At 31.3% G+C, this 45,349-nt stretch carries 53 protein-coding genes and 1 pseudogene; 11 read left to right on the plus strand and 43 right to left on the minus strand.

Annotated elements, in window-relative coordinates; all coding sequences use genetic code 11:
• Positions 1–308: 308 nt before the first annotated feature.
• On the minus strand, positions 309–2,003 hold the full coding sequence (locus tag B5G32_RS06395; protein ID WP_087936185.1) for a phospho-sugar mutase: 1,695 nt from the start codon (positions 2,001–2,003) through the stop codon (positions 309–311).
• 295 nt (positions 2,004–2,298) lie between these two features.
• Between B5G32_RS06395 and B5G32_RS14150 the strand changes: the two genes are divergently transcribed.
• The gene (locus B5G32_RS14150) at positions 2,299–3,018 is read left to right on the plus strand and encodes a metallophosphoesterase (RefSeq protein ID WP_087936186.1); all 720 of its coding nucleotides are present in this window, start codon (positions 2,299–2,301) and stop codon (positions 3,016–3,018) included.
• Positions 3,019–3,041: 23 nt separating this feature from the next.
• Here the strand turns inward: B5G32_RS14150 and ybaK are convergent, their stop codons facing one another.
• Both ybaK and B5G32_RS06410 read right to left on the minus strand, forming a co-directional pair.
• Entirely contained in the window at positions 3,042–3,515 is a 474-nt protein-coding gene (gene ybaK, locus B5G32_RS06405; RefSeq protein ID WP_087244867.1) for a Cys-tRNA(Pro) deacylase, read from the minus strand.
• Between the two features lie 10 nt (positions 3,516–3,525).
• Complete coding sequence (locus B5G32_RS06410) at positions 3,526–4,701, minus strand: MalY/PatB family protein (RefSeq protein WP_158093984.1); 1,176 nt, start codon at positions 4,699–4,701, stop codon at positions 3,526–3,528.
• A 301-nt stretch (positions 4,702–5,002) separates the two neighbouring features.
• Between B5G32_RS06410 and B5G32_RS06415 the strand changes: the two genes are divergently transcribed.
• From B5G32_RS06415 to B5G32_RS06435, 5 genes are all read left to right on the plus strand, one after another.
• Positions 5,003–5,590 (plus strand): HD domain-containing protein, encoded by a 588-nt coding sequence (locus B5G32_RS06415; protein WP_087936188.1) that lies wholly within the window; start codon positions 5,003–5,005, stop codon positions 5,588–5,590.
• A gap of 112 nt (positions 5,591–5,702) precedes the next feature.
• Positions 5,703–6,392 (plus strand): TVP38/TMEM64 family protein, encoded by a 690-nt coding sequence (locus tag B5G32_RS06420; RefSeq protein ID WP_239386215.1) that lies wholly within the window; start codon positions 5,703–5,705, stop codon positions 6,390–6,392.
• Between the two features lie 74 nt (positions 6,393–6,466).
• A complete protein-coding gene (locus B5G32_RS06425; RefSeq protein ID WP_087244864.1) occupies positions 6,467–7,174 on the plus strand; it encodes a response regulator transcription factor in 708 nt (235 codons plus the stop codon).
• Between the two features lie 2 nt (positions 7,175–7,176).
• On the plus strand, positions 7,177–9,291 hold the full coding sequence (locus tag B5G32_RS06430; protein ID WP_087936189.1) for a sensor histidine kinase: 2,115 nt from the start codon (positions 7,177–7,179) through the stop codon (positions 9,289–9,291).
• A gap of 107 nt (positions 9,292–9,398) precedes the next feature.
• The gene (locus tag B5G32_RS06435) at positions 9,399–9,821 is read left to right on the plus strand and encodes a DUF2871 domain-containing protein (RefSeq protein WP_087296887.1); all 423 of its coding nucleotides are present in this window, start codon (positions 9,399–9,401) and stop codon (positions 9,819–9,821) included.
• A 10-nt stretch (positions 9,822–9,831) separates the two neighbouring features.
• Here B5G32_RS06435 and B5G32_RS06440 read toward each other — a convergent pair whose 3' ends face one another.
• Complete coding sequence (locus tag B5G32_RS06440) at positions 9,832–10,836, minus strand: YeiH family protein (protein WP_087936190.1); 1,005 nt, start codon at positions 10,834–10,836, stop codon at positions 9,832–9,834.
• A gap of 113 nt (positions 10,837–10,949) precedes the next feature.
• On the opposite strand from B5G32_RS06440, the gene B5G32_RS06445 reads away from it, so the two are divergent.
• The gene (locus tag B5G32_RS06445) at positions 10,950–11,816 is read left to right on the plus strand and encodes a LysR family transcriptional regulator (protein ID WP_087936191.1); all 867 of its coding nucleotides are present in this window, start codon (positions 10,950–10,952) and stop codon (positions 11,814–11,816) included.
• Between the two features lie 14 nt (positions 11,817–11,830).
• Entirely contained in the window at positions 11,831–12,085 is a 255-nt protein-coding gene (locus B5G32_RS06450; protein WP_087244859.1) for a DUF1294 domain-containing protein, read from the plus strand.
• On the opposite strand, the gene B5G32_RS06455 is transcribed toward B5G32_RS06450, so the two are convergent.
• From B5G32_RS06455 to B5G32_RS06495, 9 genes are all read right to left on the minus strand, one after another.
• Positions 12,080–12,424: a SpoVG family protein gene (locus B5G32_RS06455; RefSeq protein WP_087244858.1), complete on the minus strand. Its 345-nt coding sequence runs from the start codon at positions 12,422–12,424 to the stop codon at positions 12,080–12,082. The two genes, B5G32_RS06450 and B5G32_RS06455, sit on opposite strands and share 6 nt — an antisense overlap.
• Positions 12,425–12,451: 27 nt before the next feature.
• A complete protein-coding gene (locus B5G32_RS06460) occupies positions 12,452–13,030 on the minus strand; it encodes a GrpB family protein (protein ID WP_087936193.1) in 579 nt (192 codons plus the stop codon).
• Between the two features lie 117 nt (positions 13,031–13,147).
• Positions 13,148–14,743 carry a hypothetical protein gene (locus B5G32_RS06465; RefSeq protein WP_087936194.1) on the minus strand — a complete coding sequence of 532 codons (1,596 nt, stop codon included), beginning with the start codon at positions 14,741–14,743 and terminating at the stop codon, positions 13,148–13,150.
• Positions 14,724–15,452 carry an ABC transporter ATP-binding protein gene (locus B5G32_RS06470; protein WP_087936195.1) on the minus strand — a complete coding sequence of 243 codons (729 nt, stop codon included), beginning with the start codon at positions 15,450–15,452 and terminating at the stop codon, positions 14,724–14,726. The genes B5G32_RS06465 and B5G32_RS06470 overlap by 20 nt, the downstream gene beginning before the upstream one ends.
• A gap of 70 nt (positions 15,453–15,522) precedes the next feature.
• On the minus strand, positions 15,523–16,164 hold the full coding sequence (locus tag B5G32_RS06475) for an SdpI family protein (protein ID WP_087936196.1): 642 nt from the start codon (positions 16,162–16,164) through the stop codon (positions 15,523–15,525).
• Positions 16,161–16,430: an autorepressor SdpR family transcription factor gene (locus B5G32_RS06480; RefSeq protein WP_087296879.1), complete on the minus strand. Its 270-nt coding sequence runs from the start codon at positions 16,428–16,430 to the stop codon at positions 16,161–16,163. The genes B5G32_RS06475 and B5G32_RS06480 overlap by 4 nt, the downstream gene beginning before the upstream one ends.
• A 132-nt stretch (positions 16,431–16,562) precedes the next feature.
• Positions 16,563–16,832 (minus strand): phosphocarrier protein HPr, encoded by a 270-nt coding sequence (locus B5G32_RS06485; RefSeq protein WP_087244851.1) that lies wholly within the window; start codon positions 16,830–16,832, stop codon positions 16,563–16,565.
• 196 nt (positions 16,833–17,028) lie between these two features.
• Positions 17,029–18,081 (minus strand): class I SAM-dependent methyltransferase, encoded by a 1,053-nt coding sequence (locus tag B5G32_RS06490; RefSeq protein ID WP_239386216.1) that lies wholly within the window; start codon positions 18,079–18,081, stop codon positions 17,029–17,031.
• 9 nt (positions 18,082–18,090) lie between these two features.
• On the minus strand, positions 18,091–19,596 hold the full coding sequence (locus B5G32_RS06495) for a putative periplasmic lipoprotein (protein ID WP_087936197.1): 1,506 nt from the start codon (positions 19,594–19,596) through the stop codon (positions 18,091–18,093).
• A gap of 104 nt (positions 19,597–19,700) precedes the next feature.
• Here B5G32_RS06495 and B5G32_RS06500 point away from each other — a divergent pair, with 104 nt between their 5' ends.
• Entirely contained in the window at positions 19,701–20,240 is a 540-nt protein-coding gene (locus B5G32_RS06500; protein ID WP_087296877.1) for a nitroreductase family protein, read from the plus strand.
• A 77-nt stretch (positions 20,241–20,317) separates the two neighbouring features.
• Here B5G32_RS06500 and B5G32_RS06505 read toward each other — a convergent pair whose 3' ends face one another.
• The 11 genes from B5G32_RS06505 to B5G32_RS06555 form a co-directional block, all read right to left on the minus strand.
• Complete coding sequence (locus B5G32_RS06505; RefSeq protein ID WP_087244848.1) at positions 20,318–20,536, minus strand: DUF6465 family protein; 219 nt, start codon at positions 20,534–20,536, stop codon at positions 20,318–20,320.
• A 350-nt stretch (positions 20,537–20,886) separates the two neighbouring features.
• Positions 20,887–22,710 carry a translational GTPase TypA gene (typA, locus tag B5G32_RS06510; RefSeq protein WP_087296876.1) on the minus strand — a complete coding sequence of 608 codons (1,824 nt, stop codon included), beginning with the start codon at positions 22,708–22,710 and terminating at the stop codon, positions 20,887–20,889.
• A gap of 107 nt (positions 22,711–22,817) precedes the next feature.
• Positions 22,818–23,552, minus strand: coding sequence for an alpha/beta hydrolase family protein (locus tag B5G32_RS06515; RefSeq protein ID WP_087936198.1), 735 nt, complete (start codon positions 23,550–23,552; stop codon positions 22,818–22,820).
• 15 nt (positions 23,553–23,567) lie between these two features.
• Positions 23,568–24,215, minus strand: coding sequence for an SGNH/GDSL hydrolase family protein (locus B5G32_RS06520; RefSeq protein ID WP_087936199.1), 648 nt, complete (start codon positions 24,213–24,215; stop codon positions 23,568–23,570).
• 33 nt (positions 24,216–24,248) lie between these two features.
• Complete coding sequence (locus tag B5G32_RS06525) at positions 24,249–24,563, minus strand: branched-chain amino acid transporter permease (RefSeq protein ID WP_087936200.1); 315 nt, start codon at positions 24,561–24,563, stop codon at positions 24,249–24,251.
• Complete coding sequence (locus B5G32_RS06530; protein WP_343286431.1) at positions 24,556–25,242, minus strand: AzlC family ABC transporter permease; 687 nt, start codon at positions 25,240–25,242, stop codon at positions 24,556–24,558. The genes B5G32_RS06525 and B5G32_RS06530 overlap by 8 nt, the downstream gene beginning before the upstream one ends.
• A gap of 195 nt (positions 25,243–25,437) precedes the next feature.
• Positions 25,438–26,160 (minus strand): alpha-amylase family glycosyl hydrolase, encoded by a 723-nt coding sequence (locus B5G32_RS06535; RefSeq protein ID WP_239386217.1) that lies wholly within the window; start codon positions 26,158–26,160, stop codon positions 25,438–25,440.
• Positions 26,161–26,189: 29 nt separating this feature from the next.
• On the minus strand, positions 26,190–26,363 hold the full coding sequence (locus B5G32_RS06540) for a GntR family transcriptional regulator (protein WP_087936203.1): 174 nt from the start codon (positions 26,361–26,363) through the stop codon (positions 26,190–26,192).
• Entirely contained in the window at positions 26,353–27,009 is a 657-nt protein-coding gene (locus tag B5G32_RS06545; protein WP_087936204.1) for an HAD family hydrolase, read from the minus strand. The genes B5G32_RS06540 and B5G32_RS06545 overlap by 11 nt, the downstream gene beginning before the upstream one ends.
• Before the next feature lie 168 nt (positions 27,010–27,177).
• The gene (locus B5G32_RS06550) at positions 27,178–27,483 is read right to left on the minus strand and encodes a pyrimidine dimer DNA glycosylase/endonuclease V (protein WP_087296869.1); all 306 of its coding nucleotides are present in this window, start codon (positions 27,481–27,483) and stop codon (positions 27,178–27,180) included.
• A gap of 183 nt (positions 27,484–27,666) precedes the next feature.
• A complete protein-coding gene (locus B5G32_RS06555) occupies positions 27,667–28,257 on the minus strand; it encodes a thymidine kinase (protein WP_087244838.1) in 591 nt (196 codons plus the stop codon).
• A gap of 237 nt (positions 28,258–28,494) precedes the next feature.
• Between B5G32_RS06555 and B5G32_RS06560 the strand changes: the two genes are divergently transcribed.
• On the plus strand, positions 28,495–28,881 hold the full coding sequence (locus B5G32_RS06560) for a hypothetical protein (RefSeq protein ID WP_087304963.1): 387 nt from the start codon (positions 28,495–28,497) through the stop codon (positions 28,879–28,881).
• Positions 28,882–28,925: 44 nt separating this feature from the next.
• Here B5G32_RS06560 and B5G32_RS06565 read toward each other — a convergent pair.
• The 3 genes and pseudogenes from B5G32_RS06565 to B5G32_RS06575 all read right to left on the minus strand — a co-directional run.
• Positions 28,926–29,390, minus strand: a pseudogene (locus B5G32_RS06565) (GNAT family N-acetyltransferase); the annotation flags it as partial.
• A gap of 73 nt (positions 29,391–29,463) precedes the next feature.
• Entirely contained in the window at positions 29,464–29,841 is a 378-nt protein-coding gene (locus B5G32_RS06570; RefSeq protein WP_087936205.1) for a DUF3592 domain-containing protein, read from the minus strand.
• 21 nt (positions 29,842–29,862) lie between these two features.
• The gene (locus B5G32_RS06575) at positions 29,863–30,750 is read right to left on the minus strand and encodes a LysR family transcriptional regulator (protein ID WP_087936206.1); all 888 of its coding nucleotides are present in this window, start codon (positions 30,748–30,750) and stop codon (positions 29,863–29,865) included.
• A 129-nt stretch (positions 30,751–30,879) separates the two neighbouring features.
• Between B5G32_RS06575 and B5G32_RS06580 the strand changes: the two genes are divergently transcribed.
• A complete protein-coding gene (locus B5G32_RS06580) occupies positions 30,880–31,617 on the plus strand; it encodes an SDR family oxidoreductase (protein WP_087936207.1) in 738 nt (245 codons plus the stop codon).
• A 50-nt stretch (positions 31,618–31,667) separates the two neighbouring features.
• Here the strand turns inward: B5G32_RS06580 and B5G32_RS06585 are convergent, their stop codons facing one another.
• The 16 genes from B5G32_RS06585 to B5G32_RS06660 form a co-directional block, all read right to left on the minus strand.
• Positions 31,668–31,949, minus strand: a complete 282-nt coding sequence (locus B5G32_RS06585) for a hypothetical protein (protein ID WP_087296865.1) — start codon at positions 31,947–31,949, stop codon at positions 31,668–31,670.
• On the minus strand, positions 31,949–32,503 hold the full coding sequence (locus B5G32_RS06590) for a GNAT family N-acetyltransferase (protein ID WP_087936208.1): 555 nt from the start codon (positions 32,501–32,503) through the stop codon (positions 31,949–31,951). The genes B5G32_RS06585 and B5G32_RS06590 overlap by 1 nt, the downstream gene beginning before the upstream one ends.
• 68 nt (positions 32,504–32,571) lie before the next feature.
• Complete coding sequence (dnaB, locus tag B5G32_RS06595; RefSeq protein WP_087244835.1) at positions 32,572–33,942, minus strand: replicative DNA helicase; 1,371 nt, start codon at positions 33,940–33,942, stop codon at positions 32,572–32,574.
• Positions 33,943–33,954: 12 nt separating this feature from the next.
• Positions 33,955–34,401 carry a 50S ribosomal protein L9 gene (gene rplI / locus B5G32_RS06600; RefSeq protein WP_087244834.1) on the minus strand — a complete coding sequence of 149 codons (447 nt, stop codon included), beginning with the start codon at positions 34,399–34,401 and terminating at the stop codon, positions 33,955–33,957.
• On the minus strand, positions 34,401–36,365 hold the full coding sequence (locus B5G32_RS06605) for a GGDEF domain-containing protein (protein ID WP_087936209.1): 1,965 nt from the start codon (positions 36,363–36,365) through the stop codon (positions 34,401–34,403). The genes rplI and B5G32_RS06605 overlap by 1 nt, the downstream gene beginning before the upstream one ends.
• An 11-nt stretch (positions 36,366–36,376) precedes the next feature.
• Positions 36,377–37,288: a DUF2232 domain-containing protein gene (locus tag B5G32_RS06610; protein ID WP_087936210.1), complete on the minus strand. Its 912-nt coding sequence runs from the start codon at positions 37,286–37,288 to the stop codon at positions 36,377–36,379.
• A gap of 72 nt (positions 37,289–37,360) precedes the next feature.
• Positions 37,361–38,125, minus strand: coding sequence for an HAD family hydrolase (locus tag B5G32_RS06615; RefSeq protein WP_087936211.1), 765 nt, complete (start codon positions 38,123–38,125; stop codon positions 37,361–37,363).
• A 2-nt stretch (positions 38,126–38,127) separates the two neighbouring features.
• The gene (locus tag B5G32_RS06620) at positions 38,128–38,613 is read right to left on the minus strand and encodes an NAD(+) diphosphatase (protein ID WP_087304956.1); all 486 of its coding nucleotides are present in this window, start codon (positions 38,611–38,613) and stop codon (positions 38,128–38,130) included.
• Positions 38,614–38,673: 60 nt separating this feature from the next.
• Complete coding sequence (locus tag B5G32_RS06625; protein ID WP_087936212.1) at positions 38,674–38,958, minus strand: hypothetical protein; 285 nt, start codon at positions 38,956–38,958, stop codon at positions 38,674–38,676.
• 60 nt (positions 38,959–39,018) lie between these two features.
• On the minus strand, positions 39,019–40,128 hold the full coding sequence (tnpB, locus tag B5G32_RS06630) for an IS200/IS605 family element RNA-guided endonuclease TnpB (RefSeq protein WP_087936213.1): 1,110 nt from the start codon (positions 40,126–40,128) through the stop codon (positions 39,019–39,021).
• Positions 40,129–40,265: 137 nt separating this feature from the next.
• Positions 40,266–40,577, minus strand: coding sequence for a flavodoxin family protein (locus B5G32_RS06635; RefSeq protein ID WP_087936214.1), 312 nt, complete (start codon positions 40,575–40,577; stop codon positions 40,266–40,268).
• Positions 40,578–40,776: 199 nt separating this feature from the next.
• Complete coding sequence (locus B5G32_RS06640) at positions 40,777–41,523, minus strand: carboxymuconolactone decarboxylase family protein (RefSeq protein WP_087936215.1); 747 nt, start codon at positions 41,521–41,523, stop codon at positions 40,777–40,779.
• A 126-nt stretch (positions 41,524–41,649) separates the two neighbouring features.
• Positions 41,650–42,534, minus strand: coding sequence for a LysR family transcriptional regulator (locus B5G32_RS06645; RefSeq protein ID WP_087936216.1), 885 nt, complete (start codon positions 42,532–42,534; stop codon positions 41,650–41,652).
• A gap of 220 nt (positions 42,535–42,754) precedes the next feature.
• Positions 42,755–43,261 (minus strand): flavodoxin, encoded by a 507-nt coding sequence (locus tag B5G32_RS06650; RefSeq protein WP_087936217.1) that lies wholly within the window; start codon positions 43,259–43,261, stop codon positions 42,755–42,757.
• A gap of 3 nt (positions 43,262–43,264) precedes the next feature.
• The gene (locus tag B5G32_RS06655) at positions 43,265–44,245 is read right to left on the minus strand and encodes an aldo/keto reductase (protein ID WP_087936218.1); all 981 of its coding nucleotides are present in this window, start codon (positions 44,243–44,245) and stop codon (positions 43,265–43,267) included.
• A 3-nt stretch (positions 44,246–44,248) separates the two neighbouring features.
• Positions 44,249–45,082, minus strand: a complete 834-nt coding sequence (locus tag B5G32_RS06660) for an SDR family oxidoreductase (protein WP_087298306.1) — start codon at positions 45,080–45,082, stop codon at positions 44,249–44,251.
• Positions 45,083–45,349: the final 267 nt, after the last annotated feature.

Raw genomic sequence — 45,349 nt, forward strand, 5'->3', positions numbered from 1 at the left:
AATTAGAAGATTCCATAATCTAATTATACCAAAAACGACAATGATAATCATTAAAGATAATCATTGTCGTTTTCTTTTTTAGGTGGCCTTACGAATATTTATTTCGTTACAGTCCCTTTTAGTTTTGTCTAAAAGTCTTTGAAGTGGTTGCTATAAATTATTATTATCTACAAAATAATAAAAGATACTTTTACAAACTCATAGTAAAAGTACCTCTTCATTTTGTATCAAAACCTTCTCAAAAGTAGTAAATTTGTAGTATATCTTTATATAAATATCAAATTTACATTAATTACACAAAGATTTTTTTATTCACCTATGATATCCATCATATCTTTTTGGAATACTTCTGTTTTGCTTGCAGCATCATCAACAGTTGCACCTTTGATTGAGAAATAGAATTTACATTTTGGTTCAGTTCCACTAGGTCTAGCAGCAATCCAAGAACCATCTTCTAAATAATATTTCAATACATTTGATTTTGGTAAATCAATAGTTGTTTCATTTCCGTTTTCAGTTCTTACACTTGTCTGATAATCTTCAACAGCAACAACTTTAACACCACCAATTTCAGTAGGTGCATCTTTTCTTAAATTATCCATGATTTCTTTAATTCTTGCAGCTCCAGCAGCACCTGCTTTAGATAAAGCAATTTGACTTTCTTTAAATGCACCATGTTTCGCATATAATTCATTTAATACATCAATTAAATCTTTACCTTGTTTTTTATAATAGTTACCAGCTTCAGCAGCAGTTAAGACAGCTTGTACTGCATCTTTATCTCTAACGAAATCTTTAACAACACATCCATAAGATTCTTCATAACCAAAGACAAATTGTTTTTCTCCAGTTTTTTCATATTTACGAATCTTATCTCCAATGAATTTAAATCCAGTTAATGTTTTTTCTACATCAACACCATAGCTTCTTGCTACTAATTCACCTAAATCAGAAGTAACAATGGTATTATACATAACAGCATTATCAGGTAATGTTCCTTTTTCTTTCATTTGACTTAAAATATATTCAAGATAAACGGCAGCTGATTGGTTACCACTCATCAATACATATTTTCCATCATGTTTAGCAACAACACCTAATCTATCTCCATCAGGATCACAGATAACAACAACATCAGCATCAACTTCTTTAGCTTTAATGATAGCTAATTCATAAGCCATATCCTCTTCAGGGTTAGGAGATTTTGTATTTGTATAATCTGGATCAGGAGCACATTGTGCAAGTACTGGTACAACATCATATCCTAAACGTCCTAAACAAGTTCTCACAGGGATATTGCTTGTTCCGTGTTGTGGAGAGAAGACAATTTTAAATCCACTCTTATCCATACCAGGATTAATTTCAATACCCATAACAGCTTTATAATAAGCTTCATCAACTTCTTCACCAATCCATGTCATATATGGATAAGCTTCTTCATCGCTGCATACATGAATATCTAATTCATCTTCAACTTCATTAACATATTTAACAACTTCATCTGCCCATTCAGGAATCAACTGACATCCTGTATCATCATAAACTTTATATCCGTTATATTCTTTAGGATTATGTGATGCAGTAATCATAATTCCACCAGCACATTTTAAATATCTCACCGCAAAAGATAATTCTGGTGTAGGTCTTAAACTTTCAAAAATAAATGATTTAATACCATAAGTTGCTAAAACTTTAGCACTTTCAATCGCAAAACGGTAAGACATATGACGGTTATCATAACCGATAGCTACGCCTCTTTCCTTTCCATTTTCCAATCCCAATACATATTTTGCAAAACCAACATTTGCTTTTCTAATAGTATAGATGTTCATTCTATTTGTTCCAGGTCCCAAAATACCTCTCATACCAGCAGTACCAAATTCAACATTTGTATAGAATGCATCTTCCTTTTCTTTTTCTCCCATGTTTGTTAATTCCATTTTTGTGGCTGCATCCATTGCAGGATGATTCAACCATCTTTCATAATTTGCTTTATAATCCATTATTGTTTCACCTCTGTTTCTATTATAACAAATCTTAAAAACCAACGCCATAAAAACCCACTCTGAAATGTAAACATTTTCACCCATTTTCATTAAAAAATAAAAAATAATAGTTTTCACAAATTTATGTAACCACTATCATTTTTTGTTTTATTTATCTGTTTTTTCACTTTTCATAATAGATATTCAAACATAAAAAAATAAAATCAATCATATAAAATGATGATATAATGGGTGTGAAAGAGTACCATAGGTGCGATTTCGTACAATAATGAAAAGAAAGCGAGGTTATAATATGTCAAGAATTTTTATAACTGGTGATACACATGGCTCTTATGATATTCAAAAACTTGCAAGAAAGAACTTTCCTGAAGGAAAAACCTTAACCAAAGATGACTATGTGATAATCTGTGGCGATTTTGGCTGTGTCTGGGGTGGTGAGTTAGCTGGATCTGATCGCTGGTGGCAAAACTGGCTCGATGAACAGCCTTGGACAACATTATGGGTTGATGGCAATCATGAAAATCATGATTTATTAAAAACATATCCCATAGAAAACTGGAATGGTGGACGTATTCATAAAATCAATAATAGTATTTTTCATTTGATGCGTGGTGAAATCTTTACACTTAATAATCAAACTTTCTTAGCTTTTGGTGGTGGCTATTCAACTGATCGTGTTTATAGAAAAGAAGGCATTTCATGGTGGAAAGGAGAATTGCCAACACATGAAGAAGTCAACCATGCCCTCACTAATCTCAAGAAATATCATAATCAGGTTGATTATATTTTAAGTCACGATGCCCCTCGTGACATTAAAGAATATTTAGGATTTTATGATAGCTGTGATATGACTGTTTATGGTGATGAATATGAAGATATTCATAGTGTTTTATATTTGCTTAAAAAGACCATACAATTTCAAGACTGGTATCTAGGTCATTACCATATAGATAAAGATATAGGAAGTATGCATATTCTTTATCATCAAATCATTGAAATCACTCATAAATAAAAAAGCAAGGATTCCTTGCTTTTTTATCTTATCACATCTACACATTGACCATTGACATATTGGATTAAATCTTGAGGTTTTAAAATCACCTGTAAACCTCTTTTTCCTGCACTGATTGCGACTCTATCTAACAGCAAAATATCTTCCTGAAAATAAGTAGGAAACTTTTTCTTCATGCCAATAGGAGAACACCCACCACGCATATATCCTGTTAATGGTAATAAATCTTTCTGATGAAGCATTTCAACACTTTTATGTCCACTGGCTTTCGCCAGCTTTTTTAAATCAATTTCTTCCATGACTGGTATACAACAAACCAAATATTCGTGATGATCATGTAATACAAGCGTCTTATAGATTTCATCTGCTTCTAAATCTACCTGATGAACAATATGTTCACCAGATAAATGATTGTCATCATACTCATATTCACGTGTTTCATAATTGATATGTTGCTGATCCAATAACCTTAATACATTTGTTTTAATCTTTTTCATTTTTACACCATTACTTATATGATTTATAGAATTCAATAAATCGCATCATTGCTTCTTTTAATAAATCTGAATTTGTTGCTGTATTAATACGTACCCATCCCTCATAATTATCAATAAAACGGCTTCCTGTTTCCAATAACACATGTGTTTCATTAGCCAAGTCAATAACAAACTGATCAATATTGGCTATTTTTGGTAAATAAACCCATATTAAATATCCCATATCAGGTTTCATGATTTTCATATCTGTTGTTTCTAATAATTCCATTGTCATATTAATATTTTGACGAAGATATTCTAATAAATCATAATACCATTGTTTCCCCTCATTATAAACAGTTTCAATCATATAAATACCAATACGTTGTGGACCTATATGAAGTTTTGAGAGATAATCATTAAATTGTTTATTGAAATCTTCATTTTTACAGATTGTAAAAGATGTTGATAATCCTGAAATATTAAATGTTTTATTTGGCGATGATGATACAATAATATGATCATAAATATCAAAAAATTGAATAAGAGAAACAAATTTTTTATCTGATATAAGGATATCGCCATGAATTTCATCAGAGATAATCATGACTTGATATTTTTTACATAATTGAACTAATTGGTTAAGTTCTTCATATGACCAGGCTTTACCTCCAGGATTATGTGGATTACAGAACAACAAGACATCAATTTGATGTAATTTCAACATCTTTTCCAATTCATCATAGTCTATCAAATATTCCTGATTTTTATTTTTTAATGGCATCTTATAAGCATGACCAATTTGAGCACAATTATAAAATGGTCCGTAGACAGGTGTCATAATTAAAATATTTTTATCTCTAGCGAATAAATCAGTTAATAAATGTAGTGATGTAATTGTTCCAATAGATGGAACAATCCAATCTTTGTTGATATGAATATGATGAATTTCATCATACCATTGAATAATGCTTTCATAAAAACTATCTTGGACATGAAAATAGCCTAAATCTCCCTCACTGACAAATTTCATTAATCTCTTTTGAACATTTTCATCCATCTTAAAATCCATATCCGCAATAAATAATGGATAAAACTGATCTTCAGTTTGAAAATGAGTATGGAATCTCTTATTGATATATGGAGCTTCCCATTTCATAGAACCATTATGTCTTCTTTCTAATATTGATCCAAAATCGTTTTTCATTCTTTTATCTCCCTTCATAATCAATATCTTTCCACAAAAAATACATCGGCCTATATGTTATTATAAGCCGTTTTCGTGTGACAAGCAATAAACAGTTCTCACTTGAATCTTTATCATCTTTTTTTGTTTAAAACTTCAAATTGATTTTCTCAAAAGATTATACCACTTTTTTTGAAAACACTGATATTTATCATTACAATCATTTCTATGATAACTATTCTTAAAGAAATCATAAAAAATCTATTTAAATCATCAAATTTATGATGATTATTTGTTATAATGTAAACAAGGATGTGAGAAAATGACAAACAAAGAAAGATTTATTGAAATTTATAAAACAAAAATTCATCGTGATGGAAGTGAAAAATTATTAGAATTTTTATTGTCACGTAATTCTGATTTTTTTGAAGCCCCTGCCAGTTCAAGATATCACGGTAATTATGAAGGTGGTCTACTGGAGCACAGCCTCAATGTTTATGATTGTCTAAAAGACTATTTATCACGTGAACGTGTTCAAAAAACATACCATTTGAATTATAATGAAGAAACTATCGCTATTGTTGCTTTACTTCATGATTTATGTAAAATTAACTGTTATAAACAAAGTATGAGAAATGTCAAAGAAAATGGACAATGGATTCAAGTGCCTTTTTATGAATTTCAAGATACATTGCCTTATGGTCATGGAGAAAAAAGTGTTTATATGATTAGTGGCTATATGCGTTTAAAAAGAGAAGAAGCCTTTGCGATTCGTTATCATATGGGATTTGCTGGTAATGAAGATGCCAGAAATGTAGGTGCTGCTTTTGAAATGTTTCCACTCGCTTTTGCCTTATCTACTGCCGATATGGAAGCCACTTATTTTATGGAAGGAAAAAAGCATTCTTAATCAAAACAAGCTAAGCTTGTTTTTTTATTTTCTTTAGAAAATCTTTATCTTTTTACTGGTTTCCTTTTTCGCTTTTTCGTTCATACTATCAATGTCGATAGGAGTGACCTTTATGATCAATAAAATCAAACAACATAAAAAAGAAATTCAATTTATAATCAAGTGTCTACTTATCATGGGTTTGATATGTTTATGCTTATATCAACCTATGATGAAGATCTTTGAAAATCCTCAGCTACTAAGAAATCAGCTACAAAGTTTTGGTTTATTTGGACAAATCATTTTTGTTGGTATTGTTATTTTACAAGTTATATTTGTTTTTCTTCCAGGTGAAATTGTAGAAATTATGGCCGGATTTATTTATGGCCCATTTGTAGGACTCCTCTTATGTTTAATAGGGAGTGCTATGGGTTCGTTACTGATTTATAATTTTGTTAAGAAATGGGGACAAAATTTTATTCAGCGTTTTATCAGTTTAGATCAGATAAATCAGGTTCATTTTTTACATAATCCAAAAAAAAGAAATATTTTATGTTTTATTGTTTTCTTTATACCTGGTACACCTAAAGATATTCTCACTTATCTCATTCCATTAACAGATATGAAACTTTCAACATTTCTTTTCATTACAACTATCGCAAGAACACCTTCAATTATCACATCTACCATTGGTGGTCATGCATTAGGAATTAAAGATTATCTGTTTTCTATCATTATCTTTGTCGTAACGGGTATTATTTCTTTCATTGGTATTTACATCTATAAAAAAATAAACAAACGAAAGTTATCATATCATCTTTAGAAAATCTTTCGTTTTATCCTCTACTTTTCTTTTTTAAATTCAAGTATAATGTAGAAAAGTCGGGAGGGGTTTTTATGGATTATAATATATTAATTGTAGAAGATGAAATTGAAATCTGTGATGCGATTGAGATTTATTTAAAAACACAAAACTATCATGTTTTTAAAGCGCATAATGGTATTGAAGGATTAGACATTGTTGAAAAAGAAACTATTCATCTTGCTATTGTGGATATCATGATGCCAGTGATGGATGGCATTCAAATGACAATGAAAATGAGAGAAAAATATGATTTTCCTATTATTATGCTTTCAGCCAAATCAGAAGATATTGATAAAGTCACTGGACTAAACATTGGAGCAGATGATTATGTCACAAAGCCTTTTGTGCCAATTGAATTACTTGCCAGAGTCTCATCACAGCTTAGACGTTATCGCAAATATCTAGATGCAACTGCAAAGAAAACATCACAGAATGTCTATACTGTTGGCGGTTTAGAGCTTAATTTAGATACAAAAACAGTGAGTGTAGATAATCGTCAAATCAAGGTCACACCTATTGAATTTAAAATCTTACAATTACTCATGGAGTATCCTGGAAAAGTTTTTTCAGCTGAAAACATTTATGAAAGTGTCTGGAAAGAAGATGCTATTAACACGGATACAGTAATGGTTCATGTCCGTAATTTAAGAGAAAAAATAGAATTAGATCCAAAACATCCTCAATACTTAAAAGTTGTGTGGGGCGTTGGATATAAAATTGAAAAACAAGGCAGGGATTAACTATGAAAATCAAAAAACATATTGCAAGTATTATTATCTTGATAACACTGATAATAACAAGTATAGGAACTTATTTATGTTATCCTTTTATTAATCAAGCTACTCAAAAATCTAGTTTTGAAAGCCGTGATATTTCGGATTATATGTCTTCTTATCTGATTGAATACAGTTATGCATCTGATTTTCTACTCAAGGAAAGTCAAGATCCATCTGCTTCCATTTATGATTATTATCAATCTTCACAAGATGAAATCAATGCAGATTATTATTATGACTTCCAGTCAGCTGTAGAAGATAAAGTGAATGAACTCCATCAAAAAGAAGATATTTTCTTCCATATCACTGATCATCAATCACAAAAACAATTCTCTAATACCAATGATCCCATTTCTCAAATCTCACAAAACAAGGATTTACAAGACAAATATCAATGGTATATGCAAATTGAATTTGATAACAAAGGTGTTCCAAAAGTTACCCATACAAATGATGAACATATCAATATTTATTCTCTAGAATCTCTCTTCTCTTATAACACCACATTTTATGATGATTATAGTCAAGAAGATATCACGATTCGCTATCAACCTTTACAAAATATCACTATAACACTTGCAGTTAGTGATCAATTGCATATGACCAGTCAAATTGGTTCTTATCTGATGAATATATCACGTAGCCAATTATATCTCTACTCACTTCCATATATTTTCACTGCGATTGTGGTCTGTTGTATTGTCACATTATGTATTCCTATGAAATATCTTGAACAAAGTCGTTTCTTATCTTTTGTGATGCGTATTAAATTTGCCTTTCTGGCTATTATATGGGGAACACTGGCTATTATGATGTATGCTGGCACGGCAATTATGATTGCAGGTACTATCCAAGATCAGTTCCAATATATTTACCAGCAATTTGCGATTGAAGCTATTGGTTCCTATTTAACTCCAGCCATCAATATCGCTTATTACTTTATTTTCTATCTCCTCTTTATCATCTTAGCTTACTTTGTGAAATATCTTTTCCATAAGGGACTCAAAAAATACTTTTGGGAAAATACATGTCTTGGATGGCTAATAACTCATGGCTATCAGATTATGAATAAAGTCATTGATTTTGATCTAGATGATTCTTTAAACAAAACAGTTTTAAAAATCGTTTTATTCAATCTCTTGATTATAGCAGGATGTTCAATATTCTTTGTTTTTGGTATATTCTTTGCAGTGATTTATTCTATTATTATCTTTATTTTAATAAGAAAGAAATTTCAAGATATTCAAAATGATTATCATACCTTATTAAAAGCGACTCAACAATTATCTAATGGTCATTTTGATGTACAGATTAATCAAGATATTGGTATCTTCAATCCTTTAAAAGATGAATTTGTTCATATCAAGGATGGATTTGAAAAAGCCGTGAAGGAAGAAGTCAAATCTCAGAGAATGAAAACGGAATTGATTTCTAATGTTTCTCATGATTTAAAAACACCATTAACTTCTATTATCACTTATGTAGATTTATTAAAGAATAACAATCTTAGCAGTGATGATCGTCAACATTATTTAGATATCTTAGAAAGAAATTCTTTAAGACTGAAAAATTTAATTGAAGATTTATTTGAAGTCAGCAAAGCCAATAGTGGAGATGTCAAATTAAATCTTGTGGATATAGATATCATTTCGCTTATTAAACAATCTCAATTAGAGTGTCAGGATAATTTAGATGAGAAATCTTTATCCATGAAATGGAATTCATCCCAAGACAAGATGATGTGTCATTTAGATAGTTCTAAAACTTATCGTATTTTTGAAAATCTATTTATGAATATTAGTAAATATGCTTTACCACATACACGTGTTTATATTGATATTCATGATCATGATGACCATGTAGAAATTATCTTTAAAAATATATCTGAAGAAGAAATGACATTTAATGAAAATGAAATCGTAGAAAGATTTGTTCAAGGAGATAAATCAAGAAATACGCATGGTTCTGGTTTAGGACTAGCCATTGTCAAGAGTTTTACTGAAATACAAGGTGGGCAATTCCATGTAGAGCTAGACGGTGATTTATTTAAGACTATTGTCATCTTCCCTAAATGTTCATAAAACAAAGAAGTTTTCGATTTGAAAACTTCTTTTTATTTGCATATTCATTGACAAGATTCTCTCTACGCATTAAGATATCCAAAGAATAGAATGGGGAGGTTCATTCAATGAAAAAATTAATAAATGTTTCAATGATTTATATGATAGCAGCTCTTGTGGCGGGTGTTTTTTATAGAGAATTGACTAAATTTAATCAATTCACAGGAAAAACAACATTAAGTGTTACACATACGCATTTATTTATTTTGGGTGTCTTTGTTTTCTTGTTGTTGGCACTCTTTATTAAAAATGATAAAGATATATTAGAAAGCTCATTATTTAAGAAATTCTTCATTTTATATAACATAGCTTTACCATTTTTTATTATCATGTTGATGACAAGAGGAGTTGTTCAAGTCTTGAATATTCAATTATCAACTGCAATGAATGCGATAATTTCTGGTATCGCTGGAATCTCACATATACTTTTAGCTCTATCTTTTGTTTTATTCTTTATCATTCTACGAAAAAAATCTATTCAAGCCGAATAGATTTTTTTTACTAAAACAATAAAGCAATCAAAATGAATGCAAAGATAATTTGTGATGTTCCTGTTAAACATCCATATAACATAGCTTTAGGTCCTTCTTTAATAAGATCAGCAAATTTAACACGCATCCCTATGGCTGCTAAAGCAATAATCTCAAATTGAGAACTTACCATTTTTGCAGATGTAGAAATGATGGCTGGTAAAATGCCTGTACTATTGATAATACTAAAAATAAAGAATCCAATAACAAACCATGGGACTTTGGCTTTAACCTTCGCTGCTACTCCTTCTTTTTTAGCAAACAATGGCTGATTTTCATCAAGATTCATTTTGGCATATGTTAAAGCAACGACAACCACAAAAATGATTCTGACAATCTTAAAGATTGTCGCAAATTCCACAACTTCCTGATTGACAAGTGATGCTGATGCAATGACCTGTCCAATAGATTGCAGTGTTCCACCAATCATCGCTGAAGTTTGAAGTGTTTCATGATGATATAATAAGCTTGTTAAAATAGGTAAGACAACCATTAAAATTGTTCCCGTGACATTGACAATTGTAATTGAAATACCTTTATCTTTACTGTCAGCTTCCACAATTGGAGAAACTGTTCCAATGGCTGAAGATCCACAAACAGCATTCCCTGCACACATTAACAATGAAAACTTCTTTGTGAATTTTAATCTTCTTCCAATAAAATAACACATAGTGATAGTCAATATCATTTGTAAAGCAATAAAGGCAACACCTTGTATACCAATTCCCATAATATCTGTTAATTGTAATGTTAAACCTGTTAAAACAATAGAATATTCTAATAAACGACTTTCTGAAAATTTCGTTCCCACATTAAAAATATCTTTATTTAAAAATGTATTGCCTGCAAGCATTCCAATCCCAATCGCAAAAAGTGCAGCACCAATACTTGGAAAAAACTTCGCAATCTGCTGAGCTATAAGTCCAATAGCCAAGCAAACTATAAATCCTGGTAATATATCTTTGATTTTATTCACTTTGTCATCTCCCCTTATCAACCAGGGTTATATTACCACAATTTTCATATAAATAAAAATTATGATATTTTATTTATTATAACAATATATTATAATGAAGATGAGGTGATTTCATGATAGATGATAAAATGAGAACATTCGTAGAAGTCGTTGAATGTCAAAACTATACTCAGGCAGCTAAAAATTTACATATTACTCAGCCTGCCGTTACACAACATATCAAAGCTCTGGAAGAACATTATCAACAAAAGTTTATTGATAGCACTCATAAATCTTTCCATCTCACCAAAATGGGTGAACTTTTATATCACTATGCCAAAACACAGATTCATAATGAAGATCTTTTCCAAAAACAGCTCCAAACAGCTTATCCACCTTTAACCATTGGCTCAACACTATCCATTGCCGATTATTATGTTCCTCATATGATTGCGAAAAAATTCATTCAAACTTCTCGTCCATGTGAAATTGTTGTCGCTAATACGCATACTTTAATTCAAAAGCTCATTAATGGTGAAGTTGAATGTGCTTTTGTAGAAGGACAGTTTGATACACAATTATTTGATTATCATTTATTAAAACAGGAAAGATTTATTGCTGTTGCAAGTATTCATCATCCTTTAGCTCATCAAAAAATAACATTTGAACAGCTTTTTGCATATCCATTACTCATTAGAGAAAAAGGTTCAGGAACAAGAGATATCCTAGAAAATTATTTACAACAGACAATCTATCCTCTTTCACGTTTTTCACATTTTATTGAAGTGGGTAGTTTATCTATGATAAAAACATTGCTTATGGACAGTCAGGCAGTTACTTTTTTATATGCTGGCGTTGTGAAAGAGGAAATACAAAATCAACAATTAATTGAATTACAGATTGAAAACTTTCATATTTCTCGTCCTATGCACTTCATTTATCTCAAATCACATATTCATAAAGATGAGTATCAGCAATTATTTCATATGATGACAGAATGAGAAAGGAGTTTTCTATGATTTATTTCCTTATTATCAATTGTATTGGCTTTATAATAATGAAAATAGATAAATCCAAAGCCAAGCATCACTTATATCGTATAAGTGAAAAAGCACTTTTTACAGTTGCCATTATCGGTGGCAGCTTAGGCGTATGGCTAGGGATGTATCTATTTCATCATAAAACTAAACATTGGTATTTTGTATGGGGTATTCCTATGATTGTCATCATACAGATGATAATCATATATAAACTGCATTTTCATCTATGATTGATTCACAATTTGAAAATCATCATAAGTTAAATCGAGAAATGGAATATTTGTATTTTGACATTGATAAAAGAGTGAACTTTCTTGAGATTGCATCAGATCTTCAACGCATCTTAAAAGAAGATTTTCAAAGACTTGGCGAGCAGGTGCTGAAATAGGATGATAAATATCTCTATATTCACCTTTGATTAACTGACTTGGCATGGCAATAAAATATCCATTTTCTTTTTCTATAATTTTAATATCATGTAAAGCAAGAACGCCTCCTATTGTTAAAGTAGCAGAGGCTTTTAAACTTCCGCCATGATAAACCTTTGTTATTTTTATTGTATCTATCATATAATCTTTCCTTTCTGTATTTTCTTTTTATTCTTGATTTGTCTTGTTCTCTTGAATGGCATCACTGAGAATTTTTTGAACAACTTCACTTTTGGCATCAGCATAGTTCTGTACATATTTCCATGTTTTCTTTGCTAACTCTTTTTTTGTATTCTCATAAAGTTGCCTCGCATCAGCATGACAACGTAAATAATTCCTAAACAGAAGATACTTTTCAATTTCTTTTGACCCTTTTGAAAAAACATGTAAATGAATATCAGTATCTGGTCCTTTAAACATATGATGATTTTCAAAATCTGGTTCCCTCACTCTTAAAATATAACCATGCCGACATAAATCATCCATATAATCTTCTTCTTTGCCTGCATCTTCAACAACAAGTAAAATATCAATAATAGGCTTAGCCATTAATCCTGGCACAGATGTTGAACCTATATGTTCAATCATCAAAGCTTTATCTTTTAATATTTTTAAAATTCTTTCCTTCTCTCTTTCAAATAAAGTAGGCCATTTTTCATCATATGGGTTTAATTGAATGGTCTGATTATGCTCAACATTACCATTGACAATCACTTTTTGAATATATTCATCACTTAATTTCACCATATAACATCAACCTCCTTTCAACATATCAATGAACTTCTTATAAATCCTAATCATATTATACATGGATTCAAGCTAAATAAAAATAAGATTCAATCTCGAATCTTATTTTTAAAAACTCTAAATACTATCAAACTGTTGAACACCCCATGTATGAATCATATAATAAAGAATAATGTCTAATAGAACCATCACAATAATCACACTATACATATACATAGACACAGACATAAGATTGATCAACCATAATCCATAAACCATTGCGATAACAATCGCAACCCCCATTGAAATAAACATCGTTAAAACAACAGGTAAACTCTGTTTCACACAGACTGTTTCATTAACCCAGTCAAACTTAGGCTTCCATAAATTGAGTAATAATCCTAAAAAATCAATCAATAGTGTAAATAAGATAGGAACAACCAAGACAAGTAAGCTATCAATCATTCCAATACCTGTCACATAAATCAAAGCGACAGAAAGAATTAAACCACCGGGAATACATAAGAAAGCATGCATAGCTAATTTTGAATTTAAAATATCCTGTGTTGTTATAGGGAGTGATTTAATAATCCAGAAACGATCTCCTTCTAAAGAAATAGAGGATGCACTGATCATATTTAATGATGATACAGCAATAACCATTAAACATAACACTGGAGTCATATATTCTTGAATCTGAGGAATAGAAGCAATCATTTGAATTTCATCTTGATAAATCAAGACAGCTCCCGCAGCGATGATACAAAGAATAATACCCATTGCTCCATTCAACATCACCATCGCATTAGAAGTAAAATGTTTGATTTCTCTGATGACAAGAGCTTTAAACATTGTATTTTGCTTCATTGGTTTTGCTTTATAGATGGCTTTTTTCATCTTAGGTTTTGAGGTTGCCATTTTCGTAAAGTTCATAGATAATAAATAAATCACAATAATAAATGGCAATAAGGCACAAATAAGATAAATCACAAAGCTACCTATATTTCCCTTAGTTAAAGCAATGCTTAAATGATATAATGGAAAGACTGTTTTTTCAATTGCTTCAGCAATACTCTTACCATTTTCAACAAGCCATACAAGATATGTCTGTAAAGAGTTCACAACATACATATATAAACCAAAGAAACCTACAAATAATACAATAGAAATAACCGTTTTGAAGCGATGAATTTTGACAAGCACATGAGCTAAAATCCAGCTAAATAAACAAGATAACGCTAAAACAAACAATGGCAGTGTCAAAACAACAATAATAAACATAAAGATTTCAATCATCGTCATACCGACATTAGTGATATAAACATAGAAAGCTGGTATCGCAATCAAAGACTCATAGACATAATTTAAAATCAAAATTGTAAACACACGACTCAATAAAATATCACTATTTTTAATAGGCATAGCCAACAACAATTCATTATCTTTAGCTTCATAAATTTCATGATGTGTTAAGAAAATACTTCCTATAAAGCAAAGCAAAATAATGAATAATGCCATTAAAGCAAAGTATAACCATTCAATCCCCATCATTGAAAATGGTTCAATCAAAGAATAAAACAACATCCCAAACATGCCAATAAAGACAACACCTACATAAGCAAACAATAAACCAAATAATATCAGCTTTCCAATACTGTTCCCTTTTTTCTTAGAACTTTTTGTTTGTCTTAATAAAATACCCTGCAATCTAATCTTAATGAGCGTCATTAACATTGTCATCATCCTCCAACTCTAAGAAAACATCTTCAAGTGATTCATCACCAATTACATCTTGAGTCTTTCCACTGACAATCAATTTTCCTTGTTTAATAATCGCAATACGATCACATAACTTTTCAGCCACTTCCAAAACATGTGTTGAAAAGAAAATGGCACCACCACGATCACAATGATCACGCATGATTTGTTTTAATAAATGTGATGCTTTAGGGTCTAATCCAACAAATGGTTCATCCATTAAAATTAATTGTGGTTGATGTATAAAAGCTGAAATAATCGCTAACTTTTGTTTCATCCCGTGTGAATAAGCACTAATAGGTTGAGCCAGATCACTTGTTAATTCAAATAAATCAGCATATTTTGATATACGTTCTTCTCTTTGTGTTTTTGATACCTGATAAACATCTGCCACAAAATTTAAATATTGAATTCCTGTGAGATATTCATATAAATCTGGATTATCTGGTATATAAGCCATGATTTGCTTACATTCTAAAGCATGACTTTTCATTGATTTTCCATTAATAATGATTTCCCCTTCATCAAAAGGCATAATACCAGCAACAGCTTTCAATGTTGTTGTTTTTCCTGCCCCATTATGACCAATAAAGCCATAAATATGTCCTCTTTCAATATGCAATGATAAATCATCAACAGCTTTATATTGATCATATTTCTTTGTTAAATGTTCAATCTTTAACATCTTATATATCCTCTCTTTCTACAAATAATTATTAATATTATTTATATTATATATTTTATATCTTTAATATTTAATCGTCAATCTTTTGACTACATTTTCTAAATAAAAAATAAGAATACACATAAATAAATACAGTCATACCTAAAATACCAATCATCAATACCAGATAAGTGTACGAAAAATGAACTAATGCACTTATACCATTTATTAATCCAATCATCACAAAACAATATCCACTAATTTTATGTGTCTTTTTCCAAACATATTCACTTGCTAGTGTCCATGGTGTTTTGACACCAAAGAAGTAATTTTGCGGTATTTTAGGTAAATAATTACCCATTCCTATTAATAAGACAGACACTAACAATAACACAAACTGTTCACCATCTTGTTGGGGATTAAAAGCTGAATATTCAAAAAAAGCAGCAAGAATCAAAAAGAACACTGTTAAACCATATTGAAAAAGGCGATATGTTTTCTTTCTTTTTTCCAAATTCATTCTTTTAGGATCAATATGCTTTGTAAGTGACATCCCATAATAGATGGTCATTGGTATAAAAGCCAGAATCAAAAACATATAACGACTGCCATAACCATCAATTTGCCAGTTTTCATCCCAATGTAAAGGGACTGTATCTGGCATCAAAAAGACAGTCACTACCAAAAGAAAAGTCACTCCCCACAAGATTCCATCAAAAACTTTTATTCTCATTTTTCATCCCCCATATCAATAAAATTCATAAACCACTTCATTACTTCTTGAAAAACAGACATATCAATACTATAAACAATATTCTGCCCCTGTCTTTCATCAATGATCAAACCACTTGATTTCAAAATAGATAAATGATGTGATATAGATGGTTTCGTCATTTGAAAACAATCTGCAATTTCTCCAGCATTTAAAGGTCTATCCTGTAACAACTCTAAGATTCTTCTTCTCGTTGGATCACTTAACGCTTTAAATGCATCACCCATATCTCTCCCTCCTTTAATATTTAGATATTTATCTAAATATCTAAATATATTTTATCACTTTGCTTTCTATTGTCAAACAAAAGAAAAAAGAACTATACAAAATGTATAGTTCCATGTATTTGAAGCCTAATATTATTCAGCAACTTTTTGTTCTTTAATAACTTTAGCAATTGATGCGATTACGTCTTTTTCATCTTCACCTTCAGCTACGATTTCTACAGTAGCTTTAGTAGGAACACCTAAAGACATAACACCCATAATTGACTTCAAATTAACTTCTTTACCATTGTAACATAATTTGATATTGCTAGTAAATTTGCTAGCTTGGTTGACTAAGATAGTTGCAGGTCTAGCATGTAATCCAACTGGATCTGAAACTACAAAAGATAATTTTTCTGCCATCTTATTGACTCCTCCTTAATAATTTATAGTCTTATTATAACACATTTCAATTACTTTTCCATACATTTTCAAAAGTTTTTAATACGCTTTCATAATATTTTTTTGTCAAGTATTTTAACTCTTTTTTTCTATTCCAAAAAGCATTGATATAATGAATAAAACTTCATATAAAAAGGAGAATTGACTCAAAATTCTCCTAAAAAGTTTTTTGTGCTACAACCAAAAATTGATGTGTTGTCATTTCAAAATATGAATGATCTTTCATTTCTTTTAAGGCCTGTAAATAGAAAACCTGATATCTATTGACATTCGCAAAGTCTGGTGACACTTTTGTAAAATATTGATATAATGACTGAATACTATGAAAACGAATTGTTCCATAATCTTCAAATTTATCAACAATACGCATACCAATACTTTCTAAAGTCTGTGCACAGCTTTCAGCATCCCATTTTCCTTTCATTTGGAAAGGCATATATAAACGAACAAATTCTTTCAAGTTCTCTGTTCCATGCTGATTGACAATGAAATATCCACCTTTTTTCAAAACTCTTTGGATTTCATTTTTATCATAATTACATTCCTGGCACATAATAATATCTATTTTTTCATCTTTAAAAGGCATTTTCCCAGTTGGTGTCAATGTTGTGACTTTGACTGATGAATCATCTTCAAACTGACTCTGTACTCTTTGTGTATCCGTATAAGGTTCAACAACAAACATCGCTTCCGTATCATCTTTAAATTGACTCGCAAACTTTCCTGAATCCACACTCATGACAGCCAAATGATCTTCAGGTGTCATGTATTGTCTTAAAATTGAAGTTTCATCATAATTTTGAGGTGTTAATGTATAATCTTTTTCAAAATCAGCATTTGGTGTAAAATGTTGTAATTCATTTTGTAATAAATGCGCATCTTCAATTTGTCTACGACATCTTTTTTTACTATATATCAAAATAGCATATTGAACAACTGCATCAGCAACAATACCCATTGCTAAAAACAAGGCAAAGTAAATAAACCACTCTAGACTAAATAATGGTGCTGGTGACGAAATCAAATAACAGATAAAGCAAAGAAAGACCATATATCCAACACGATTATAATTAAATGGTTTATCTAAAGATAAAAACCAGTTTATATTGTTCATCTTTTCCATTTTACTTTTTGTTATTTCAAAAAAGACGACCTGCATTAAAAATAACACTGCTATAAAAATTAATAATAATATCATTAAATATTCCATATAAACTCCTTATTCTATACTTTCTCCCTCAATTGTATAATAATGATATCCGTCTGAAAAATATCCCTCATTATGGAATGTTAAATCTCCTTCAATAGAAAACAATTCTTCCATATCATCATCTATACTATAGACATAACTTCTTCCATTTTTATTCAATAACAAATAATTTTCATCATTATATTCAATTAAAGGTGTTTCTGGTAAAGATGTATATTCAACAGGGAAGACTTCTTCTCCTGTTATATCAATAATACCATACATACCATTTTCATTATAAACCGCATAATATGAACTGCCTATGTACTCCATACGATAATATGCTTTTTCTGTCAATTTTTCACCTTTATCGTCGATTAATGAATAACCTTGATCATCAATTTTCACAATAGCTCTACCACAAGCATCAAATGGATTCGCTTCAAGATATGTTTGGTCAAACACCTGTTTATTGTCAAAATTATAATAGACATATCCTTTTTCTTGTACATAAACTGGATACATTTCAAAATTTAATTCCTGCACATTAGGATATAATTGACAATTTTCAAGTGTTCCTTTTGACTTTCCATTTTTATATATATAATGTGGTCCATAAACCTTTTCTTCACGTATTAAATATGTTTGTGTATCATAATAATAAGTATTAATTAAAGTTGGAACACCACCAATAGAATAAAGATATGTTTTATCATCAGAAGTTAAAATGATATTATCTTTATTATCAAAATAAGCATCTTTAATCGCAATGTTGTTTTGATAAACCTTTTGATTTTGAAAATCAATATATATCATACTTTTTAACTTCTCATCATTAATGATACATCCAGCATCATTTTGAAGTAAAAATGTATAAGTTCCTTTTTCTACTTCAAGATCAAAATCTTTATCTTTATGACCAGTCACATAATAAAAGTGATTCTTATCTTTAAATCCAACAACCATAGATTTTCCATTTTGATATTGTGAAACATATGTCACAGCATCTTTTCCTCTATAAAGTTCTTCACCATTTCGATATAAAACAATATATTCTTTATCCTGATAAATCACTGGTAAATCAGTTTTCATAATACTTGTTTTGTCATTGGCTTGATATAAAATTTCGCCTTCACTATTTAAAACATAAAGATTATCTTTAACCAATTGATTTTGAGAAGTTTCTTCTTGTTTTTGATTATCTTGTTTTTGATCATCTTTTTTCTTTTCTTCTTTTTTAGTCGCAAAAAACATCTGATCTACACTTTCTAGCGTTTCATATTCACCCATTGGGATCATTTCATCACCATCCAATGAAATCAATCCCACTTGTTTTTGACTATTAGTGACAATATATCCTAAGTTCCCAACACGTTCAAATGATTGGTATTGATATTCTGTTATTTGTTCACCTTCAGAATTATATAAAGCGCTTAATTCTTTATCATTTGTTAACATAAAGTAGTTTAGTTTTTGATTTTGACTACATCCCACCAATAATAAAACTGTTATGAGCCCAACGAATATTTTTTTCATCGTTCAATCCTCCTTTAGTTGCCCCTAGTATACCATAAAATATACTTTTTAGCATTGTTTTTTCAAACAATCAGACTATAATAGAAAACAAGGGGTGATATGAAATGAATGAAACATTACAAACAATCGCAAAAAGAAAAAGTTGTCGCAGTTATCAAAATCAAATGATTAAAGAAGAAGAACTTCAAGCTATTTTAAAAGCTGGAATTCAAGCACCTAGTGCTATGAATAGACAATTATGTGAAATCTATGCCATTACCAATTTGGCTTATATTGATGAATTAACAAATGCTATTAAAAAAGTAAGTGAAGAACGTGGTGAAAAGAAACCTGATTCTTATCATTTTTCTTATCATGCTCCTGTCTTATGTATTGTCAGTGGTCCTGAATATGATTCAAGACGAGTAGAAGATGGAAGCTGTATATTAGAAAATATCTTTTTAGCCGCAGCAAGCTTAAATATCGGTTCATGCTGGATCAATCAACTCAGTGATACACAAGATGTTGATGAAGTGAGAAATGTCTTAAATAAACTTGGTATTCCTCCTAATCATCAAGTTGTTGGTTGTGCAGCTATTGGATACGTCAATCAAGAAGGTGCTACAAAAGAAAAGAAAGAAAGTCGAATTCATATCGTTAGATAATCATTGATCTTAAATAAAGAGGCTATAACGTATAACGTTTAGCCTCTTTATTTGGGTATATGTTTGTAATATTAAGATTAACCGATGTATAATGGTTGGTCATTACCAACGACTTCACCAGTTTTTGTTGTCGCAACATAATATACAGAAGAATCTTCTGGTTTATAATAAACCTCTAATGTATCAATAGTTGTCATTTTAACACCTTTTGATTTAACATCCTCTTTTACTAACTTCTCAATAGATGTTGTTTCAACATTTTTATTATGAAATTGTACTTGTAATTTAATTTTCACTGCGTCCCCTCCTTAATTCATATTATAAATGAAAGCGTTTTACATTTCAATAAATTACTTCATTTACTTCCAACAATATACCACTTTTTTAAGAAATACTCAAATTTTTATTGAATTTTTTATGATTTTCTCATATTTTTTATATCATATTCTCAAAAATATTATCAAATTTTTAATACAAAAACCATATTTTATCAATTTATCTTATCTTTAAAACGATCATTTCTTTGATTGATTCCTTTAACAATTTACCTTATCAGCCATGTTTTCAACTACTATATCACAATTTTTCTCTTTTATTTTACATGAAAAAAGATTCTTACTTGTCCATTCAAGTAAGAACCCTCTCATTATCCATTCATTTTTTTCGTATAAGCTTTTCTTCTTTCATTTTCAGTTAATAAACGTTTTCTTAAACGAATATTCTTTGGTGTCACTTCTACAAGTTCATCATCATTAATATAATCTAAACAAGCTTCTAGGTTGAAAACTCTTGGTTTCTTTAAAACAACAGTTGAATCTTTTGTAGAAGAACGTGTATTTGTTAATTGTTTTCCTTTTGTGACATTGACAACCAAATCATTATCACGGCTATGTTCACCCACAATCATACCTTCATAAACTTCTACACCTGGACCAACAAACATAACTCCACGATCTTCAACACCGCCAAGGGCATAAGCTGTTGTTTGTCCTGTATCAATAGAAACAAGAACTCCTAACTGTCTTTCTCCAACAGTATCTCCTTCCATTGGACGATAATCTAAGAATGAATGATTGATAATTCCATATCCTTTTGTCATTGTTAAAAAGTTTGTCATGAATCCAATTAAACCACGTGATGGAATGATATAATGCACTTTTGTCATACCGTTATCAGATTCCATATTTTCTAATGTTCCACGTCTAAATCCTAAAGATTCAATAATACTTCCAATACATTCATCTGGTGCTTCAATAAAGACTTCTTCATAAGGTTCACATTTAACACCATCAATTTCTTTAATAATAACTTTTGGTTTAGAAACCTGTAATTCAAATCCTTCACGACGCATATTTTCAATTAAGATAGATAAATGTAATTCTCCACGTCCTGAAACAATCCATTCTTCAGCATTTGGCACTCTTTCAATCTTTAAAGAGACATCTCTATTTGTTTCTTTAAATAATCTTTCTTCTACTTTACTTGCTGTGACAAACTTACCTTCTTTACCTGCAAATGGTGAAGTATTTGTACCAAAAACCATTTGAATTGTTGGTTCATCAATACGTAATAATGGTAATGGTTCTTCATGTCCCATTGTACAGACAGTTTCACCAACACCAATATCCGCAAGTCCTGCAATAGCGACAATGTCCCCAGCACTAGCTTCTTCAATTTCAATTCTATGTAATCCTAAAAAGCCAAATAATTTTTGAACTCTAAATTGTGTTTTTGTTCCATCTGCTCGTAAACAAACAACAGTTTCATTAACTTTAACTTTTCCTCTTTGAATACGTCCAATACCAATACGTCCTACATATTCATTATAGTCAAGTAAAGCAGGCTGGAACTGTAATCCACCTTCTTCATCTACTAATGGAGCTGGAATTTCATTGATAATCATATCAAATAAACAATCCATATTAGGAACCTGAGTTGCAATATCAGGATCTAAGCTTGATGTTCCCATTAAAGCTGAAACAAAGACAGTTGGGAAATCTAACTGATTATCATCAGCACCTAATTCCATAAATAATTCTAAAACTTCATCCATAACTTCATGAATACGAACAACTGGACGATCGACTTTATTAATCACGACAATTGGTTTCACTTTAGCTTCTAGAGCCTTCTTTAATACAAAACGTGTTTGTGGCATTGTTCCTTCATAAGCATCAACAACCAATAAAACACCATCAACCATATTCATGATACGTTCTACTTCACCACCAAAGTCAGCATGACCAGGTGTATCCATAATATTAATACGATAATCTTTATAGTTAATAGCAGTATTTTTTGCTAAAATAGTAATTCCACGTTCTCTTTCAATGGCATTTGAATCCATTGCTCTTTCAGCAATCTGTTCATTATCCTTTAATGTTCCAGATAATTTTAATAACTGATCAACAAGAGTTGTTTTTCCATGGTCAACGTGAGCAATAATTGCTATATTTCTAATGTTATTCATGTTTTTCACTCCTCCTTTTTGCCTTTTTGATTATAACACAATTCATTGAAAAGACAATACAAAAAGCTTGACTCTTTATTGAATTTATCATGAAAAATACAGGGAGTTTAGCCCTGTATGAAAAAATCATATGTCAGTTGAATCACCTGACGAATATGTTCTAAATTATCATAATTGTGTGTCGCACCTTCTATTGGATGAAAAACTGGATTGACAAAACCTTTTAAATATTTCTGAGATATCGCATAAGGAACTGTTGTATCTTCAGTTCCATGAATAATCATAAGATCATTTTGATAAGTATCTAAATCCTGATATAAATCTCTCGATGTTATATCTTCAACAAATTCATGAGAGATTTCAAAACCACTATGATCATAATAAGGAGCTTCTTCAACATGCCCTTTTAAATATTCAATCGCTTCAGGAAGATTGAATGCAGGTGCCCATAAACACATTTTAGAAATATCCTGAGGATACATTTTAGCAACCTCACTTGCAATAGCTCCACCCATAGAATGACCAAGCAAATAAATATCTGTCACACAATCCATCTGTTTGACTTCCTCTAAGATTTTGATAGCTGAATCTAATTCATTTTGAAAAGTCATATCTTTAAAATCTAAATCAGATTGTCCACTGCCTAAAAAATCCATACGAATGGTTCCAATATTTTGCTTTTCCATCATTCTTGATAATTGTACATAAGAAAATTTTGTTCCTGTATTTTGACCTGTAAAGCCATGAAAAATAATACATACTGGATATTGCTCTACATCAGGTTTATGAAAGAATCCACGCATAACTCCTTGTTTTGTCTTAATTTCATAATATTCTTGCATGTCTTTATCCCCTCCTTATAACTGATTGAAAATAGCTTCTGTCAATAAAGCATAACCATCTTCGTTAATATGTAAACCATCAATAAAAACATCTTCTCTTAAAATATTGTCTTGATATAAAGACTGATAAATATCTATAAAGTGAACATAGTCATAAGGTATCATACGTTTATATTCCTGCATGATCATCTGTAAAATATCATGACTTCTTAAACCTTGATGCATAGCCTGATAACCATGAACCTTTTCAATACACGGTATTGGGCTCAACAAATGAATTTGACATTCTGGTAAATTATAATGAATGATTTCTACCATTTCTTTAATATTTAAAGCAATATCCCTTGGACTTGCCATCACTGTATTTCCTAAATCATTTGTTCCTACTAAAATAAAGACTTGGCTTGGATGATATTTGATAACCCCTTCATCTACAAAATGAAGCAACATATCAGATGTTATACCACCAATTCCACAATTATAGACTGGTCCTAAATGTCTAAAAATATGTTCAACATCATAATATTCAATGATGGAATCTCCATAAAAAACAATACTGTTTTCTTCTATATATCTTTGTTGTTGAATAATCTGTATCATTCTTTTTAAAACAGACTCTCTTAACTGATAAATATTTGTATCAAATTTCATATTTTGACGCATACAATCTTCACCTCATTTTCATTATAACATATGTTATATGAAAATAATTTGAACACATAACATGTAAATCACAGTTCCACCAATAATAGATAACAATGTATTACGTTTTATAAGATGTAAAAGAATAACACTCCCAACCCCAATCATCTCACATATTCCATGATTTCCACTGAATAATTCAACACTTCTTAAACAATAAACGACAAGCATTGCCATAATGGCATAAGGCAATACATCTCCAAGATATTCAATAATGGGATAAGATTTACTTTTAAAGATGAAAAAAGGCAAAACTCTGGTTAAAAAGGTTATACAAGCCATAACACTAATCAATATGATTTCATACATTTTCCTTTCCTCCTTTTTGATAAACATAAATCAAACTTAAAATAATCCCAATCATTGAAGGAATAATAAAAGCTTCACTTCCAAAAATCACTAAGCAGGCAATACTGATTCCAAAACCAATATATGTATAAAGATGTTTATCTGTCGTTAAATATTGATCTAAGACAATCACAATAAATAAAGCTGTCATTGCAAAGTCTAAACCTGTTGTGTTGATTGTTAATAATGAGCCTATAATACTTCCTGCTAAACTTCCTAATATCCAATAACATTGATCAAATAAAGAAATAAAAAAAAGATAATATTTTTGACTGCATCCCTTTGGAGTTTTAGCACTGACCAATAATGAATAGGTTTCATCAGTCAAAGAAAAAATCATATAGGGTTTGAGTTTCCCCATATCTTCAAACTTTTTAATCATGGATAGACCATAAACCAGATGTCTGGCATTAATCAATAATGTCATAATTATTGTATTAATAACAGTTGCCCCTGATGTTAAAAGATTGATTGCGACAAACTGCATACTTCCAGCATAAATAAACACACTCATAGCTAACGCATATAAAAAAGAATATCCTTCACTTTCTAGTAACATACCAAATGCCATCCCCAGTACAATATATCCCATCATGACTGGTATGGAAGCAATAAAAGCTTCTCGCATTGTTTTTTTCATGATTTCACCTCAAATCTATATAGATAATATTTTAACATTATTTATGTGTTTTGTGAAACATGAATATGTATTTTAATACAGAAAAATAGAAAATATATTACTATTTTTGTTATTTTCATAAAAAAGATACATAATATTTAATTATGTATCCCATATAAACAATCAATGATGTTATGTTTTTATTTATATAATGATCTATTTTTTAATCAGTACAAGTGACTCATATGGTTTTAACATCATTTCATTTTCTAATATCTGGCGATTGACATTTGATAACAGAATATCATATTGAGTTGCATCTATGCTTATAGATGTTGTCTGATCACCATAGAAATGATTATAAACAATGATTTCCTGATCTTGATATTGGCGTTTATAGGCATATAGTGTTGGATGATCTGATAGTCGTGGTTCATATGTTCCTAAACTAATGACTTGGTATTGTTTTCTTAATTGAATCAACTTTTGATAATAATAGAAAACTGAATCTTGATCTTCTAGATTTTTTTCTACATTAATATCTTTATAATTATAAATCGGTTCTATCCATGATTCCACATCACTAAATCCTGCATATGCCTGATCATTCCATTGCATAGGTGTACGTGCATTATCTCTTGATTTACTCAATAGAATCTGGTAAATCTCTTTTTCTGGTACACCTTTATCTTTAAGAATCTGATAGGCATTTAAACTTTCGACATCACGATATTGATGAATATCTGTAAAATAGGCATTAGTCATTCCGATTTCTTCACCCTGATAAATATAAGGTGTTCCTCTTAGCATATGGATTGTTGTGGCTAGCATTTTAGCTGATTCTTTTGGATAATTCTTGTCATCTCCAAAACGTGATAAAACACGTGGCTGATCATGGCAGCACCAAAATACAGCATTCCAGCCATTCCCATTTTGCATACCTAATTGCCAATCGTTTAATAATTGTTTTAATTTCTGAAAGTCAATTGGAGTAAGGATAAGGATTTACGAATGGTATCACGAGATGATTGATAAATATTCATGAGTTCATTTTCACTTGGCAAGAGTGTATTAGCCTGAATTTCATTTTTTTCAATCTTCTGTTTCAAATCTTCATAAATCTGTTGATATTTACTTAACATCTTTCCATTCCTCTATTATCTTTTTTAATTCTATCAAGTCTTTAGCTATATAATCGCAATGATACTCCTGAAATTCTTCTAAACTTCCATAACCATATAAGACACCAATACAAGGTATTTGATTTTGATGTGCTCCGACAATATCATGTTGACGATCACCAACCATCATACAGTCTTGAATATTGAGCTGTTCCTGCTTTATACAATGAGCAATCACATCACCTTTATTTTTAAGACTTCCATCTAAGGTTGCGCCATAAATACCTGTAAAATATGGTGTTAAAGAGAAATGGTCAAGAATCTCTTTTGCAAACACTTCAGGCTTACTGGTACATACATATAATTTCATATCCATATTCAGTAATGATTGTAAAAAGTCTTCCATACCCTCATAAACTTTATTTTCAAATAATCCTTTTTTTGAAAAATATTCACGATATTTTTCAACAGCTTTCCAGCTTTGTGCTTCATCCATATGATAATACTCTCTAAAAGACACATCCAGTGGTGGACCAATAAATGGTTTTAATGTTTCTAAATCATCAACTTCAATGCCAAAAGATTTTAAACTATACGCTACAGAACGTGTAATACCTAAAAATGGATCTGTCAATGTCCCATCTAAATCAAATAGAACTCTTTTCATTTTTCATCACCCATCTTTATTATACATGATTTAGAAAAAGAAAAAAGAATCAGAAACCTGATTCTTTCTAGAATACATATTCTAAAGGGAGTTTTTATGAATTCTATTATCTTTACACCTATAATATACTTTGTCAATATGAATTAGATATGAACATTTCATTTTTCTTTAATTTTCTTTATATAAATGTGTTGGTATATCCAAATCATCATACGTGAGCATTGAAATTTCATATCCACGATGAATCCCTCTAAAGCATGAATCTTTCCATAAAGGATCTACACTATAACCTCTTTGTTCTATCTCCTTTATGACATGCATATGAAAAGCATAGAGGTATAAATAAGGATAGTCAAAAACATAATGTTGTTCTTTTTGCCATCCATCTCCCCTTAAATAACAAATATAATTATGTTGTTGAAAAAGTTCTTGAGTCGTTAATTTTTGTATATCTTCTTGATGACATAAGTTCATATAAAATCCTCCATATATATGATTATGTCAAAATAATTAAAATATACCAAAAAATGAAAGAGATGCTTTGGGGTTGCATCTCTTTCTTAGGGATATATGATAGATTTGAGGGGAATCAATACTATCGTATTTGTCTTTCGACACTATTAATATATATGAGAAATATGTCTTGAGTGTGAACTTTTAAAATTTATGTGGTTTATTTAAAATCTCATGACAATGTCGACAACGTGGTTCATAATGATCAACAGCACCTACTAAAACAATAGGATCTTCAAATGAAGCCGGAGACCCATCCACAAGTCTTTGTGTACGTGTTGCTGGTGCACCACATTTTGCACATACAGCAGTCAACTTTGTGACAAATTCAGCACGTGTTAATAATTCTGGTAAGACACCAAATGGTTCACCTCTAAAGTCTTTATCAAGACCAGCAACCATCACACGTAATCCTTTATCAGCCAAGTATTCACAAACATCAACAATATCTCTATCAAAAAATTGAACTTCATCTACAGCAATCACTTCTGTATCAGGTTTAATATATCTTAAAATTTCTTTAGAATCCTTTACAACAATACAAGGGACTTTCGTTCCTGCATGTGAAACGATTTCTTTATCAGAATAACGATTATCAATTTCAGGTTTAAATACAATTATTTTCTTTTTAGCATAAGATAAAACATTAATACGACGAATGAGTTCTTCTGTCTTTCCAGCAAACATACATCCACATATCACTTCAAGCCATCCTTCTCGATATTGATTATACATAAATTCAACCTCCACGAATATCCATTATACTACAAACACTATAAGTTTTGAATATATTTTGACATAATCAATCAAGATTCGATTATTAGTTATTTCTATCTTTCATCAACAAAAATCTAAGTATCAATATGATGTATTCCAATTATTTCTTCAAATAAAATGAATTTAAAAGATAAAGAATTCAAAAAGTCATATTTCATTCATAATTCGTCTTTATAATAGAAATCGGTGATAAAAATGAATTGGTTAAGAAACTTTATGTATGGCAGATATGGTGTTGATCAGTTTGGAAATTTCTTATTTATAAGTTATATTATTTTATTTGTGATTTCTTTATTTGTTCCATTTGTTTCATTCTTGTGTTATGCGGTTATTATTTATTCTTTATATAGAATGTTTTCTAAACAGATTTATAAACGTAATATGGAAAATGAATGGTTTTTAGCTAAAACATCTGGAATAAGAAAATTCTTTAATCGTCAAAAAAATAAATGGAAATATCGTAAAACACATAAATATTTAAAATGTCCTCACTGCCACCAATATTTAAGAGTTCCAAAAGGAAAAGGCAATATTACTATTACTTGCCCAACATGCCATCAACAATTTGATAAACGCACATAAAAAATGATATTCATCTTTTGATGTCTATCATTTTTTTATTGATTTTATTTTGTATGTTCAATTGCATATAAATAATGAAGTGTCTCTCCGTTATAATATCCTGTCATAAACTCATCTACCTTTTTCATACCAAGACTCTCTGCTACCTTGATAGATGAAATATTATCAGCTTTAATGATGGCATATAACTGATCTGCCTGTAAATTTTCAAAAGCATATTTTTGACAGCCTAATGCCACTTCTCTAGCATATCCATGATGCCAGAACTCCTCCTTTAACAGATAACCCACTTCCAATATCTGGGTATTCTGATAAAGCTGCATTGTCAGACCTGCCTGACCAATCATTTCATTTGTCTCTTTTAAAATCATGGCACATAATCCAAAACCATATTCCTTATATCTTTTTCTTTGACGATCTAGCCATGTCTGAACATCTTCTTTTGAAAAATCATGTTCATAAGCATACATCACATGTGGATTCTGTAATATTTGAGCTAAATCATCGAAATCACTTTGTTCTCATTCTCTTAAAAACAAACGTTCTGTTTCTAAAATCATGATATTCCCCCTTATCTTTTATCTATAATATACTTTGAAAAAAGAAACCTAAACAAAGCACAATCACTCCCACAATTACAAATAATGTCCCTACAAGACAACGTATCCATTGTCCACTCTTCTTGATATATGAAAGATGAGGTTTTTTCTGATTATAGATAACATCACATGTTTTTCCAACAATAAACACATCATTTGATGTCCATTGCGTTTTTTGTGTATAGTGATGTCCATCCACATCATACTCAAATATAGCTCTGGCATTTTGTCCATTATCCTCTATTTTTGTTATTGTTCCTATCACACGACCATGATACCTTAATAATCTCACATATTCAGGTACACAACATAAAAGTTCTACAACGAAAAATAAAATTCCTATAATCCAAAAGACAATCATAATATAACTTTCCTTGTGTTTTTATATAATTTCAAAATCTTCATTACGATAATGTATCCAGTCTACTTCATTGATATGCGCTTGTACCTTTTTAATTTTATCAAAATGATTTTGATGACATATCAAATAGAAAGTCAGTGTCGCTTCTGGATTCGTAATAGGAATATAAACTCTATCTTCATAGAGATGAAATCTTGGTATTGTCAAACTTGTTCTAAAAGTCAACAAAGAAGATTGTCTTTGAAGAATCCCATACACTTCCAAATCATCCTGTACAATAAAATGTGAATCAGGCATATTGTCTACACACACTTCATGCCAATAACCTGTATTATTATATTCCAAAAAATTTTCACCGTTTAATTCTTCAAAAGTTATGGTCTTTTTGTTTGCTAAGGGGTGATGGGATGTTGTTGAAATGTTTAAAACTTCCTGGCATATTTGAAAACAAACAACATCTTCTTTATTTATTGGATAGTCTAAAATAATAGCTGAATAATCATGCTCATTGAAACCTTGAATCAATTCTTCAGCGTCAGCCTTTGTTTCATATCCAAAAGACATATCAAGGTATTGACGTTTCATCGTATATCTTAAAGCCCATAATGGTGCCGGGGCGCAAGAACCAATGAACATATTCATATTGCGATTATATTGATTCTTGACTTTCTCCTGTAGCTTATCAACATGATTGAGTATATCTCTTCCTTCTTCCACAACTGTTTTTCCATATTCGTTTAATATGAGTCGATTATTGATACGATCAAATAATTCCATCCCAAGTTCTTTTTCTAATGTTTTTAAAGAACGTGTTAAACCCGATTGTGATATATACAACTCTTGAGCCGCCTTGAGCATTGTGCCACATTCTGCTATTTTGATAACGTACTGTAATTGTCTTAATTCCATATAACATCTTCTCCTTATGCCTTGTAATCATATTATACTATGATTTATAGTCATATATCTATGATTTCTAACAATTATTTTTTTATTAATCTCTTTGATAAAATGATGTTGTCAAAAGGGGGAAATCAAATGGAAAATGTAGAAAACAAAGTCATTATCATTACAGGAGCCACTTCTGGTATTGGTAAAGCCACAGCTAGAGTTTTAGCTAAACATGGCGCTAAAGTTGTATTAAGTGGCAGAAGAGAAGAACGTTTAGAAAAACTAGCTGGTGAGTTAGGTGATAGTGCTATTTATTTAAAATCAGATGTAACAAATGTAGAAGATATGAAAGCTATTGTAAAATTAACTAAAGAAAAATTTGGAAAGGTCGATGTCTTATTTGCGAATGCAGGTATTATGCCAGCTGGAAATATGTCTGAATTAGATCTCAAAGGATGGATGGATATGGTTGATATCAACATCAAAGGTGTCCTCAATTCCATGTACGCTATTATGCCAGAATTCTATCAGCAAAATTCTGGACATATCATTATTACCTCATCAAGAGCAGGAACGACATTGGTTCCAGGAAATGCAGTCTATTGTGGAACAAAGCATTTTGTCAAAGTGATGTTACAATCTTTTAACAGTGAAACAAATCAGGAAGGTAAAAATATTCGTACAACAACAATTTATCCTGGAGCTATCAAGACAGAATTATTAAATCATGTCGTTGAAAATGATCATAAGAAGATGGTCGAAGGATTTTATGAACAATTTGGACTTCAACCAGAAACAATTGCGAATGCTGTCCTATATGCGATTTCTCAGCCAGATGGTGTTGATGTTTCTGATTTAGTTATCCGTCCTACATTTGAAGGATAGATGATATATGAAAACACACCCGCAGGTGTGTTTTTATTTTGTCTTTCATATCATGATTTTTTACTTATGATCCAATTCTCGTATTTTGACTTTCTTTGTGCATAATAGCCACAGGGCATATCTTTTAAAGCTGCAATGGAAGGATCTAAATGGAATACATATTCAAGAGAAACTAACCTTGCCTCTTCACTGCTATGTTGTTGATCACATAAAAATTGCCACATTCCATCATCTTCATCATGAAAAACATATAAAATGGAAGCATTTTGATCAAGAATATGACAACAGATCAGCGTTGCTGTATTGGGTGCATCTTCAAAAGGAAATAACATTATGAATTCCCTTCTTTCATCTTTTCCCAAGATTCTTTTGTCATGTAATTCGTATGACCTATTCTTACTTCATTCAACAAAGGCACAGGCACCTCATCACAACTATGATGATAAATAAATCCTAGCTTTTCTTGTACTCTTAAAGATTTCGTATTTCCATCATAATACCCACACCAGATAGTCTTCATATCTAAATCTTCAAAGGCATGTCGAATCAATTCTCTACCAGCTTCAGGCATATAGCCTCTTCCCCAATAGGGTTTGGCCAGCCAGTATCCAAGCTCACATTCATCATCACGTTCAGTCATATCTGTATGCCCATTGAGTTTTAGTTCTATAGCCCCAATAGCTTCATGACTATCCCTTTTGCAAATCGCATAACATTCATCACCATTAAAGACATGACGTATCACATCTAAACTTTTTTCCACACTTTGATGGGGTGGCCATCCTGCAATCGGTCCAACATCAGGATCACTGGCATATCGAAAAAGACTTTGCGCATCACTTTCTTCCCACGGTCTAAGAATTAACCTTTTGGTTGTGAAAATCATAAGCGTTCCTCCTTTATAAAATCATTTTTAAATAAAAGGAGTCCAAACTCCTTCATTTTGTCAAATATTTATGTTCTTAAATCTTTAACACCTTCTAAAGGATTAATTTGCTGATCTGATCTTGCTGGATTGGCAAACTTACTAAATTGTTTTAAGAAAACAAGACGTATATCAGCCAAAGCCCCATTACGGTGTTTTGCAATAATAATATCGGTAGCTCCTTGTGTTTCAGCTTCTTTTTTAGGATCCTGATAATCTTCACGATGAATAAATGAAACGATATCGGCATCCTGTTCAATAGCTCCTGATTCTCTTAAATCTGATAAAACAGGTCGCTTATTATCACGTTTTTCAACGGAACGAGATAACTGACTTAAAGCTAAAACTGGAACTTCTAATTCTCTGGCAATCATTTTTAATTGTCGTGAAATATCTGATACTTCCTGTTGTCTAGATTCACGACTATTCGCCGGTCCTGAAATCAACTGCAAGTAGTCAATAACAATCATCTTTAAACCTTGTTCACGTTTTAAACGGCGACATTTCGCAGCAATTTCTCCAACACGAATACCCGGAGTATCATCAATATATAAATTACATTTAGAGACTTTATCAGCAGCTGCATAATACCTTTCACTGCTTTCTTTTAAAATAGAACCTGAACGCAAAGATTCAGCTTTTAAACTTCCTGCTGAACAGATAATACGTTGAATCAACTGCTCAGCTGGCATTTCCAGTGAAAAGATAGCGACTGCTTCATCTGACTTATAAGAAACATTATAAGCTACATTCAATGCAAAAGCTGTTTTCCCAACAGATGGACGTGCAGCCAAAATAATCAAATCACCTTTTTGAAAGCCAGATGTTAATTTATCTAAATCATAATATCCAGTTTTAACACCGGATATCTTCCCATCTGCTTTTTGTAACATCACCAAACGATCTGTCACTTTTTGAATCACTGATTTAACATTTTGGAATTCACCGGCATTACGATCTCTTGTGACATTCAAGAAATCTTTTTCAACTTCACCAATAAAATCATTGATATTTTCGACATCTCCATAAGCTTTTTCAATAATTTCTGTTGATTCTTTAATCAATCTTCTCAACAAAGCTTTTTCATTTAATCTTTTTAAATAATGTTCACTATGAGATGTTGTTGGCACTGATTCACTTAATTCTAAAAGATATTCAACACCACCTGTTTTATCTAACAATTTTTTATCTATTAAATAAGATGTTAATGTTGTGACATCAACAGGGCTATTATCAGCATAAATATTTTGCATAGCCTCGAAAAGAATACGATGGCTATCCAAATAAAAATCATCTTTTGAAGCTAATGATAAAACAGTCTGACAGACATCACTTGATATCAACATAGATCCTAGCAATGATCTTTCGGCTACCAAATCATGGGGATATTCTCTAGCCATCTTTTTCCCTCCTTATTTTTCAGATAAATGAACTTTTATTGTCGCAATAACTCCTTTATGCAATTCAATTTTTAAATTTGTATATCCTAAAGCTTGTATGGGTCTAGCATTAATGAACTTTCTTTTATCCACTTTAATTCCATGTGTTTTCATTAATTCTTCAACAACATTTTTCGTTGAAATACTTCCAAAAGTTTTACCATCTTTACCAGATGATAACTTAAATTCTAATGTTAAACTTTCAATTTTTTCTTTGAGTTCTTCAGCTTTCTTTTTATTTTCTAATTCTTCCAATCTTTCTTTTTCTTTTGTTTGAGCAACCATTTTTTTCCCATGTTCAGTTGCTAAAACAGCTAAATTGTTTTTAATCAAAAAGTTTTGTCCATATCCATCAGCAACATTGACAATATCGTTTTTCTTTCCTACCTTCTTAACATCTTGTAATAAAATCACTTTCATTATACTTCACCTCTATCATCTAAATATTCTTGTATTTTTTCTTCTAATAAAAGACGTACTTCTTCAATCGTTTTATTTTCAAACTGTGCTGCAGCCATACTAAAATGACCACCACCATCCAAGGCTTCCATAATAACCTGTACATTCATATCCTTGGTACTTCTCGCACTGATAGCGACCTTTGTTTTAGAAATTCTACCAATGGAAAAACTTGCCTTAATACCACTAATTTCAAGCAATGCATTACTTGATTTAGCTAATAAACTAGAATTATATTCCTCGCTTTCTTGTCCACAGGCAATCAAAATATCAGGACGATACTGATAGGCTGTCTGGGCAATAGAAAGACGCTGCAACGTTTCTTCATAAGAATCTTTAATAAATTCATAAGCCATTGGCACATTGGCCTGTAATTCTTTCAAATGCGCTGCTGACTGGAAAGTACGCACACCCACTCGCTGTTTAAAGTTATTTGTATCAACCAGCATTCCAGCATACATTATTGTAGCATCCAGTTCATTGATTTTCAAATCTACATTTTGATAATCACAAAGCTCTATAACTAATTCTACAGTACTTGAAGACGCTGGCTCTAGATATGTTAAAACTGGTGCTTCAATAAATTCTTCACCACGACGATGATGATCAATAATAACCTTATTTTTGACACGTTCTAACAAAGCTTTAGAAAGTGCTAGACTGGATTTATGATTATCCACAACAATTAACAAGGTATTTTTATCAACACGCTCAATTGCTTCATTGGCTGATTGAATCATTCCTTTATAGCGTGGATCAGCTTTAACCAAAACAGCGACTTCTTTAGTTTTCTTTTCAATGGATTCAAAATCAACAATGACTGTTGTTTTCTTTCCATAGGCCATAGCTATCTTAGCCACACCGAGTGATGCTCCAAATGAATCCAAATCTGAATTCTTATGCCCCATCACGATTACTTGACTGGCATTTTTGATAAGCCCTGCTAGAGATTGTGCAATGACACGTGCACGGACTTTACTGCTCTTTTCAAAAGTATCACTATTACCACCAAAGAATCTGACTTTCTTATCTTCTCCAGATTTAACAGCCACCTGGTCACCACCACGTGAATACGTTAAATTCAATGCAGCAGAAGCCATTTCATCAAGTTCTCTTAAAACACGAGAATCTTTACCAATACCAATACTTAAAGTCATCACTTCATCTAACTCTTTTGACATTTCTTTAAATGTATCTAATATTGCAAATTTATTTTCAACTTGTTTACGATAAATACGTTCATTAAAAAATGCTAAGTAACCACCTGATTTAAAACGTCTAATAATAATCCCATTGGAATATGCCCAATCTACGATAACTTGTCTAGAACGTGATTGTATCAAAGCCATCTTAGGTTCATCAGCATTTTCCAATGTTTCTTCATAATTATCAATTGTAATATAAGCCATACAAACCTGCTGATCTAAGTAATCTTGTTGTAAAGACATGAGCTGTGTGACATCTTTTAAATAAATCAGCTTAGTTCCCTGATTAATATAAGCTTCAAACTTTTTACCTTTAATATCAATCACTTTGACATCTTCATCATCAAAAAGGCTTGCCAAATGGGGTTGCCATTCCAAAAGCTTAACCCCTGCAATATTAATATTCATGGCCTTTAATAAATCACTTGTCCATACAATATTTCTATTTTCATCATACTGAATTAAAGCAATACCACCAAATATAAATGCATTTTTAGCATCTTTATTTAAAACTTCTTCAACACTTAATTGATTATTTTCTAAAACATAAGAAATATAAACAACAATAAAGAAAATAATAACATTTTTAATAAGCGCATATACACTAAAAGCCAACAATATCGGAGTATTCAATAAAAGATATAAGCCAAATAATATACCACATTCTCCAACCAATAAAGCCATTAATAGATTCCTGATTTGTAATATCTTTCTGATCATTGTATCCCTCCTTATTGTTCATTATGTTTATTATACAATAGTTTTGTTCTTAAATCACTAAATATATCTACGATTCCTATGACAACATACATTTGATTGATAAATGGAATAAGCATACCCAAAAAAGCCAGGATGATAAGGCGTGGTTTATTTTTCAAAATAGCCAGCCATGACAAAAAGGCAAGGCCTTCAACAGCCAAAGTTAATAAAGAGATCAAATATATATAAGTGATATAAATATTATTCATCGCATAAACATGTTCTAGTACATAGCTGACAACCAGCATTATAGTCAAAATACCTCCTATTGGACGACTTAAATGCATATAAGCAATGTGGAAAGAATTGGGAAAAGGAATATGAAAACGGGATAAAACCATTTGACATAACAAAATAATCACATACATTTCAAGAAATGACATAATCAATAAAAGAAGGGGTGCTAATGAAAGAAATGATGTTAAAGGAAAAGTCTGTGTGATGGAAGGAAAAACATTGTCCATCATCATATACATCTCTTTCATTTCACCAATCAGATCCATATTTAATAATCCTGCAAAAACTTCATAAAGCAAGATATTATTGAAAAATGTAAGAGATAATGTTCCCAAAAACAAAACACCTCGAGAAGCCTGACGTTTTAAAGCTTCACCTAAAAAAACACCAATCAGACATGAAGAAAATGATGAAATTGCAAAAAAAGGTAATCCTGTGATCATAATCACAATCATCGCAATCAAACTGACTAACAGACCATCCTGTAAACGATATGTATAACTATACCAGACAAGTGGAATCACCATGCCATAACAAATAAATATATCAAACATACTGCCTGTATACGTATTGAAAATAGACAAAGCACCAAAGATAGCTGCAATCATAGCGCCTTGGACCATTTTTCTTATTTTTACATTTCCCATATAAAGATCCTTTCCTTTGAAGTATCGCTATTATAACATAAATCAAACTTCATGTACAAAAAAGGAATAACTTTAAGCTATTCCTTCATGTTGTAGTGCCTTTAATATACCATCCTGATCAATAGAATCTGTAATATATGTTGCTTTTTGTTTTAAAACATCTACAGCATTTCCCATCGCTATACCATGCCCTACTTCTCTAAACATTGCCTGATCATTATAACCATCTCCAAAAGCATAGGCATTCTCTTTATCAATATGAAAATATTTCAATAAATAAGCAATACCATCACCCTTATCAAAACCAATGGTTGAACAGTCACATGAGCCATGACCACCATGATCATTAATAACCAATTCTTTATCAAAAGCCTGTATCAGTGTATCACGTTGTTGAAGATCATGATAAAACAAATCAAATGTATAAAATGGCAATAAAAAAGCATTTGTCTGAATACGTTGTATACCATATTCATCTTTAATACCTTCAATCTGTGCATCATCCAATAAATAAGGAACGGCAACCTCATCAGAAACAAACATAGCTCCTGCATTGAATGCTTTTATTTTTTCATAATAATATGACAGTTCTTCTGGTAAAAAAGCTTTTCCATACAGTTTCTTTCCTTGATATATAATATATCTTCCATTACATGTAATAAGACCACTGACAAGATTTCCAAAAAGATTTTGGGCATAAAAAGGTGCTCTGCCTGTACATATAAATGTGAGATGTCCCTGATCCTGAAGTAATTTTAAAGCTTTGAGATTGCCTTCAGGAATCACACCATGTATCGCTAATGTTCCATCAATATCAAAGAAAAATATTTTCTTCATAATCAACCCCTCTTTTCTAAATATCTTTTCACAAAGGATTGGGCTAATGATCCTTGTTTCATAACATTGAAGACTTCATCAATAGGAATCCATTTGGCATGATCCACTTCATTTGTTAAATGAAAATCTTCTGAATCAACCACTGCAACATAATTATGCATTAACGTATTTGTTTTTGCATAATACTCATTATCATTGTACATATAATCAACAACTTTCAAATTGACTTCTTCTTGAATCTCTCTAATTAATGTCTGTTTTGCATTTTCACCTTTATTAATATATCCCGCTACCAAAATATAATCTACCTGTCCATATTGTTGTATTAACAATACCTTATCTTTTTGTGGATTGAATATAATAGCAGAAATAGCACTATTAAACATTGGAAATTTAAACTTTTGACAATGTTCACAATAAGGCATTGTCCCATCAATTCCACATGGTTTTTCAATCAATTCATGTCCACATTCATCACAATATTTCATACTCTTCAGCCCCTTTATTAAATTTATTATAAAGAAAAAGCTCCTGATATTTCAAGAGCCTTATTGGATACTTTTCCCTAATTGATATGCTTTTTCCATAAAAGGTGAGCGCAAAGTCATAGATGGTGTTCCACATCCAGTTGCTAAAATGCTTCCTACATCTTGAAAATGCATATAATCAACCAATGCTTCATAATGCATCTTAACAGCATCCATTATTCCTTGAGAACTATTCCATGCAGCGCATATAAAAGCTGTCTTTTTATGCATAGATGATAATTCCATTGTAAAACTATGAACTACCTCGCCGCAGAGCAACGAGGTTTCCTGCTTCAAAGACTTCATAGTATCCATCTCCACAGGCGTAACTTCGGACAGTTCCTGCCCTAGTATTTTAATATATATCTACTGCAAGAGAAGAATTCTTTGCCCTTCTCTTAATATGTTGATGGCAGCATTCACATCCCTGTCATGAACAGTACCACATTCAGGGCACGTCCATCTTCTGATATTGAGATTCTTGACATCAGCATGCTTATAGCCACATTCATGACATGTCTGTGAGCTGGCAAAGTATCTGTCTATCTTGACAACAGTTCTTCCATGCCATGCAGACTTGTATTCCAGCATACTCATAAATCTGCTCCATGATACATCGGCAACATCTCTTGCAATATACTGATTATTCTGCATGGACTGGATATCCAAATCCTCTATGCAGATGATACTGTTCTGCTTGACGATGTCCGTTGACAGCTTATGGAGAAAATCGTTTCTCTGGTTATAGATATGTTCATGCATTCTCGCCACTTTGATACGTGCCTTATCCCAGTTATGGCTTCCTCTTGGCTTTCGAGAAAGCTGTTTCTGGAGTCTGGCAAGTTTCTTCAGCGACTTGGCAAGATACTTATGGTTGTCTATCTTCACTCCATTGTCAAATGTACAGAAGTGAGAGATGCCCATGTCAATGCCTGTAGACTTGTTGCTATTTGGATATTGTTTCATATCAACATCTCTGCAGCATAAAGATACATAATATCTCTCTGATGGTTCCTGAGTGACAGTCGCATTGACAATTCTTCCCTGCGGGATGCATTTGTTCTTTGATTTAACAATACCAATCTTAGGCAGTGTAATATACCCATTATTGAACTTGATGGAATTGCTGTTGTTCTTGCTTGTATATGAGAAACAATGCGTCCTTCTTGACTTGAATCTAGGATACATGGCATTCTTCCTGAAGAAGTTGGTATAGGCTCTGTCAAGATTTCTCAGTGATGACTGAAGAGCCGTTGCATCCACTTCGCTTAGCCATGCATACTCAGGAGTGCGCTTCATGTCAACAACTTCATGCGCCATGTCATTATAGGATAGATTCGTCCCATCAGATTCATAGAGCTTCTGCTTTTTATCTAGAAAATGGTTATATACAAAGCGTACGCAGCCAAAAGTCCTGGCAAGCAGAATCTTCTGTGACTTGTTTGGATATATCCTGTATCTATATGCTTTGTCCATTATAGCACCTCCTGTTATAGTCTCTCTATATTATATCATTGAAATGCTGTTCTATATAGACATGGTGTCATTAGACACAATTTTTAGAAAAAAAAGCATTTTCATCCCCACCGCAGAGCAGATGGGGTTTTCAATGCTTAATCTTTATAAATACGGTCAATAGCCGCTTTTAGTTGTGCTGATATTCCAAAGTAATAAAGTGGTGTGACAAAAACAATCATATCATGATCAAGCATGTTTTTTCTTAACTGACTCATATCATCATTTTGAATACATGGACCATTCATTCCACAATGGTCACATCCTAGACAGGGTGCAATATGATGATGAGCCACATCAAAAACAGTGACTTCATGGTGATTTTCCTGAACTCCTTTGATAAATTCATTTGCTAATAAATATGAAGAACCTTTCTGATGTGGACTTCCATATATAACCAATATCTTCATTATTCATCATCCTTTCTTTATTCCTATTTTAATGTGTATATTCTTTTTCGTCCAATACTTAAAAACAATCTCACAGCATAGCTAAAAAGCATACTTTTTCCCCTTACAACATCAACATGAAACAATAACCCAACATTTCTCACAACAATCAAAATCACAAAAAAAGATGAACATTTCTATCCATCTTTATGATTCATATTTATTCAGCTAAATCTTTAATTGCATTAAAAGCATTAAACACACATGGGAAACCTAAATAAGGTAAGCATTGAATCAATGCATAATAAAGTGTATGTAAAGAGTTTCCAACTTTGATATTTCCTAAAGCATGTGCATAAAGTTGTCCAGAGGCATTGAGTGCTGTTAAAATACAAAAGATCAATAATTCTCTTGTTGGAATATCTAATACCTTTCTTGTATAACAGTCACCAAAACACCATTCTGTTAAAAATCTTGGTAAAGCTTCACCGACATCATCTGGTAAATAACGATATCTGTCTTTAATTTCATCACCATATAACTCTTTTTGAATTTCTAATCCTTTTTCATATCTTTCTTCATCTTTTATACTTGTCTGATTATCTAGTGGTAATGAAATATGTCTGCCTTCTAAAACTTCATTCAATACATTCACTGCATTCAATGTTCTCGGATAACCAATAAATGGAGCACATTGATATAATGATTCTTTTAATTCTAATGGTAAAACACCTACATTCAAGGCAGCATTCAGATGTGCCTTTAATTGTGGTAAAGTCTGTAAAACTGTTAAAACACTACATGTGATGAGTTCTCTTTGTCTATCTGTCAAATCTCCAACATAAAAAACTTCACCAAATATCAATCTTTGTAGCTGTGTCATAAATTCAGGATCTTTTAAATCTAATGTTTGTGGATTTAAAAATAATTCTTCATATTTCTTTTGACTTCTTTCTATTCTATTCATAAGATAGCCTCCTCTTTATTATAGCATATTTAAAAACACGTTATAAAATAAACTATAAAAGATTGAACATTTCATCAAAAAAATATCATTCTTGTTCATATAAACAATGAATGATATTTTGTATGTTTATTGAAATACTGTCCTTAACATTTGGGCAAATTCTTCAATGTAATAATTTGTATGTTGTTTATGCCAGCAGGCAAAGTAGTTTCTTTGAATGGGTTTTCCATTTTTATATAAAGGTACTCTTTTGATGCCTTGAATAGGTGTCATCATTTCTCCCAGCACATCAATAGGAAGATAACCACGATTTCCTGCTACCATTAAACGGGCTTGTTCTAAAGAATCAACATATAAAAACTGATGTGATATAGCTAAATCTTTTTCATAAAAACTCTTTTCAGAGTCTTCATATCCTTTAGACACAACTAATATACAAGATAATGTTTTTAAGTCTTCTACTGTTAAAATATCTTTTTGACTTAAAGGATTTCCCATTGCTATTTCTACATAAGAATCACTATACTTCAATTCATAATTATAATAGTCTTCATTATAGGCTCTTCTTTGTTCACTCACTTTTAAATCAATATGTCCATCAACCAGTAATTCAAATAATTCTTCATGTGTTCCACTTACAATAGAAATTTTCACTTCGGGATATAGTTCACAAAATTGTGTAATAGCCTGTTGAAGCTCAAATAAGTTAAAATTCTTAGGATAGCCGATGCGTAATATTAATTCATGATCTTCTCCTAGTCTTTGTGTTTGCGCAACAATCTGGTCGATTTCTTCCAATACAGCCTTTGCATGTCGATAAAAATATTGACCTGCTTCAGTTAATTCAAAATGTCTTTTCTGACGAACCATTAATTGAACTTGTAACTGAAATTCTAATGATTGAATTTGTTGAGAGATAGCTGATTGTGAAATAAAACAATGCTCGGCAGCTTCTGTAAAGCTTCCATAGTCTACTATAGCTATAAAATATTTCATTTGTTTTAGTAGCATAAGCTATCACTCTCCTTGTTTCCATTTTATCAAAAAGAGATTTTATAAACAACAGTGATTATGATTGTATCTCTTGAATACACTTTAAAGCATTGAAAGTTCTTGGAAAACCAATAATATGTGAAGATAACTGAGCTTCACATCCACCTTGTGCCACTAAAAAACAAAATGTGATGAGTTCTCTTTGTCGATAATCAAGTGCTTTTTTTGTTATTATGATTTATTCACCTACCCAACTTTTTATTTTGTCTTCACTTTCATATACCTGGTGACCAAAAATAGCGAGTCCTTCATGAATATAAGCATGAGGAATGATTGTTTTTAAATCCTGAAAACTTCTTCCAAAGCCACTTCCTTCATGAGTTATAAAAGGATAAACATCTTTTCCATCAAACTGATAACTTTCTAAAAAAGTCCAGACACACATTGGCATAGTTCCCCACCAGTTAGGAAAACCTAAATAAATATTTTGATATTGTTCAAAATGGGGAATGATGTTTTTAATTTTGGGTCTTTTTTGATTTTCTAACTCTTCTTTAGCGACTTGAGTACATTGATGATATTGTACAGGATAATCATGTAAAGGTTTTATTTCAAATAAATCAGCATCTATATATTGACTTATCTTTTGAGCAACCACTTGTGTATTTCCTTTTTCTAAATCAACAATATCCCCATTCACATAGTTTTCATGACAATGAGAAAAATAAACGATTAAAGATTTCATATTTTAATGCCCTCCAAAGACTTCAAATTCCATCTGTTCTAATTGATGATCAATCATTTGAATATCTGTTTCTAAAAGCTGTATATTTCCTGCCTGAAAGTTAGAAGATAATCTATCTATTTTGCGTGAACCAGGGATAGGAATAAGATGTGGAAATTTATGAAGCATCCAAGCTAAAGATATTTGAGCATTTGTCGCATGATATTTCTTTGCAACTTGACTGATAACTTCCAATAAAGCATTTGTTTTGATCATGCCTGTTTGACTATATTGAGGCATGTTTCTTCTAAAATCCTGTTGATCATCTTTAAAATCTGCTTGAGAATGATAAGCGCCTGTCAATGCACCATTTGCTAGTGGCGAAAAAGCTATATATGTTATTCCAAGTTCTTGACAGACATCAATCAAATGTTCATGCCATCTTGCCATCATAGAATATCTATTTTGAATGACTGTCACAGGACAGATAGCATGTGCTCTTCTTAAATAATCTTCATTCACTTCACTAATGCCCCAAGCTTTGATTTTTCCTTCTTGAATCAAATCCTTCATCACTCCAGCCACAACTTCTGGTTCTACTTGAGGATCAATTCTATGTTGATAATAAATATCAATATGATCTGTCTGTAATCTTTTTAAAGAACCTTCAATAGATTCTCTAATCTTCTGTGGTAAACTATCAAATTCAAGATGGTCACCTTTATGCATCACACCAAACTTTGTACAAAGAACAATGTCATCTCTAAAATCTTTAATAGCTTCACCTACAATTTCTTCATTATTGCTGATACTTCCATCAGGATAAACACCTGTATAACATTCAGCAGTATCATATAAATCATAACCAATACGATGTGCTTCTTTTAAGACTTGCAAGGCTTCTTCTTTTGGAAGAGGTGTTCCACTGGCGTGAGATAATCCCATGCACCCTAGCCCAATCATATTGACATACATATCAGTTTGTCCTAATCTTCTTTTTTTCATTGTTTATTTCTCCTTTGGTTGTAATGGTCCATAGTAATATGATGCTGTTGCGCCACCATCAATCAAAAATGTTGAACCTGTAATAAAAGCACCTTTATCACTCATCAATAATTCTGCTACATTAGCAATTTCGTCTGCTGTTGCTGGTCTACCAGCTGGACAAGATGCAAACATATTCTTATAAAAATCTCCTCTTGGTCCATTAAATTCATCAATGGCTAATGGGGTAACGACAATTCCTGGCGCAATTGCATTAATACGAGCACCTTTTTCTCCCCATTTCACTGACTGGGCCATGACTCTTTTTTCATTACATCTTTTAGCCAATTGATAAGCATGTAAAGTATCCTGAATATTTTCAACTTTTAATAAATCTAAATTTAATAATTCTTCTGTTGGCGTACAAGCTAACTGTTCATCTTCCTTAGGTGTTAATTGTTTCATTCTAAATCCTGATTGACTAGAAATAGTCACTCCCACACCACCTGGTTCAATCACTTTTCCAACTTCCTCCAATAAAACTGCTGTCCCATATAAATCAACATTGAGAATAGCTTCAATAGGTGCCTGACTTGGCGAAACACCAGCACCATTGACCAACATTGTAATAGGTCCATATTTTTTCGCTTCATCTATCATATTGAATATAGATTCTCTAGAAGATAAATCCATTTCAAATGGGACCACATCAAATCCTGCATTATTCATTACTTCTGCAATAGTCTTTGCATTTTCAATTCTTTTATCTCCCATTATAATCTTTTTACCATAACCAATTCTTCTGGCAATAGCCATACTGATTTGGCCTGCACCCGTTACAATCATTACATCTTTCATTGTTTTTTCCTGGTATATTATAATTGACTCATTTATCAGTCATTAAAATATACCTTCTCCTTTCTATCAACTTTATTAATACGTAGTTGATGACGTTTAGGTTTATATGTAAAATTGAAATATGTGTTTGTGGATTTGTATTTTTCCGTGTGGCTTTGACTACTTCAAGGAGGTTTGGACCACTCACTTATTCCTCAATAACGATGAGTTAGATGAGTCTTTGAATTCGCATTTTGAACCAGGTTTTATGGTCTAAGTGTTGTGGGT

The sequence above is a fragment of the Massilimicrobiota sp. An80 genome, from assembly GCF_002159255.1.
In the GTDB taxonomy this organism is placed as follows: Bacteria; Bacillota_I; Bacilli_A; order Erysipelotrichales; family Coprobacillaceae; genus Allocoprobacillus; species Allocoprobacillus merdigallinarum.

Bases quoted from the DNA above. Each gene is read 5' to 3' on its own strand.
- B5G32_RS06395 (WP_087936185.1), bottom strand. From the start codon at position 2,003: ATGGATTATAAAGCAAATTATGAAAGATGGTTGAATCATCCTGCAATG.
- B5G32_RS14150 (WP_087936186.1), top strand. From the start codon at position 2,299: ATGTCAAGAATTTTTATAACTGGTGATACACATGGCTCTTATGATATT.
- ybaK (WP_087244867.1), bottom strand. From the start codon at position 3,515: ATGAAAAAGATTAAAACAAATGTATTAAGGTTATTGGATCAGCAACAT.
- B5G32_RS06410 (WP_158093984.1), bottom strand. From the start codon at position 4,701: ATGAAAAACGATTTTGGATCAATATTAGAAAGAAGACATAATGGTTCT.
- B5G32_RS06415 (WP_087936188.1), top strand. From the start codon at position 5,003: ATGACAAACAAAGAAAGATTTATTGAAATTTATAAAACAAAAATTCAT.
- B5G32_RS06420 (WP_239386215.1), top strand. From the start codon at position 5,703: ATGATCAATAAAATCAAACAACATAAAAAAGAAATTCAATTTATAATC.
- B5G32_RS06425 (WP_087244864.1), top strand. From the start codon at position 6,467: ATGGATTATAATATATTAATTGTAGAAGATGAAATTGAAATCTGTGAT.
- B5G32_RS06430 (WP_087936189.1), top strand. From the start codon at position 7,177: ATGAAAATCAAAAAACATATTGCAAGTATTATTATCTTGATAACACTG.
- B5G32_RS06435 (WP_087296887.1), top strand. From the start codon at position 9,399: ATGAAAAAATTAATAAATGTTTCAATGATTTATATGATAGCAGCTCTT.
- B5G32_RS06445 (WP_087936191.1), top strand. From the start codon at position 10,950: ATGATAGATGATAAAATGAGAACATTCGTAGAAGTCGTTGAATGTCAA.
- B5G32_RS06450 (WP_087244859.1), top strand. From the start codon at position 11,831: ATGATTTATTTCCTTATTATCAATTGTATTGGCTTTATAATAATGAAA.
- B5G32_RS06455 (WP_087244858.1), bottom strand. From the start codon at position 12,424: ATGATAGATACAATAAAAATAACAAAGGTTTATCATGGCGGAAGTTTA.
- B5G32_RS06460 (WP_087936193.1), bottom strand. From the start codon at position 13,030: ATGGTGAAATTAAGTGATGAATATATTCAAAAAGTGATTGTCAATGGT.
- B5G32_RS06465 (WP_087936194.1), bottom strand. From the start codon at position 14,743: ATGTTAATGACGCTCATTAAGATTAGATTGCAGGGTATTTTATTAAGA.
- B5G32_RS06470 (WP_087936195.1), bottom strand. From the start codon at position 15,452: ATGTTAAAGATTGAACATTTAACAAAGAAATATGATCAATATAAAGCT.
- B5G32_RS06475 (WP_087936196.1), bottom strand. From the start codon at position 16,164: ATGAGAATAAAAGTTTTTGATGGAATCTTGTGGGGAGTGACTTTTCTT.
- B5G32_RS06480 (WP_087296879.1), bottom strand. From the start codon at position 16,430: ATGGGTGATGCATTTAAAGCGTTAAGTGATCCAACGAGAAGAAGAATC.
- B5G32_RS06485 (WP_087244851.1), bottom strand. From the start codon at position 16,832: ATGGCAGAAAAATTATCTTTTGTAGTTTCAGATCCAGTTGGATTACAT.
- B5G32_RS06490 (WP_239386216.1), bottom strand. From the start codon at position 18,081: ATGGAATATTTAATGATATTATTATTAATTTTTATAGCAGTGTTATTT.
- B5G32_RS06495 (WP_087936197.1), bottom strand. From the start codon at position 19,596: ATGAAAAAAATATTCGTTGGGCTCATAACAGTTTTATTATTGGTGGGA.
- B5G32_RS06500 (WP_087296877.1), top strand. From the start codon at position 19,701: ATGAATGAAACATTACAAACAATCGCAAAAAGAAAAAGTTGTCGCAGT.
- typA (WP_087296876.1), bottom strand. From the start codon at position 22,710: ATGAATAACATTAGAAATATAGCAATTATTGCTCACGTTGACCATGGA.
- B5G32_RS06515 (WP_087936198.1), bottom strand. From the start codon at position 23,552: ATGCAAGAATATTATGAAATTAAGACAAAACAAGGAGTTATGCGTGGA.
- B5G32_RS06520 (WP_087936199.1), bottom strand. From the start codon at position 24,215: ATGCGTCAAAATATGAAATTTGATACAAATATTTATCAGTTAAGAGAG.
- B5G32_RS06525 (WP_087936200.1), bottom strand. From the start codon at position 24,563: ATGTATGAAATCATATTGATTAGTGTTATGGCTTGTATAACCTTTTTA.
- B5G32_RS06530 (WP_343286431.1), bottom strand. From the start codon at position 25,242: ATGAAAAAAACAATGCGAGAAGCTTTTATTGCTTCCATACCAGTCATG.
- B5G32_RS06535 (WP_239386217.1), bottom strand. From the start codon at position 26,160: ATGCAAAATGGGAATGGCTGGAATGCTGTATTTTGGTGCTGCCATGAT.
- B5G32_RS06540 (WP_087936203.1), bottom strand. From the start codon at position 26,363: ATGTTAAGTAAATATCAACAGATTTATGAAGATTTGAAACAGAAGATT.
- B5G32_RS06545 (WP_087936204.1), bottom strand. From the start codon at position 27,009: ATGAAAAGAGTTCTATTTGATTTAGATGGGACATTGACAGATCCATTT.
- B5G32_RS06550 (WP_087296869.1), bottom strand. From the start codon at position 27,483: ATGAACTTATGTCATCAAGAAGATATACAAAAATTAACGACTCAAGAA.
- B5G32_RS06555 (WP_087244838.1), bottom strand. From the start codon at position 28,257: ATGTATAATCAATATCGAGAAGGATGGCTTGAAGTGATATGTGGATGT.
- B5G32_RS06560 (WP_087304963.1), top strand. From the start codon at position 28,495: ATGAATTGGTTAAGAAACTTTATGTATGGCAGATATGGTGTTGATCAG.
- B5G32_RS06570 (WP_087936205.1), bottom strand. From the start codon at position 29,841: ATGATTGTCTTTTGGATTATAGGAATTTTATTTTTCGTTGTAGAACTT.
- B5G32_RS06575 (WP_087936206.1), bottom strand. From the start codon at position 30,750: ATGGAATTAAGACAATTACAGTACGTTATCAAAATAGCAGAATGTGGC.
- B5G32_RS06580 (WP_087936207.1), top strand. From the start codon at position 30,880: ATGGAAAATGTAGAAAACAAAGTCATTATCATTACAGGAGCCACTTCT.
- B5G32_RS06585 (WP_087296865.1), bottom strand. From the start codon at position 31,949: ATGTTATTTCCTTTTGAAGATGCACCCAATACAGCAACGCTGATCTGT.
- B5G32_RS06590 (WP_087936208.1), bottom strand. From the start codon at position 32,503: ATGATTTTCACAACCAAAAGGTTAATTCTTAGACCGTGGGAAGAAAGT.
- dnaB (WP_087244835.1), bottom strand. From the start codon at position 33,942: ATGGCTAGAGAATATCCCCATGATTTGGTAGCCGAAAGATCATTGCTA.
- rplI (WP_087244834.1), bottom strand. From the start codon at position 34,401: ATGAAAGTGATTTTATTACAAGATGTTAAGAAGGTAGGAAAGAAAAAC.
- B5G32_RS06605 (WP_087936209.1), bottom strand. From the start codon at position 36,365: ATGATCAGAAAGATATTACAAATCAGGAATCTATTAATGGCTTTATTG.
- B5G32_RS06610 (WP_087936210.1), bottom strand. From the start codon at position 37,288: ATGGGAAATGTAAAAATAAGAAAAATGGTCCAAGGCGCTATGATTGCA.
- B5G32_RS06615 (WP_087936211.1), bottom strand. From the start codon at position 38,125: ATGAAGAAAATATTTTTCTTTGATATTGATGGAACATTAGCGATACAT.
- B5G32_RS06620 (WP_087304956.1), bottom strand. From the start codon at position 38,613: ATGAAATATTGTGATGAATGTGGACATGAATTGATTGAAAAACCATGT.
- B5G32_RS06625 (WP_087936212.1), bottom strand. From the start codon at position 38,958: ATGAAGTCTTTGAAGCAGGAAACCTCGTTGCTCTGCGGCGAGGTAGTT.
- tnpB (WP_087936213.1), bottom strand. From the start codon at position 40,128: ATGGACAAAGCATATAGATACAGGATATATCCAAACAAGTCACAGAAG.
- B5G32_RS06635 (WP_087936214.1), bottom strand. From the start codon at position 40,577: ATGAAGATATTGGTTATATATGGAAGTCCACATCAGAAAGGTTCTTCA.
- B5G32_RS06640 (WP_087936215.1), bottom strand. From the start codon at position 41,523: ATGAATAGAATAGAAAGAAGTCAAAAGAAATATGAAGAATTATTTTTA.
- B5G32_RS06645 (WP_087936216.1), bottom strand. From the start codon at position 42,534: ATGCTACTAAAACAAATGAAATATTTTATAGCTATAGTAGACTATGGA.
- B5G32_RS06650 (WP_087936217.1), bottom strand. From the start codon at position 43,261: ATGAAATCTTTAATCGTTTATTTTTCTCATTGTCATGAAAACTATGTG.
- B5G32_RS06655 (WP_087936218.1), bottom strand. From the start codon at position 44,245: ATGAAAAAAAGAAGATTAGGACAAACTGATATGTATGTCAATATGATT.
- B5G32_RS06660 (WP_087298306.1), bottom strand. From the start codon at position 45,082: ATGAAAGATGTAATGATTGTAACGGGTGCAGGCCAAATCAGTATGGCT.